Source organism: Sphingomonas sanguinis NBRC 13937 (assembly GCF_001591005.1).
GTDB classification, from domain to species: Bacteria; Pseudomonadota; Alphaproteobacteria; order Sphingomonadales; family Sphingomonadaceae; genus Sphingomonas; species Sphingomonas sanguinis.
The window spans coordinates 1-57,671 of sequence record NZ_BCTY01000010.1 but is presented as its reverse complement, the minus strand read 5'-3'; the positions used below and the strand labels follow the sequence as shown (position 1 = coordinate 57,671).

The following is a 57,671-nucleotide window of genomic DNA, read 5'->3' as shown; positions in this document are numbered from 1 at the left end:
GACCTGTGCGGTCTGGACGATGCGGCGCCCGGCGGCGGCGGCCCTTTGTTGCAATTGGTGGACCGGCTGGGGCGCGGCAAAGCCATCGCCCGGCTGGTTGCTGATTCGGAAACGGGCGATCTCGCGCGCCAGGCCATCGGCCTCCACCGCCAGCGAGCGGGCGGCGGCGGTGGCCTGTTCGACCATCGCGGCGTTCTGTTGGGTCACGCCGTCCATCGCGGAGACGGCGGTGTTGACTTCCTGAAGCCCGATCGCCTGTTTTTCGGCCGAGCTGGCGATGTTTTCCACCAGCGTGCTGATCTCGGTGATCTGGCCGATGATCCGCTCCAGCGCCCGGCCGGTCTCGCTGACCAGGCTGACACCCGATTCGACCTGTTCCGAGCTGGCGAGGATTCGCGACTTCACGTCCTTGGCCGCGTCGGCCGAGCGCTGCGCCAGGGCGCGCACTTCGGAGGCGACGACCGCGAAACCCTTGCCCGCGTCACCCGCGCGTGCCGCCTCGACCCCGGCGTTCAGCGCCAGGAGGTTGGTCTGGAAGGCGATACCGTCGATGACGCTGATGATCTCGGAAATCTCGCTGGAGGCGCGCTCGATGCCTGCCATGGCGTCGACCGCGCGGCGCACCACCTCGCCCGACTGTTCGGCCTCGATCCGCGCATCGGCGACCGCGCGGTTGGCGCGGTTCGCGCCTTCGGCGGTCTGGCGGACGGTCGAGGTGATCTCGTCCATCGCGGCCGAGGTTTCCTCCAGGCTGGCGGCCTGCTGCTCGGTGCGCTGCGACAGGTCGTCGGACGCCTGGCGGATGTCGCTGGCGCCCGAATTGATGCCGTGCGTGGCGACCGTGACCGCGCTCATCGTGCGGGCCAAAGCGTCCGTCGCGCGGTTGAAGTCGAGGCGCAGCTTTTCGTAATCGGCGGGGAAGGGCGTCTGGATGGCGGCGGTCAGATTGCCCTCGGCCAGGTCGCCCAGCCCCTTGCCCAGCGCGCCGACGACGATGTCCTGCGCGTGGGCCGCTTCCTGGACGCGGGCGGCGTTGCGCTGGAAGACCACGATGGATTTCGCGATCCGGCCGATGCAGTCCTGATAGTCGGTGTAGAGGATTTCGCGGTTATAGTCGCCGGACGCCAGGGCTTCCATGGCGACGACGCTGCCGACATAGGGATCGCAGATCAGCTTGCGGCTGACCCGCGAGACGATCAGCGAGGCGACCAGCCCCGTGGCGGCGAGGATGATCGGCAGGCTGAGAGACAAGCCGCCACTCGCCACGATTGTCGCGCCCAGGCCGACAGCGGCAATGCCGCCATAGATCACCGTCAGTGCATCGAATTTCACACGAATCGGTGCCGTCTTGGCAAACCAGGACAACATAACGGGATACCCTCCGAAAAAATCTTCAGGCGAGCGGGAGCACTCGCATCTGGACGGAGGTGTTGGGAAAAGCCCGGTTCCTCCGACATCTGTGACCATATTGGTCAGGAGGGGTAAACATCCCGTTTCAAAACGGACAAGGTCAGAGAATGCCGAGGTTAAATCAGCTGTTGGACGCGATGCTTTCTGCCATTCCCTGTGCCGAAAGAATCTCGATCCAGTAACCGTCCGGGTCGGTGATGAAGGCGATATCCTTCATCTTGCCGTCCTGCGGCCGCTTCTTGAACGGTACGCCCATCGCCTCGAATCGCGCGCAGGCCTCGGTGACGTTCGCGACGCTGATCCCGATATGGCCAAAGCCGCGCGGATCGGCATTGCCGTCATGATAGCCCCGGAAATCTGGGTCGCTCTCCGTGCCCCAATTATGGGTCAGCTCCAGCGTCGTCTCGCGGTTGAAGATGAAGCGGGCGCGTTCGGCGGGGTCTTCCGGGATCGTCTCGCCCTCGGCCAGATAGGCGAGGAAATAGAGCGAGAATTTCATCTCCTCGAAATCCAGCTTCTGGAGCAGCGTCATGCCAAGCACGTCCTGATAAAAGGCGAGTGAGGGCCGGGGATCGCGGATGCGCAGCATCGTCTGGTTGAGGGCGAAGCTCTCGGTGCCGGTCGGGCGGGTCATATCATCGGGTCCTTGGAAACGGCGAAGCCCTTCGCCGTCATCGGGCGAAGGGCTTGCGAATAGGTGAGGGGTAGAGGCTCAGGCGAGGGTCAGGCCGACATCGACATTGCCACGAGTCGCATTGGAGTAGGGGCAGACCTGATGTGCGGCGTGCATCAGGCGCTCACCGTCCGCGCGCTCGACGCCGGGCAGGCTCGCCACCAGATCGACGGTGATGCCGAAGCCGCCCTCTTCACGTGGGCCGAAGCCGACCTCGGCGGTGACGGTAGCGTCCGGCGGCACCTTCACGCCTTCCTTACCCGACACGGCCTTCATCGCGCCCAGGAAACAGGCCGAATAGCCGGCGGCGAACAGCTTTTCGGGGTTCGCCCCCTCACCGCCCGGACCGCCCATTTCCTTCGGCACGACCAGCTTGACGTCGACCGAGCCGTCCTCCGACCGCGCCGCGCCGTCGCGCCCGCCGGTGGCCGTTGCCTTGGTCTTGTAGATCACGTTCACGCCCATATCGGTGCTCCCAATCATGAATCGGTTCGCGGGGCTTAGCGCATCAGGGGCGCTCGCGTTCCATACGTCCTATCGGGCGGTGGCGCGGATCGCATCGGCGGACCAGCCACCGCCCATCGCCTGGTACAGGGTGATATAGGCGGTCAGCTGATTGGCCTGCGCCTCGGCCAGCGCCAGTTCGGCGGTCAGCAATCCGCGCTGCGCATCCAGCTGTTCCAGATAGGAGGAATAGCCTGCCCGGTAGCGGTTGGAGGCGATGCGCAACCCATCCGCCTGCGCGGCACGCTGCCCGGCCAGCGCCACCGCCTGCTCGCCCGAGCGACGGACCGAGGCGAGGCTGTCGTCCACCTCGCGGAAGGCGGTCAGCGCGGTCTTGCGATAGGCATAGGCGGCCTGGTCGCGCCGTGCCGCACTGGCATCGGCCTGCGCGCGCAGGCGCCCGGCGTCGAAGATCGGCGCGAGTACGCTGCCACCGATCGAAAACAGGGTGATCGGATTGTTGAGCGCATTGGAAAAGGCGACGCCCGCCGATCCGGTCAGCCCCAGGCTGGGCAGCATCGCCGCGCGCGAACTGTCGAGCGAGCGGTCGGCGGCGACCAGCGCTTGCTCCGCCTGGAACAGGTCGGGGCGGCGGCGCAGCAGGTCGGCGGGCAGGCCGTCGGGGATGGCGGGGCGGATCAGCCGGTCGATCGCCAGCCCGCGCGAAATCGGGCCGGGCGTGCCGCCGACAAGGACGCTCAGTGCATTTTCCTGGCGCGTGACGGCCAGCCGGGCGGCGGCGACCAGTTGCTCGGTCGCGTGATATTCGCCTTGCGCCTGTCGCAGTTCGAGGTTGGAGGTATAGCCCGTCTCCGCCCGCCGCCGGGCAATGCGCAGCGCGTCGGCGCGCGCGGCCAGCGTCTCCTCGGCGATGTGCAGCCGGTGGTCGAGCGCCCGCAGGGTCACATAGCCGCTTGCCACGCCGGCGGCGATCGCCAACCGGACGGTGTCGCGCGCCGCCTCGGTCGCCAGCAATTGGGCTCGGGCGGCGGCGCGGGCGTTGCGTAGGCGGCCGAAGAGATCGAAATCATAGCTGGCCTGGACCAGCGGCTGCGCGCCCAGCTGGTCGAGTCCAGTGCCGAAGGCGGAGACGCTGCGCCCCTCGCTGACCGGCAGGCCCGCCGTGACATTGGGCGAGAGTTGCGCGCGGGCGAGTCGTTCCTGCGCGCGCGCCTCTTCCACCCGGGCAGCGGCGCTGCCCAGATCGGGGCTATTCTCCAGCGCGCGGGCAACCAGTGCGGTCAGCTGCGGATCGCCAAACGCCTGCCACCAGTCGGCCGCGATCGGACTGCCGGGACCGAGCGCGGTGCGCCAGGCGGGTGGCGGCACGACGGCGGTATCGGCGGGGGGCGCCGGGCGCGGGCCGATACATCCCGCGAGCAGCAGCGCGGTGGCGAGGGGAAGGGCGAGGCGCGTCATCGCACCACCGGTCCGCCGGAGGTGTCGACGCTGGCCTGCACCGACATGCCGGGACGCAGCCGCTGGCTGAGCGGCTGGCCCGGATCGACGCGGATACGCACCGCGATACGCTGCGGCACCTTGGTGAAGTTGCCGGTGGCGTTGTCCGACTTCAGCACCGCGAATTCGGACCCGGCGGCGGGCGAGATCCGCTCGACATGGCCCTTCAGTCGCGCATTGCTCAGGCCGTCGACGGTGAAGCTGGCGGGCTGGCCCACCGCCATGCGCGCGGTCTGCGCCTCCTTGAAATTGGCGATGACCCAGGTCTCGGGCGGCACCAGGAACATCAGCTGTGACCCGGCCGTCACATACTGGCCCAGCCGCACACCGACCTCAGACAGGCGGCCGTTTTCGGGGGCGCGGACGACCGTGTTGGCGAGGTCGATCTGCGCCAGTCGCTGGGCCGCCTCCGCACCCGATACGCCCGCCTTCTGCCCGCCGCGCCCGACCTCGACGGTGCGGATATCCTGCCGGGCGATCTCGCGCGCGGCCTGGGCCTGGCGGAGCGCGGCCTGGGCCTGGCGCAGCGAGGCGAGCGTCTGGTCGCGTTCGCGCAAACTGACCGATCCATCGGTCACCAAGTCGTTGACGCGCGCCATGTCGGCCCGCGCGCGCATCAGCTGTGCCTCGGCATTGGCGACGGCGGCATCCTGCGCGGCGAGGCTGGCGGTGCGCGCCGCCTGGGTCTGGCGGCTGTTGGCCAAAGTCGCCGCTTGGGCATCGACCTGCGCAGTCGCCTGGTCCACGCGCTGGCGATAGATGCGGTCGTCGATCTTCACCAGCGGTTGCCCGGCGCGCACCGTCTCGAAATCCTTGACCAGCACGGCCGTCACATAACCGCTGACCTGCGGCGCGATCACGGTGGTGCGGCCGCGGACATAGGCATTGTCCGTCGACTGCACATCGCTGGAAAAGGGGGGCAGCCGCCAGGCCGCCAGCACCGCCGCGATGCCCCCGATGACCAGCAGAACGATCAGCGCGCGTGACCGCCAGCCGCCCGACGGTGGTCGCCAGCTGGCAGTGGGAGCGGGGGGCGGCACCGGCGCGGGGGCGGGCGGCGGCACGCCCGCTTCGGCGGCGGCTTCCTCGGTCATCGGGGTGGGGGAGACGGGCGAACGGGTATCGGTCATGCTTTAGCCTCCGCCGCACGGGCGCGGCGCGCGCGCCGCCAGGTCAGCAGCGCAAGGAACAGAGTGACGGCGGCCGCCAGCGCGGCGACCAGCCGGAAGACATCGTTATAGGCGCGAATATTGGCCTCGCGCGTGGCCGCCTGCGACAGGAGCGCGGCGCCCTCGGCACGGGCGAGCGTTGGGTCGCCGACCACGCCCGACACGCGCGATCCGCCCGCAGCGATCCGCTGCGTCACCTGCGGGTCGGTAGGATCTATATTCTGGACGATGGCGGCGCTGTGCGCCTTTTCGCGGATCGTCTGATAGGTGCCGAGCAGCGCGGTGCCGCCCAGGCCGCCCACCGAATTGAGCATCCCGAACAGCGCGATGAAGCTGATGACATGCCCCGCCCCCTGTTGCAGCGCGCGGGTCATGCCGAACAGCAGCGACGGGCCGAGGAAGAAGGTCGTCGAAAAGGCGATCAGCGCCTGGGTGGCGTACAGTTCGGGCGCACGGGTCAGGTTGGTCGAGAAGCTGTCGGCATAGGCGGCGACCGCGACCAGCGCGATGGCGAACATGACCGGATGGGTCAGCCGGTTCACGTCCAGCGTCACCGCGCTCATGACGACGCCCGCGATCGAGGCGATGAAGGCGATGGCGAATAGCGTGCCGAACTGGTCGTTATTCTGGCCCAGCGTGGTCAACAGCCCGACCGCGCCGAAATTCTGCTCCGAAAACACGATCCTCGCCATGATCGTGACGATAGCGAATCGGACGATGTCCATCGAGCCCAGCCAGCGCGTGTTGAGCAGCGGATTGGTGCGATGATGCTCGATCCAGAGCGCAGCGGCGAGCAGGGGGATGGCGATGGCGAGCGCCCAGCCGATCCACGCGGCCTGCGTCCACCAGACCAGCCGCCCCTGGCCCAGGACCGCGCAAAACAGCCCGATGGCGGGGGCATAGAGCGCGAACGTCAGGAAATCGAGCGGCTCGAACGCCTTGACCTTCTGCGTCGGCGGCAGGCGCAGCGCAATGATCGAGGCCAGGCTGATCGCCGCCAGCCCGAACTCGAACATATAGAGCGTGCGCCAATGCGACATGGCGAGCAGTTCGGGCGAGAACAGCCGGGCCAGCGGTGTGGCGCATTGCGGCACGCCGATGCCCAGCACGATCGCCTTCAACCGCCAGCGCGCGGGCAGCGCCTGCATCATGTAATAGAGGCCCAGCGACGACAGGGCCGCCGCCGCCATGCCGCTGGCGGCGCGTACCGCGATCGCAGTGGAGAAGTCGCGCACGAACAGATGGGCGAAGGCGAGGATCGTATAGAGGCCGGAGAAGAGCAGTGCGAAGGGCCGCAGACCGAATTGCTGGCGGAACTTGATCAGCAACAGGTTGATCGACGCGTTGGTCATCACATAGGCGATGGGCAGCCAGGCGATCTCGGTCGGGTCCAGCCCCAGCGCGCCCTGCAACTGCACCGTATTGACCTGGACCAGCGCATTGCCGAGGCCACCGGTCAGCCCGATCAGCACGGCGATGACGCCATAAGCCAGCCGTCGCCGATTGGGATGATCGAAATTGCCCGGCGATCCGGGAATGGTCGGCCGTTCATGGGGAGCGAAGGACCATTCCTCCTCGCTCCAGAATTGCCGAAACCGCGATGCCATCCCCGTCCTTTCATGCCCCAGCGCCCAACGCACAACCCACCGACTCGGATGCGTCGGGCAAAAGGATGGCCAAGGAACTGGACAGGCCGTGTTTTTATACTGTCCCATCGGTGCGCTACAGGTCTGATGGGGCCAATCGAGGGATATGGGCGAACGCCTTAAAGGGCTGTTGACCCAGTCTGACTAAACATAGATTAGTGTTGGTGGTGAGCGTTGGGGAATGTGGTGTTGCGACAGAAGGAAACGGAACCTGTCTATCGCGAACTCGTAGACGCTCTGGCCGACAATGTCGTGCCCATGGTCATCCTGTCCGGCATGATGGCTGCGACCGGCCTGTATATCTGGCTGGTCGTGCCCAATGTCCTGGCGATCGTCACCAACGTGCTTTGCGTGGCGGTGAGCCTCGTGAAGATCGGCATGATCCTCCATCATCAACGCCACCGCGCCGCCTACTGCGCTGCGCCGCTGGAGATGCTGCAGCGGTGCGAGTGGCTTCACGCCGTCACGACGATCGCGGTATGCGTGTCGATCAGCCTGTTTTCGATCGCGATCTATATGCTGCCTGAGACGGCGCTTCACCTGCTGCCGGTCGCCATCGCCTTTGGCTATAGCGCGGGACTGATCGCTCGGCTGTCGGTTCGGCCCTGGATTGCCAGTACCGGCATCCTGTGCCTGGTGCTGCCCAATGCGCTCGCCACGGCGCTGCTCGGCCCGCGTCACGTCTTCGTCGCCCTATTCCTAGCCGTCTTCGCGATCGCCGGGCTTCAGAGCGTCGCCTTCGTTCATGCTACGGCCCGTCGAGCAGTCGCGCTTCGCCTGGAGTTGGAAAGTCTGGCACGGCGCGATCCGTTGACTGGCCTGTTCAATCGGCTGGGCCTGCGGGAGGCCTTTGAGGCGCTGGCCGCCGACAGCGGGCAGACGGTTGTCGTCCACGCCTTCGACCTGGACGGTTTCAAGGAGGTGAATGACCGGTTCGGTCACAGCGCAGGCGACCGCGTGCTGGCGGTGCTGGCCTCACGTATCCAGGCGAGCGTACACGACGACATCATCGTCGCGCGGACCGGTGGCGATGAGTTCGTCATGGTGCAACGCGGGGACGAAGCGGCCGGAAGGGCGCTGGCCCATCGCATCCACAAGCAACTGACCCGTCCCTGCGACCTGGGGCCTGACCAGACGATCTCGGTCGGCCTCAGTCTCGGCTATGCGATCGGGCTGTTGCCCGAGGCGAAGTTCGAGACGCTGATCCATCAGGCCGATGAACGCTCCTATGCCGTCAAGCGCGCGGGGGGCGGCGTTCGCGGACCGGACGCAACGCCGCCCCGGCCGGACATCGTAGCCCCGCCCGCCCAACGGTTCAGCCGTCGAGCATAGCCCGGATACGCGCGGCCAGGTCGGCAAAGTCGAAGGGTTTGGTGATCAGCGCGACGCCTGCGTCCAGCCGTCCGCCATGGACGATCACGTCGCGGGCATAGCCGGTGGTGAACAGGACCTTGAGCTCCGGGTGCAGCGAACGCGCGGCGGAGGCGAGGTCGGCGCCGGTCATCCCGCCCGGCAGCACCACGTCGGAAAACAGCAGTGCGATTCGGCTCGCCTCGGGCGCGTCGAGCAAGGCCAGCGCCGAGGCACCGTCCTCCGCCTCCAGCACGTCATAGCCCAGTTCGCGTAAAGCCTCGGTCGAATAGGCGCGGACATCGGCGTCATCCTCGACCACCAGGATCGTCTCCGACCCGTGGGTCGGACGCTGGATGGGCGAGGCGGCCTCCGCCGGGGCGGTGGCGGTGCCCTGGAAACGCGGCAGGAACAGGGTGACGCAGGTGCCCTCGCCCGGCGTGGATTCGATCTGCACCTGGCCGCCCGACTGTTTGGCGAAACCATAGACCATCGACAGGCCCAGCCCCGTTCCCTTGCCGACCTCCTTGGTCGTGAAGAACGGCTCGAACACGCGGCCCAGCGTCGCACGGTCCATGCCGGTGCCGGTATCGCTGACATGGATGGCGACATAATCGCCCGGATCGGTGGGATAGGGCACCGGCCCCGCCGCCATCGTCGCCAGTCCGTCGAGCGTGGCGTTGCGCATCGTGATCGACAGGGTGCCGCCATGCGGCATCGCGTCGCGCGCATTGACCGCCAGGTTCAGGATCGCGCTTTCCAGCTGGTTGGGATCGGCCTCGACCGCCCAGAGGTCGGGGGCGGCGTCGACCGTCAGGCTGACCTGCTCGCCCAGCGTGCGGGTCAGCAGGTCGGACAGCCCCTCGACCAGGCGTGGCGTATCGACCGATTGCGGCGCCAGCGGCTGGCGCCGGGAGAAGGCGAGCAGCCGCTGGGTCAGCGTCGCGGCGCGCTTGGCCCCGGTCATCGCGTTGGTCGCGACCCGCCTGGCGCGCGGATTGTCGCCCTCCGGCAGGAAGCGGTCGAGCATCTCCAGATTGCCGACCACGACCTGCAGCAGGTTGTTGAAGTCGTGCGCGATGCCGCCGGTCAGCTGGCCGACCGCCTCCATCTTCTGGCTCTGGCGCAATTGCGCCTCCATGTCGTGCAGCCGTTCCTGCTGCGCCAGCCGGTCCGAGACGTCGGTCGCGAACTGATAGGCGCCGATCGGTGTCCCCTCGGTCGAGACCAGCGGGCTGAAGCTCAGCTCGTAATGCCGCCGCTCGCCAGCCAGATCGTCCAGCGCCTGGATGACCGCGAACTCCTCGCCCGCCAGCGCGCGCGTCCAATAGTCACGCATCACCGACAGGATTTCGGGCCGCCCGGCCATCGCGTCGCTCTTATGCTGGCCGATCTGCGGGCGAGTGCCGAACAACCGCTCGAAATCCTCGGCTGCCGCGCGGTTGATCGCCAGATAGCGATGGTCGAAGCCCAGCACCTGGACCAGCGTACCGGTCGAATCGATGATGTCGGCGAACAGCTTGCGCTCGGCCAGCGCCTCCATGACGCGGCGTTCCAGCACGGCATTGACGTCGCGCAGCGTCGCTTCGGCGCGGCGGCGCTCGTCGATGTCGATGACCGACCCGACCATACCCAGATAGGTTTCGTCATCGTCGAAGCGCGGCATCGCCGTGACCATCATCCAGCGATAGCCACCCTCGGCCTGGGCCAGGCGAAACTCGATCTGGAACGAGTCGACCTGCGCGATCGCGGTGCGGAAGGCGTTCTCGACCGGCTGGCGATCGTCGGGATGGAGCATCTTCACCCAGCCGAAGGCCAGGCCGTCCTCCACGGCTTGGCCGGTCTGCACCTGCCACGCGCGGTTCATATAGGTGCAATGTCCCTGCGGATCGGTGACCCACATGATCATCGGCGCATAGTCGGCGACGTTGCGGAAGCGGGCTTCGCTCTCGCGCGCGGCGGACAGGGCGCTCTCGCGCTCCTGCCGGTCGCGCATCCGGGCGCTGCTGTCGATCACGGTCGCCATGATGCCCGCGGGATGGCCGTTCTCGTCGGCGATCGGGGTATAGTCCAGGTCCAGCCAGTGCTGCTGCGCCGCCCCCCTCTGGCCCAGCATCATCGCCTGGTCGCGAAAGGCAAGCGTGCGCCCGCTCAACCCTTCGGCCAACACCTGCGTGTTGAAGGCCGCCGCCTCCGGCCAGCAGGGCACCAGCGGGCTGCCCAGCATTGCCGGATGCCGATCGCCCGAAAAGGCGGCATAACCGGCATTGTAGATCAGGATGCCCTCCGGCCCCCAGATCGTCGCCATGGGAATCGAGGACGCCAGCATGATCGCGATCGCGGTCAGGCGACTTTGTGGCCAGCCGGACATGGGGCCGAGCGGCGTCGATGACCAGTCGAATCCCGCGATCAACCGTCCCATCTCGCCACTTCGTGCCAGAACAGCGGCGAAGCCGGGCGGGATGTCGGCAGAGTCGTGGGCAGTCGCGATCATGCTCGGTTCGTTTCCCCCTCCGAAACCTGGCCTCCGCTCGCTGTAGCGTTGCTTGGCCCGGAGGAACAGAGGGTGTTCACCGTATCTTGCTCTGTATGGATGAAAATTTTCGTTCGTCTGTATCTTGTCTTGATCGTGATGGGCAGGGATTGTGAAGATGGGTCGTCAACGCAACGACATTTTGCACCGCTACACTCCTTGCGGCGCGGCCGGTCCGCGAAGCACTTTGTCACGGAGCCGATAGGCAGGTGCCATGTTGGACTGCTAAGGATGTTGGAAAGACAGGAGAGAGACAGACATGAGCGCCCATGTTCACCCCGTTCCCGACTGGGCCGATACAGCGTCCATGGATGCGCAAGGCTATGCCCGCGCCTATGCAGCGGCCAAGAGCGACCCGGACGGCTATTGGCGCGAACAGGCCGGGCGTCTGGACTGGATCACGCCCTTCACCAGCGTGAAGGACACCAGTTTCGACGAGGCGGATTTCCGCATCAACTGGTTCGCCGACGGCCAGCTGAACGTCGCCGCCAACTGCATCGACCGCCATCTGGAAACCCGCGCCGATCAGGTCGCGATCCTTTGGGAAGGCGACACGCCCGGCACCGACCGCCGCATCACCTATCGCGAGCTGCACGAGCAGGTCTGTCGCCTCGCCAATGTGCTCAAGGGCCTGGGCGTCGCCAAGGGTGACCGCGTCACCATCTATCTGCCGATGATCCCCGAGGCGGCGTTTGCGATGCTGGCCTGTGCGCGGATCGGCGCGATCCATTCGATCGTATTCGGAGGCTTTTCCCCCGAAAGCCTCGCCAACCGGATCGTCGATTGCGATTCGCGCATCGTCATCACGGCGGACGGCGGCTGTCGCGGGGGCAAGGCGGTGCCGCTGAAGGCCAATGTCGATGCCGCGCTGGACCATGACGGCGTGGTGGTCGATCATGTCGTCGTCGTCCGCCACAGCGGCGCGGATGTGACCATGAAGGACGGTCGCGACCAATGGTATGGCGATCTGGTCGCCGCCGCCGCCACCGACTGCGCGCCCGTGGCCGTCGGCGCGGAGGACCCGCTGTTCATCCTCTATACCAGCGGCTCGACCGGCAAGCCCAAGGGGGTTTTGCACACCAGCGGCGGTTATCTGCTCTGGGCGGCCTATACCCACCAGCATGTGTTCGATTACCGCGAGGGCGAGATCTTCTGGTGTGCCGCCGATGTGGGCTGGGTCACGGGACACAGCTATGTCGTCTATGGCGCGCTGGCGAACGGCGCGACGACCCTGATGTATGAGGGCGTGCCCAACTACCCCGATTTCAGCCGTTTCTGGCAGATCGTCGACAAGTATCAGGTGTCGACCTTCTACGCCGCGCCGACCGCGCTGCGCGCGCTGATGCGCGAGGGCGACGAGTGGGTGAAGAAGACCGACCGTTCCAGCTTGCGCGTGCTGGGTTCGGTCGGCGAGCCGATAAACCCGGAAGCCTGGGAATGGTATTATCATGTGGTGGGCGAGGGGCGCTGCCCGATCGTCGACACCTGGTGGCAGACCGAGACCGGCGGGCACATGATCGCGCCGATCCCAGGTGCCGTCGCGCTGAAGCCCGGCTCCGCCACGCTGCCGCTGCCCGGCGTACTGCCGCAGATCGTCGATGCCGAGGGCCAGGTGCTGGACGGCGCGGTCGAGGGCAATCTGGTCATTGCCGACAGCTGGCCGGGGCAGATGCGCACCGTCTGGGGCGATCACGACCGCTTCTTCCAGACCTATTTCACCACCTATAAGGGCAAATACTTCACCGGCGATGGCTGTCGCCGCGACGAGGACGGCTATTACTGGATCACCGGCCGCGTCGACGACGTCATCAACGTCTCCGGCCACCGCATGGGCACGGCGGAAGTCGAGTCTGCGCTGGTCGCCCACGCCAAGGTCGCCGAGGCCGCCGTCGTGGGCATGCCGCACGACGTGAAGGGGCAGGGCATCTACGCCTTCGTCACGCTGAATGCCGGTGTCGAGGAAGACGAAGCCTTGCGCGCCGAGCTGGTCCAGTGGGTCCGCCGCGAGATCGGGCCGATCGCGACGCCCGATGCCCTACAATTCGCGCCCGGCCTGCCCAAGACCCGCTCGGGCAAGATCATGCGCCGCATCCTGCGCAAGATCGCCGAGAACCAGGTCGACGCGCTGGGCGACACCTCGACACTGGCCGATCCGGCGGTGGTCGACCATCTGGTCGCCAACCGGATCGAGCCGGGCAAGAAGGCGGCGTGATCGGGAAGGGGGCCGCCGGGATGGCGGCCCTTCTTTTACTTAGGGGTAGACCCGAACCGATCAGGGTGCCTTGCGCACCGGCGGCAGCGCCGCGCAGATATCCACACCCCCCGCCGGTACGGTGAAGAAGTCGTTCTTCCGATTCTCCCGCGCCTTGATCCAGGCGGCGAAGCGCGGCGAGACCGTCTCGCGATACTGGTAATGCGGGCGCTCGGCGGCGGGAATGTCGCTGGCCAGCCGTGCCGACACGATGGGCAGGCGCTGACCCTCGTCCTTATAGAAGCCCAGGTCGCCCGTCCCGCGCGGCAGGGTCGACAGCGCGTCCATGCCGTCGACGATCCGACCGACGACCGCAACATTGCGGTCCAGCGCGCGCGGCGAATGGCCGATCAGCGTATAGAGCTCGGCCCCCGTCCCCGTGCTCGGCGCCAGATCACGCGCGACCCCGACCATGCCATAGCAATGCGGAATCCACTCGCTCGTCGCATTGCCCGCCAGCGGCCAGCCGTCGCGGCTATAGCCGTCCCAGCTCGAATAGGGATCGGGCTTGCTCAGCCGCGCCACCGCACTATTGCCGGGCTGGTCATATTCGGCGGGGGGATTGGCGACGATGGCGGTCGGCAGCGGCTTCTTCTCGGTCGCGTCGCCCCATTGCGCGACGTAATTCTCCTGCACCCGGTACACGCTGGTGCCTGCGTCCCACCAGTGCGTCCGCGCCAGCTTGCGGATATTGGCGACATGGACCGGCGCCTGCGTCGGGGCGAGCCGCATCGTCACCGTCCGTCCATTCGACAGGGTGAAGACCAGGATCTCGTCGTCCGGCACTGCGATCCAGTCGCCGGGCAGCGGATCGCCGGGTTGGGCTGCGGGGGCTGGGGCGGGCGAAGCCTGCGCAAGAAGCGCGGCGAGCAGAAGCGCGATCGTCATGGGGCGAAAGACTGCCCCAGTCCCCCCGCCCCACGCAATCGCTTGCGCGGAACGTGGAAGCGCATTAGGGGCGCGTGTTCCAGGCATGAACTCATGCGGAGCGGTGGCCGAGTGGTCGAAGGCGCTCGCCTGGAAAGTGAGTATACGGCAAAACCGTATCGAGGGTTCGAATCCCTCCCGCTCCGCCAGGTCTCGTTGATTTTACTAGATAAAATCTAAAACAATGATCTTGTGCCCACATTCATGCCCACTTTTGATTTGGTTTTGCCCGGCCGAACGCGAACGCTGGCGAAGCCTTCGCGGGGCAGTTCCGAGGGTGGCTTGGTGACCGTACGACCGTTTCGTTAATGCTCAGACGATCATTGCTCGTCCGGGCAAGACCCGCTCGCATCAAAATCGTCATTTGCGTCGAGAGCGTAAAGCAACCGAATGATGGTTGATCGCCCAACGGATACGATACGAGCGTCCGTTTCGTTTAGTATTTGCGCTAGCTCAATTCGTTTCCGTTCTGCGATAGGGAATGACGAAAATCTCGATTGCTAGCAGCACGCGTCACGTGTCGAAATATCGCATAGGTCAGCACAATCTGCGAAGGGTAGCTCGATCCCACGACTGCTGCGAAATACGAGAATGAGCCAGTCCGCTGCGGACGAACATCGCCAGATAGATATGCCACAAGGCGATCCCGCCGCTCAGAAACAAGGCGATCAGGACCATGATGCACAAGGCCGCTGCTAGGTCGGACACGATCATCAGCATCCGGCTGCTGTAGCGATCGGCGAGCGTTCCCCCGACCGGCCCCAGCAGCGCCTGGGGCAGCAGCGCCACCAGCCCGGCGGTCGCTAGCGCACCCAGGTCGCCGGTCGTGTCGGTGATCCACCAGATCAGCACGAACTGCGTCATCGCCGAGCCGATCAGCGACAGCGACTGTCCGGCAAAGATCGACCAGAAGCGCCACTGCCAGCCGGGACCGGGGTCCACGCCCGCTGAGCCATGCTCCATCGGAACGGCCGGCTCACAGCATCCGGGGCAGGACGTCGGCAGCCTGGCCGCGATCGAGGAAACGATGCTTGAGAACACCCATGACGTGCAGCACGACCAGCCCCAGCAACGTGTAGGCCAGTGTCTTGTGCGCGAGAGCGAACAGCGCGAAGGCGCGGTCGTTCTTGGGCAGCAACTCGGGCAGGTCGGTGACGAAGAACGGGACCCCGTCGCTCTGGGTAAACGAGCTGGACATGGCATAGCCCATCAACGGCACGACGATTGCCAGCACCAGCATCGCATATTGAACAATGCTCGACAGCATGACCTCCCACCGAGCCAGCCCGGCGGGATGATGGGGCAGGGCGGAACGGCTGCGTACGATCAGCGCGAGGGAGCCGATCAGGAAGGCCAGCACACCGAATTCCTTGTGGACGGGATACATCCATTCGAACTTGGCGGCGGTGCTGTCGGGCAGCGACGTCATCGTCCAGCCCAGCGCGATCAGCCCGAGGATCAGCGGGCCTCGCGTCCAGTGGAGCAGCCGCATCGGCAGGGTATAGCGGTCATAGCGGTTCATCGCGGCGTTCCTTCGGCTTCGGTATCGCCGCCGAGCGCGCGGTAGAGCGCGGCGGCGGCGGTCAGTTGGTCGCGTCGGACGATTAAGGCGGTTTGGCGCGCGGCATAGGTTGCGCGCTGGGCGTCAAGCAGTTCCATGCGGCTGGTCTGCCCGGCGCGATAGGCGAGGTCGGTCAGCTTGGCGCGACGTTCGGCCTGGGTGACGACGGCGCGCTGCTCGGTCATCTGCCGTCCATAGGTCGCCTGCGCCGCAAGCCCGTCGGCGACTTCGCGGAAACCCGTCTGGATCGCCTTTTCATAGGTCGCGACGGCCGTCGAGTTGCGCAGCCGGGCGAGGTCGAGATTGCCGCGCAACTCACCGCCGCGAAAGATCGGCAGGCTGATCGCGGGCGAATAGGACCAGGACCGGTTCGCCCCTTGGAACAGGCTGTCGAGCGCCAGACTGGCGAAGCCGAAGGCGGCGGTCAGCGAGACGCGGGGGAAGAAGGCCGCGCGGGCCGCGCCGATATCGGCATTGGCCGCGCGCAGTTCCTGCTCGGCCTGCGCGATGTCGGGGCGGCGGACTAGCAGGTCCGAGGGCGTTCCCGCCGCCAGCGCGGTGCGGATCGGCTGCTCCATCAGCGGGGTGGGGGGCAGCAGATCGCTCGGCAGGGAAGCACCGACCGCCAGCGTCAGCGCGTTGGTCGCCTGTGCCAGCTCTCGCTCGCGCTGCGCCAGATCGGCCTGGGCCTGCCGGACCAGTCCCTCGGCCTGCGCCAGGTCGGGGCCGCTCGCCTGGCCTGCTTGCCTGCGCAGACGGGTGATGTCGAGCGACGCGCGCCAGTCGGCCAGCGTGGAGTGGGTCAATGCCAGTTGCTCGTCCGCCAGCCGTTCGTTCCAATAGGCGTCGGCGACCGCGCCGATCACAGCAAGCCGCACCGCGCGCCGGGCCTCTACCGTGGCGAGCCAGCGGTGGAAGGCCGCTTCGTTCATCGCGCGCAGGCGGCCGAACAGATCAATCTCGAAACTGGTCAGCGCGGCTTGCGCCGAAAATTGGCCGAATTTGAACCCGGTCGGCGCATTGCCCGACCCGCCGCTTCCGGGTGTCAGGCCGACACCCGCCCCTGCAACCCCGGCGGGCTGGCGCTGGCGGGTATAGCTACCGTCCACGTTGATACCCGGCAACGATTGGGCGCGCTGCACCCGTATCTGTGCCCGCGCGGCGTCGGCATTCAGCGCGGCGATGCGTAGGTCGCGATTGGCGTCGAGCGACAGCGCGATCAGGCTTTGCAGTCGAGGGTCGCCGAACATGCCTCGCCATTCGGGCAGCACTTCGGGTCCGCTTGCGATCGGATAGGCCTTAGCGACCGGCGGCGTCGGCAGGGTCAGCCGGGGGATCATCGAACAGGCGGTGGTCGCCAGCAACAAGGTGAGGGGCAGGTATCGCATCGTCATGCCTCCTTGGTACGGCGCGCGCGCCAGCGTTCGGCCAGGCCCACGACTACCACGAAGAAGGTCGGCACGAAGATCAGCGCCAGCATGGTGCCGGTGATCATGCCCCCGAACACGCCGGTCCCGATCGCATGCTGCGTCTCCGCACTTGCGCCGCCCGCCAGCATCAGCGGCACGACGCCCAGGGTGAAGGCCAGGCTGGTCATCACGATCGGGCGCAGGCGCACCCGCGCAGCGGCGATGGCGGCGTCGATCAGGCTGCTTCCCGCCTCGCGATATTGCTTGGCGAATTCGACGATCAGGATCGCGTTCTTGGCGCTGAGGCCGATGATGGTGATGAGCCCGACCTTGAAGAAGATGTCGTTCGACATGCCGCGCAGCATCACCGCCGACACCGCGCCGATCAGGCCCAGCGGCACGACCAGCATCACCGCCATCGGGATCGACCAGCTTTCATAGAGCGCGGCCAGTACCAGGAACACGACCAGCATCGACAGCGCGAGCAGCATCGGGGCCTGAGCGCCTGCCTCGCGCTCCTGCCGCGACTGACCGGTCCATTCGATGCCGAAACCGGGCGGCAGTTCGGCGGCCAGCCGTTCCATCTCGCGCATCGCATCGCCGCTGGAAACACCGGGTGCGGCGTTGCCGGTGATGCTGACCGATGGATAGCCGTTATAGGTCGACAGCTGGAGTGGGCTGTTGCTCCATACAGGTGTGACCAGTTCGGCCAGCGCCACCGTGTCTCCGACTGCGTTCTTCACACGCAGCTTCATCACGTCGTCCAAGTTCATACGGTGGGCTGCATCCGCTTGCACGATCACCTGCTGCAACCGCCCCTTATTGGGGAAGTCGTTGACATAGCTGCTGCCCAGCGCGGTGCCGATCATGTCGCTGATCGCGGTGAACGGCACGCCCAGTGCGCGGGCCTTGGCGCGGTCGATGTCCAGCCGAACGCTGGTCCCGGAGGGCAGCCCCTCGGCATAGACACCGGTCAGCTTGGCGCTGCGCTGCGCATAGGCGACCAGCATGTCGCGCGCGGTGAACAGCGCATGGCGTCCCTTGCCCGCCCGGTCCTCCAGCCGCAACGCGAAGCCCGACGAGTTGCCGAGTTCGTCGATCGCGGGGGGCATGACGTTCATCACCAGTCCCTCATGCACGTCCCTGGCCATCGCGGCGTCGGCGGCGGCCACTTCCCTCGCGACGTTCGTACCGCCGCGGTCCTTCCAGTCCTTCAGCATCGTATAGACCATCGCCGCATTGGGGCCGGAGCCGGAGAAGCCGAAGCCCAGGATCGATTCGGTGGTCTCGACACCGGGTCGGGTCGCCATATGCTTTTCGAGCGCCTTGACGGCGGCCAGCGTGCGCGCGGCGGTGGCGTCGGCGGGCAGTTGGAAGCTGGTCATGAAATAGCCCTGATCCTCCTCCGGCATGAAGGACGACGGCAGGTTGACGAAGGCGATGGCCAGCATCCCGACGATCGCGACAAAGACCAGCATCATCCGCCCGCTCGCCTTGAGGAACGTTGCGACCCAGCCCTGATAGCCGTGTGTCGCCCGGTCGAACTGGCGATCGAACCAGGTGAAAAAGCGGTTTTTGGGTCGCTCTGCATCCAACGGCTTCAGCAGCGTCGCGCACAGGGCCGGGGTGAGGGTAAGGGCGAGGAAGGCGGAGAACAGGATGGACACGGCCATCGCCATCGAAAACTGGCGATAGATGGTACCGACCGACCCGGCCGCCAGCGCCATGGGAATGAACACCGCCGACAGGACCAGCGTGATGCCGATGATGGCGGGCGTGATCTCCCTCATCGCCTTGCGCGTGGCGTCGGCGGGTGAGAGCTTTTCGTCATGCATCAGCCGCTCGACATTCTCGACGACGACAATAGCGTCGTCGACGATGATGCCGATCGCCAGCACCATGCCGAACATGGTCAGCACGTTGATCGAATAGCCCGTCGCCAGCATGACCGCGATCGTGCCGAGCAGCGCGATCGGTGCGACGATGGCAGGGATCAACGTGTAGCGGACCTTCTGCAGGAACAGGTACATGACCAGGAAGACGAGGATCATCGCCTCGGCCAGCGTGTGCAGCACCTTCTCGATCGAGATGCGGACGAAGGGCGCGGTGTCGAACGGCGCCGACCATGTCATGCCCGGTGGCAGCGAATGGGCAAGCTCGGTCATGCGCGCGCGCACGGCCTTTGACGCGGCGACCGCATTGGCCCCTGGCGTTAGCTGGATGCCGACCGAAGCGGCGAACTTCCCATTCTCGCGCGTGTCGTTGCCGAAGCTCTGCCGCCCCAGCTCGATCCGGGCGACCTTATCGAGCGTGACGCTCGACCCGTCGGTATTGGCCTTCAGGATGATCCCGGCGAAGTCCTCCGGCGTCTTGAGCTGGCCTTCAGCGGTCAGCGGGACCAGCACGCGCTGGCCGTTCGCGGTCGGCTCGGCGCCGAGCGATCCGGGTGCGATCTGGACATTCTGCTCGGCGATCGCCGCCGTCACGTCGGTGGCGGTCAGGCCATATCCTGCCAGCTTGGCCGGATCGATCCAGATGCGCATGGCGCGCTCGGCCGAGAAGTTCTGGACGCGCCCGACGCCGGGGATGCGCTTCAATTCGTCGACGATGTTGCGAGACATGTAATCGGACAGCTCGACCTCGTCCTGCCGCCCGTCGGACAACAGGCTGACGATCATCAGAAAGCCCGACGAGGCGGACTCCACCGTCACACCGGTCTGGCGCACCACCTGCGGCAGGCGCGGCTCGATCGTCTTCAGCCGGTTCTGCACGTCGACCTGCGCCATTTCGGGATCGGTGCCGGGGCGGAAGGTGGCGGTGATCGTCGCCGAACCCGAGGTGTCGGCCGAACTCTCGAAATAGAGCAGGTTCTTTACGCTCGACAGCTCGCGCTGCACCAGCGAGACGACGCTGTCGTTCAGGGTCTGCGGCGTGGCACCAGGATAGCTGGCGAAGATGCTGACGGTCGGTGGCGCGACGCTGGGGAAGCGGGCGACCGGCATTTGCGGGATGGCGATGACGCCCAGCAGGACAATCGCGATGGCGATCACCCAGGCGAAGATCGGGCGGTTGATGAAGAATTGCGCCATGGCTCAGCCCGCCGCGCCGCCGCGCCAGGGGCGCTGTTTGACCGGGGTGCCGGGCTGGACTCGGTCCTGCCCCTCGACGATCACGGTTTCGCCCGCGCGCAGCCCCGACGGGATGACATAGCGGCTACCGACCAGCGGGCCGAGCGTGACGCGGCGGAGATGCACTCGGTCCTGCCCGTCGACCACGCTGACCTGCGGCGTGCCGTCGCCCGCGCGGGTCACGGCCTGTTGCGGTACGGTCAGCGCGGCGGGCATGGTGGCGCGGGGCAGGCGGGCGCGGACGAACATGCCGGGCAACAGCCGCTCACCGGGATTGGGCACCTCCACCCGGACCAGCGCATCGCCGGTCCCCGGATCGACGGCGATCCCCGAAAACAGGATGCGCCCCTGTACCGGATGGCTCTGCCCGGAGGCGGTAAGGATCTCGACCGGCCAGGCCGCCGCACCCTGCGCGCGCAATTCGGCATAGCGTTCGGCGGGCTGCCGGACATCGACATAGACCCGGTCGATCTGCTGGATGGTCGCCAGCGGCGTGGCGTCCGCCGCCGTCACCAGCGCCCCCTCGGTGACATTGGCCGATCCGATTCGCCCGGCGATCGGTGCGGTGACGCGCGAAAAGTCCAGGTCGATCCGGCGGCGGCGGAGGGTGGCGCGCGCTTCCGCCAGTTCGGCACCGGCTTGCTCGCGCGCGGCGACCGCGTCGTCATAGCTTTGGCGGCTGATCGCGTCGGCCGCCACGAGGGGCTTGAGCCGGTCGGCCTGGGCACGGGCGCGGGCATAGGCGGCGCTGGCCTTTTGCACGGTCGCCTGCGCGGTGTCGGCCTCGGCGCGATAGGGGGCGGGGCTGATCTGGAACAGTATCTGCCCGGGGCGCACCGCCGCGCCCTGCTCGAACAGGCGGCGCTGGATGATGCCGCCGACCTGCGGGCGGATTTCGGCGGTGCGGAACGCCACGACCCGGCCCGGCAGCTCGTCGGCGGCGGTGACCTGGGTGGGGGCGACACGCATGGTCAGCACCGTGACCGGGTCCGCCGGGGCCACGGGGGCTTCGGCGGAACAGCCGCTGAGCAAGGCCGCCATCGCCAGCATGATCGGCAGGGCGGGGAGCGTGCGGCAAGCGAGAGATCGACTCATCATGTCGCCGCCTATCCGCGCGGGTCGTTGCGCTCGCGTCGAGATTGTGTGGAGGCTTTGTGGAGGCGGGCTGGTGGCGGGCGGTGTGCCGCTGATAGGAACAGGGCCATGCTCATTGGACCCGCCGCATGACCCCGCTCGTCCTGATCGCCGAGGACGATCGCGATATCGCCGAGATCATCCGCGCCTATCTGGAGCGTGAGGGATTTCGGACCGTCCATGCCGGTGACGGGCGCACCGCGCTCGACCTGCATCTCGCGTTGAAGCCCGATATCCTGCTGCTCGACATCTCGATGCCGCTGGTCGATGGCTGGGGCGTGCTGTCCGAGGTGCGGCGGCGGGGCAATATGCCGGTGGTCGTGACCACCGCGCTGGACCAGGATATCGACAAGCTCCAGGCGCTGCGCATCGGGGCGGACGATTATGTCGTCAAGCCGTTCAACCCGGTTGAGGTGGTCGCGCGGGTCAAGGCGGTGTTGCGCCGGTCTGGCGGGGAGGGGGCGAACGGCGTGCTGCGGGTCGGCCCGGTCGAGATCGACACGACCGCGCATATGGTCCGCGCCGAACGCGGCGAAGTGTCGCTGACCCTGACCGAGTTCCGCTTGCTGGCCCATATGGCCCGCACGCCGAGCCGGGTGTTCAGCCGTAGCGAGCTGCTCGACGCCTGCCTGCCCGGATCGGACGCGCTCGACCGCACGGTCGACAGCCATGTCAGCAAGCTGCGCCGCAAGCTCGATCAGGCAGGCGTACCCGATATGCCCGAGGGCGTGCGGGGCGTCGGATACCGGCTGTGGTCGCGGGGATGAAGAACCGGAACAGCCTGACCCGGCAATTGTCGATCGCTATGGCAACGCTGGCCTTCGTCGCCGTCGCGGTCAGCACGGCCGCCTTCTACATCGTCTATGCAGTGCTGGAGCGGCTGCGTATCGTCGCGCCGCTGCCGCCGGGGGTGGCGGACACGACCGGGCTGGATGTCGGTATCACCCTAGCGTCGTGCGTGATCGGGGTGGCTCTGGCACTGGCGGTCGCGGTGCGGCTGGCGCGGCGGATCGTGCAGCCCCTAGGGGCGGTGGGTGAGGCGGCGCGCCGGATCGCTGAGGGAGACCTAACCACCCGGATCGCGCCGGTACGCGTCGCGCATGGCGAGGCCGCGCTGCTGATCGCCGATTTCAACGCCATGGCCGACCGGTTGCAACGCATGTCCGACGATGTAAAGCTGTGGAACGCCCAGATTGCGCATGAATTGCGTACGCCTTTGACCATCCTGCGCGGGCGACTTCAGGGGGCAATGGACGGTGTGTTTCCCCTCGACGACGAACTGGTGGTCGGTCTGACGAAGCAGGTCGAGGGGCTGACCCGATTGGTCGAGGATTTGCGCGGCGTCAGTCTGGCTGAGAGCGGGCGATTGGAGCTGGAGATTGGGGACGTCGATCTGGCTGCCGAGCTGGAGGATATGCGACCGATCCTGTCATCCATGCTGTCGCCAGTGGGTTTCGAACTGGAGATGACGTTGGAGACCGGAGTCGTTCGGGCCGACGCAGCACGAATTCGACAGGCTGTGATCGCGCTCGTCGATAACGCGCGTCGCCATGCGTCGCCTTGTACTTTGCGGCTCGCGGTTGGATTCACGAGGAGTGAGGCGGTCATCACCGTTGCGGACAAGGGGCCAGGGTTGCCACCGGAGTTCGAGAGAAGCGCTTTCCACCAATTTGTACGCGGCACAAAGAGCTCTGGTGGATCGGGACTGGGCCTTTCCGTCGTTCAGGCTATCGCCCGTGCACATGGCGGAGATGCCATCTATCAAAGAACCAACGACCGATCTCTATTTCGTATTCTGTTGCCGGTGCCGAAAGGCTGACAGGGACTGATCGTGATGCAGTCAGCGCTGGGAAGGCGCTTGCACTGCACATCTCGGTCTGGAGCCAAACCCGAATGAACGTCTGAAGTTGGGAAGCGACGAAGATGGCGCGAATGACCGTAATTGGGTCCCCTCAGACCTCAGTGCGTTCCGCCAGCTTCAAAGCGTCCTCAACGTCAACGCCCAAGTAGCGCACTGTGCTGTCGATCTTGGCATGGTCGAGAAGAATCTGAACGGCGCGGAGGTTGCCGGTCGCCTTGTAAATGATCGATGCTTTCGTGCGCCGAAGCGAGTGTGTACCATAATCTTGAGCCGGAAGGCCGATGCTGACCACCCACTCATGCACGAGGCGGGCATACTGCCGGGTGCTCATGTGGGCCATGTAGTCGTTTCGGCTCGGAAAGACGAAGTCTCGTTCAGTGTCCCGCCACGACGCTCCAGCCATGCCAGCATCGTCTTGCGTGCCGTGTCCATCAGTTCGAACTGGACTGGCCGTCTGGTCTTCTGCTGAACCACGACGGCGCGGTCACGGACGCGCCCGCCAGAAACTATATCTCCGATCCGCACCCTGATCACGTCGCAGCCGCGCAGCTTACTGTCGATGGCGAAGTCGAACAGCGCTCGGTCGCGCAGCCGTCTATGCTGGTCGAGCCAGACGCGAATAGCCCAGACCTGTTGCTGTTTCAGGGCGCGCTTCGCACCGATCAGCCGGCCCTCATTCCAAGGCCGAAGCTCGTGAAAGGCAGGGTCCATCGACGAATGACCCATTGATCATCTCCATCGGGCCAAATTGCCAAACGAGCTTACGCAGGCGCGGTAAACCGAGAGTTCGGAAACGCGGTTGATTGGCCGGTGGTAATGCTGAACGAGCGGCCGGTTTCGGGCACCGTCTAGGAATTCTATGAACAACCGGGATGGGGTCGTCTGCCTCGCCACGGCGCGGGGAACAAAGCAACTAGGCAGTTTCCCCGCGCAACGGTTCAGACGGTTCGCACCGTGCCGCCGTCGATGATGAACTCGGCACCGTGTATCGCCGCCGCGCGATCCGATGCGAGATAGGCGATCAGATCGGCAACTTCGTGAGGCTCGGCAGCTCGCCCGATCGGAATGCCGCCCAGGCCGTCGAGCACCTGCTGCCGCGCCCCCTCGATCGTGCCGCCAGTCGCGCTGCGGAGGCGCTCAAGGAACTCGCCTGCCGCCTCGGTCATGATCCAGCCGGGGGAGACGGCATTGACCCGCACGCCCTTGGGGCCAAGCTCCTTTGACAGAGACTTGCTATAGGTCCTGAGCGCTGCCTTGGCGGCGGCATAGGCGGTCGTCGATTCCGGCAACGGCAGGATCGACTGGATCGACGTGACGTGCACGATGGCGCCGCTCCCGCGGTCGATCATTTGCGGGACGAGCAATCGGTCGAGCCGGACGGCGGCCATCAGGTTTAGATTCAGTTCTGCCAGCCAGTGCGCGTCGGTGAGCGCCGCGAACCCACCGCCTGGAGAGGCCGATCCGCCCACGACATGCGCAAGGATGTCGATTCCGCCCATGCGGTCGAGCGCAGCGTCGGCAAGCGCTTCGGCGCCCTCTGGGGTGGTAAGGTCCGCTACGACGAAAATCGTATCGGCTCTCGGCTTCGCTTCCTCGCGGGCAGCGGTAATAACCTGGGCTCCCCCGGTCAGGAAGCGATCAACGGTCGCCCGGCCCAAGCCCTTCGTGCCGCCGCTGACGAGCACCCGCTTGCCGGCGAACTCTGTCGCGACGGTCACAGTGTGATCTCCAGCATCTTGATGGCATCGTCCCGAAGCACGAAGCTGTAGGTGAAGCGAAGGGGGCTCCCGGGAAAGTCGCCGTGCGCGGGGCCCTCGACGACCACCTTGCCGTCTTCGTGGCGAACCGTGTCCGGCTTGAAGATCGCCTTCACTGGAACGACTTCCTGCTCAAATAGGGTGCGCAGATCGGACGTGCCCTCGAATCGCTTCCCGATGCCAACGTCGTGGACAACGGCGTCGGGGGCAAAGGGCCGCATCATGCCGTCCACGTCCAGGCGGGCGTTCGCCGCGACATAATCGGCGATGGGTTTTGGAAGTTCGATCGTCATTGCTCGGCTCCTTGACGGGACGGGATCAATCTAGCGATATGATTGCTGGTGATAATCGAGATAAATCGGTATCTGGCGTTGCGGAAAATGGGATAATGGCTGGCGATGGTCTGAGCGAGTTCGACGCGGTTCTCGCCATTGCGCAGCGAGGCTCATTTCGTGCGGCCGCCCTGGAACTCGGCCTCTCGGCTACCGCGCTGAGCAATCTGATCGGCAAGCTTGAGCGACGCGTGGGCGTCAGGCTGTTCAACCGCACGACCCGCAGCGTCTCGTTGACGGACGCCGGGCAGACCTTCGTCGAACAGATCCGGCCCGCAGTCAGGACGCTGCACGCCGCGATGAGTACCGCGCGTTCCCAGGTGGAGACGCCGTCGGGCACGCTGCGGATCAATGCGTTCGCCACAGGCGCGCGCGAGGTTCTGAGTCCGCTGCTCATCCCATTCTTGAAGCGGTATCCGCAGGTGCACATCGATCTGGTCACCGAAGGACGGATCGTCGACATCGTCGAGGCGGGCTTTGATCTGGGCCTCAGAAGCGCTGACCTCGTGCCAAGCGACATGATCGCCATACCCGTCGGACCGCCACGCAGCTTCGCGGTGGTGGCGTCACCGACCTACCTGGCGGCCAATGGCAAACCCCAGGTGCCTCCCGATCTCCTCCGACACGCCTGTTTCAGAATTCGGCTGCCGAATGGGGCGCTGCATCGGTGGCAGTTCCGAAAGGACGGCGGTACCCTCCAGATCGACGTCGAGGGCCCGTTGACCCTCGACGAGGCGAGCCTCGCCAAAATTGCGGTTCTGGAGGGAGTGGGGATCGGCTATTTCATGGAGTCTGACGTGCGCGCCGACATTGAAGCGGGCCGGCTTGTCCGAGTTCTTCAGGAGTGGACGCCGCCGCTCGCGCGCTTGAGCCTATATTATCCCAGCAGGCGTAATCCCTCCGCCGCATTCAAGGCCCTGATCGACTTGGCGCGCGAAGTCGGCTGAAAAAATCACTGTAACCTGCCGTCTCGTGGGAATATCCGGATTGAGATGCCTCAAACACGCTGCTGAACGGTAAGAATTGGGTCCTATTTGCCAACGCTGAGACCTCGGACGATCACCTGCGTCAGGTTTTCAAGATATTTGCGACTCGCGCGCTGCCCAAGCACCGCAATGCGCCAATACAGCGGGGCTGCCAGCAGGTCGGCGGCAATCGCGCGGTCGACTGTGTCGGGAAGCTCCCCGCGCGCGACCGCGCGGGCGACAACGTCGTACGCTCGCGCCCGGCGTGCCTCTTGAAACGGTCGCACTGCCGCGGAGAGCGCGACGTTGCGCTCAAGCTCGGCATGGATGTCCGACACGATGCGTCGAATGGTCGGGTGGCGCAACACCCGGCGAATGGCCAATAACAGCGCCAGCACGTCCGCCTCGAACGAGCCCTGGTCGTCAATCTCAGTAACCGTCATGCCGACCTGCGGCAAAAGGTCCGCCGCCATCGCTGCCTTGTCCGGCCAGCGCCGATACAGCGCCGCCTTGCCCGACCCGGCCGCTCGGGCGACCCGCTCGAGGCTTAGATCGGCATAGCCGACCCGTGCCCATTCCGCGAAGAACGAGCGCGTTAGTGCGTCGGTGACGTTGGCCCGCTGCACGGCTGCTCCGGAGAGCTGCCGCGGTCCCGAGGCGACGGAACGCTTGCGTTCCATCCGCAATCTCCTACATCAATGAGACGGTGGCGTCTCGACGCATAGGAGATACGGGATGACGGACAGAGTGCAAGACTTTCCGACGATGCTGCGCGAAGCGCTCGGCGACCGCCTCGCCGCTGATCAGACGGGGTTCGTCGACATGCTGGCCGAGGACGTGGTGATGGAGTTTCCGTTTACGCCCCCTGGCCTGCCGCACCGGCTGGAGGGTCGAGACGGGAGCTCCATACGATCAGCGTTACCTATCGGTCATCACGACCGGCGGCGGACGGATCGTGCACTATCGCGACTATTGGAGTCCGTTGGTGGTCGTGCGTGCGCTCCTGGGGAACGATGCGGCGAACGCGGTCGCGATGAATGGGGTGTATGGTGCCTGAGCGAGTCCTGGTCACCGGCTCGACCGGCACCACTGGCAGGTTGCTCGCGAATCTTCTGCGCGGCAGGGACGCCGAGGTAATCGCGGCGACGAGGCGGGCAGAGCTGCCAGGGCAAGTCTGGTTCGACTGGTCCGATCCGGCCAGCTTTGCACCGGCGCTCAACGGGGTCGACGCCGCCTATGTCGTCGCCCCGACCGACCGTGTCGATCAGCTGCCCGTCATGCGTCCGTTCCTTGAACACGCTGCCGAGCGGCTACCGGGTGCAATCGTGCTACTTTCCGCCGCGTCGCTGCCGCCGGGCGGACCAATGATGGGAGGGGCACACGCCTGGCTGCGCGATCATGCGCCACGCTGGGCGGTGCTCCGGCCGAGCTGGTTCATGCAGAACTTCACTGGGCAGTATCTGCCGTCGATCGTTGCCGAGGGGCGCCTCTACTCCGCAACAGACGATGGTCGCGTGTCGTTCATCGACGCCGCCGACATTGCTGCGGTCGCCGCGGCGGCATTGCTGACGCCGGAAGCGGCGTCGGGAGAGCTGGTACTGACCGGCCCCGAGGCGTTGACCTATCACGAGGCAGCGTCGGCGATCACCGAGGTGATCGGCCGGCCGGTGCGGCACTGTAGGCTGAGCGTCGAGGCGCTGGCCGACCGCTACCGCTCATTCGGCTTGCCGGGGGACTATGCCGATCTCCTTGCGGGGATGGACGGGGCGATCGCGCGAGGCTCGGAAGACCGAAGCACAACCACCGTCGAAGATGTCACCGGCCGACCGCCAACCTCACTGGCTACATTCCTTGCCGAAAACCGGAAAAGCTTCACGAGCAAACCAAGCTGAACGGATGTCCGGTCGTCAACAACCGGCCGGGTCGCTATGAGCGTCTAATTTTGGGTCAGATTGTCACTGGATTGTCTGTTCGGCAGTTCAAGAACCCCAAGGCTCTGCCAAATCATTACCCTCATTGGTCACTTCAATGTAGTCGATTGTAAGGAGCGGATCACCGTCTGTTGGGCATGTTCACGCTGCCCAGTCTGGGCAGCGTGGCGACAAAACACGTTTCCTCCGGTGTGGAATGCGCGAGCGTGACCTCGCCGCCGTGGCCGCGCAGGATCTGGCGGGCTAGGGCAAGGCCGACGCCGCTGCCGGTGGGCTTGGTGGTCATGAACGGGTGAAAGATCGCGTCCGCCTGCGCCGGGGGGATGGACGGCCCGGTATTGGCGATCGCGATGGTGACCGTGTCGGGCCGGGTTTCGACGCTAAGCGTGACGCGCAGTGCGGCCGGGTCATCGGCCGCCTCGACCGCATTCTGCAGGATGGCCCAAAGGGCGGCAGACAGCTGATCGGCGTCTGCCAACAGATGAACCGGGCCATGTGAAGCTACGACATGCAGTGGTAGCGTCGGCCAGCGCGCGGCGAACAGGCGGGTGAGATCGTCGAGCAAGTCGGCGGTGGCCAGCCGGCAGCGCTCCGGTGCGGGCAGGCGGGCGAGGCTGCGATATGCATCGCCGAAGCGTTGCAGGCCGGCGGCGCGGCGGGCCACCGTGGTCACCGCCTCGCGCACCGCATCGTGATCCGGCTGCGCATCGCCGAGCATCGCTGCCGCCGTTTCGGCGAGTGACGCGATCGGTGTCAGCGCGTTGACGATCTCGTGGCTCAGAATCCGGACGAGTTCACGCAGCGCCGCCGCTTCCGCTGCCTTGAGTTCGGCGCCGATGTCGATCAGCGCGCCGACATGCGCGACTTCGCCGGCGAGGGTCAGCGTGCCGACGGCCAGCGCAAAGGGTTCGTCGTCGATCGTCACCGTCGCGGTCCGGCCGGGCATGGTACGGGTGATCGCCTCGACCAGCGCGGGCGGCGGCGCGGGGATTCTGTCGTCACTGGCGAACAGGCGACGGGCGGCGCGGTTGACCGCGTACAGCGCCCCCGCGCGATAGGCGACGAGCGGCGCGGGCGACAGATCGAGATAGGCGATGAGCCGCTGGCGCTCCTCCGCATCGGGGACCGGCGGCGGCGGGGGCAGCGGTAGCGGGACGGTCTGCGCGGCGACGACGGCGTTGACGCCGGTCCAGGCGGCGACGAGCAGCGCGACGGTGGCGGTGGCGTAAAGGCCGCTGCCGATGCTGGACGACGCCGACGCGCCCGCCCCGGCGATGACGAGCACCCGGACGGCGGCCGCGACGCGGTCAGAGGCCATAGCGCGCCATCCGCCGATAGAGCGCGGCGCGGGTCAGTCCCAGTTCGGCGGCGGCACGGCTGACATTGAAGCCGTGCCGCTGGAGCGCGGCGGCGACCAGCGTCTCCTCGCTGCGGGCGAGGTTCAGACTGGCGGCGAGCGCACGCGGCTGCGCGGGATCGGGCAGCAGCGCGAAGTCTGCGACATCGAGCCGTTCGCCGGTGCCAAGCAGCACTGCACGCTCCGTCGCCTGGCGCAGGCCGCGGATATTGTCGGGCCAGGCGTCGGCGGCGATGCTACGCTCCGCCTCGACGCTCAGCACCCGCAGCGGCCTGCCATGGCGCGCCGCGAACAGGGCGGCGAAATGGCGGGCGAGCAGCACCGCGTCGCCGTCGCGCGCGGCCAGCGGCGGCAGGTCGCATTCGATCGTGTTGATCCGGTAGAGCAGATCCTCATGCAGCCGCTCGCGCAGGCCCGCCCTGTCGAGCCGCGAGGTGGCAATCAGGCGCAGGTCGCGCGTCTGATCGAGCCCCCGCACAAGCGCTCCCTGGAGCGCCGGTGGCAGCCGGTCGACCTGATCGATCAGCAAGGTGCCGCCGACCGCCTCGGCCAGCAGGGCCGGGATCGCATCGGCATCGATGCCGGTCGCGTCCAGCGTCACCAGTGGCCGCTCGGCACGCGCAGAGCCGCGATGCGCAAGTGTCGCAGCCAGCGTCTTGCCGGTGCCCGCCCCTCCGCGCAGTAGCAGCGGCGCGTCGGTCGGCGCGATACGCGCGATCAGGTCGCGCACCGCAACGATCGCGCCGCTGTCGCCCAGCAGCAGCGGCGCTTCGCCACCGGGCAGCGAAGGCGCGGTGGCAAGCTTGGCCCGGCGCAGCGCAATGCCGCGCTCGACGGTGGCGGTCAGCCGGGCATTGTTCCACGGCTTGATGATGAAGTCGGCGGCGCCGCCGCGCATCGCCTGCACCGCGACCTGGATGCCGCTATGCCCGGTGACGACGATCACCACCGCATGGCGGTCCGCCGCGACCAGCCGGTCGAGCAGCGCGAACCCCTCCTCGCCGCTGGTGTGGCCCCGCGCAAAATTCAGGTCGAGCAGGATGACATCGGCCGGATGCTCGGCCAGCCGCACCCAGGCGGCGGCGGGATCAGGCGCGTGCGCCACCGTCATTCCCTGCCGCTCGAGCAGCAACTGCGCGGCGCGGGCGATGTCGGCGTCATCGTCCACGACCAGGATATGCGGTGATTCGGTTGACATAGCATAGAGACCTGTTCGGAAATGGACAGTCGCTGCAAGGGCTTTCCGGGGGGCGGCCGGCATTTTGTAAAAGTGCATGTCGGACCAGTGACTTAGGATGATCGATGGTGTCCGGGCTACACTGCCCGCATGGTCGACACATCTTCCTCCACGATCAGCGGCGCGGGCATGGACCGGCGGATCGAACGTCCGGGGCGCAAAAGGCGCAAGCTGATCGTGCGCGTCTCGATCGGCGTGGCGGTGCTCGCCGGCGCGCTCCTCCTGTGGTGGCTGATGCCGGGCGGCAACAGCCTGGCGGTCGATGCGCAGGCGATCCGCACCGGCACCGTCACGCGCGAGGCGTTTCGCGACTTCGTACCGCTGCGCGCCGAAGTCGCCCCTTTGCGCACCGTCTTCGTCACCGCGCAACAGGGCGGCGCGGTCGCCGAACCGATCGCCAGCGACGGCACGATGGTCGCGGCGGGCACCCCGCTGGCGCGCCTGTCCAACCCCAGCCTCGAACTCGATGTCGCAAGCCGCTCGGCGGGGATCATCGGCCAGCTGAGCGCCAATAGCGGTGCCGAATTGTCCGTGCAGCGCACCCGGCAGGACTCGGCGCGCGACCTTGCCGATGCGCGCAACGCGCTTTCCAAGGCGCAAGGCGTTCTGCGCCAGAAGCAGACGCTGTTCGAGAAGGGCTTCGTCACCGCAGCGGCGATTGATCCGCTCCGCGAAGAGGTCGTCTATCAGCAGAGCCGCGTCGCCGCGCTAGCGAGCGGCCAGGCCCAGGCGAACGGTACGCTGGCCGACCAGTCGCGCGGGATCGCCGCGACCGCGCGCGAACTGCGCGAAAGCCTGGCCATGGTCCGCGCCAGCCTCGCCGCGCTGACACTGCACGCGCCGGTCGCCGGGCGGCTGACCGCCTTCACCATTCAGCCAGGGCAGATGATCAAGCCGGGCGACACGGTCGGCCAGATCGATTCCGAGGGGCAGTGGAAGCTCGTCGCCGACGTCGATCAATTCTATCTCGGCCGCGTCCGCACCGGACTGGCCGCACGCGCCGACCTCGACGGCAAAAGCTATCCGCTGCACGTCATCCGCATCCTGCCGCAGGTGACCGAGGGGCGGTTTCGCGTCGAACTCGGCTTCGACGGCGCGGTGCCAGCCGGCCTCAACCGGGGGCAGACGCTCGACACGCGCCTCGTCCTCGGCGCCGACCGGCCGGCGATCGTCGCGCCCGCAGGCGGCTGGTTGGATGCGGGCGGCACCACCGCCTTCGTGATGGACGGCGACGGCCGCGCGGTGCGCCGCACGATCCAGACCGGCCGCCGCAATCCCGACCAGGTCGAAGTCACCGGCGGCCTGGCCCCCGGCGAGCGCATCGTGATCACCCCCCTCACCACCTACGCCCCCTACCAGACCCTCATCATCCGATAGGAACCGCCATGATCCAGCTTCAGGACGTCAGCCGCACCTATGCCTCCGACGAGGTGGAGACCACCGCACTGGGCGGCATCGACCTGCACATCGAAAAGGGCGAGTTCGTCGCCATCATGGGCCCGTCGGGCTGCGGCAAGTCGACTCTGCTCAACATCCTGGGCACGATCGACCGGCCGAGCGGCGGCCGATACCTGTTCGAGGGCAAGGACATCGCCAAGGCGCCGGAGGCCGATCTGGCCAGGCTGCGCCGCGACCGGCTGGGCTTCGTGTTCCAGAGCTTCAACCTGATCGACGAGCTGACCATCGCCGAGAATGTCGCGCTCGGCCTCGCCTATCGGTCGATGCCGGCGCGCGAGAAGAAGGAGCGGATCGCCGCCGCGATGGACCGCGTCGGCATCGCCCACCGCCAGCGCCACCACCCGCACCAGCTGTCGGGCGGCCAGCAGCAGCGCGCCGCCATCGCCCGCGCGATCGTCGGCGAGCCCCGGCTGATCCTGGCCGACGAGCCGACCGGCAACCTGGACACCGCCAATGGCGCGCAGGTGATGGAGATCTTGCAGCAGCTGAATGCCGAGGGCGCGACGATCGTCATGGTCACGCACAGCCCCGCCCACGCCGACATCGCCCGGCGCACCGTCCATATGCTCGACGGCCGCATCCTCGCCTCCGCAAGGCTTGCGGCGTGATGCTCCGCCGCGCCGCGCCTGCACGCAACGACGGTCTTATCGTCGTGCTGCTGCTCCTCGTCCTGCTGCTGGTGCTGCGCGTCGTCGCGCAGACCAAGCCCGCCGCCTGAAGGTGATCGCCATGTCCTTTCCGGCCTCCGCGCTGCTCAGCTTCTACCGCTCGCTCACCCGCCACCGCCTGTTCGCCCTGCTCAACATCGGCGGGCTGGCGCTGGGTATCGCGGTGTTCCTGGTGCTGTTCCTCTATGTCCGGTTCGAGACGGGCTATGATCGGTTCATGCCCGGGGCGGACAAGCTCTACATCATCCAGGAACGCTATTTCATGCCGGGCCTGTCGGACACGCCTTCGCCGTACACGATGGGGGGGGAATGGACGCATTTAAAGGCGGATTATCCGAACTTAGTGGGAACGCGCCTGTTCCAGCGCAACGCGATTGTCCATCAGGGCAACAACGTGACCAGCGAGGCGCTGGCGGCCGTCGACGCGAACTTCTTCGCGCTGCTCCGCTTTCCGGCCATATCGGGCGATCCGGTCAAGGCGCTGGCGGACCCGGACGCCGCCGTCATCACGCAGGAGGTTGCGGCAAAATATTTCGGCAGCGAGCCAGCGATCGGGCGCACCATCACCTTCGCCGTCGAGGACAAGATGCTGACCTATCGCGTCGGCGCCGTAATCGAGAACATGCGCGACGACAGCAGCGTGCAGGACGACATCTATGTACAGCTGGTCCCCGCGCGGTTCGCCAACGAATGGTTCGAGCATTGGGGCAGCACGTCCCTGACCACCATCCTGCGCTTCCCCGACGCGGCTGCGGCCCATGCCTTTGAGGGCGAGCTTGGCGAGTTCGCCAAGCGCCACGTCTTTGCCGCGGGCGATATCAAGCCGGGCCAATGGCAGCAGTCGCTGCGCCCGCTGGTCGACAATCACCTGTACGATCCTGCCGATCGGGCGGCGGTGACGACCCTCGGCGTCGTCGGGCTGCTCACCTTGGTGATCGCGATCGTCAATTACGTGAACCTCGCCACCGCCCGCTCAGGCCTGCGCGCCCGGGAGGTGGCCATCCGCAAGGTGCTCGGCGGAACGCGCGCGGCACTCATGCGCCAGTTTATGACTGAAGCGGTGGCCACGGTCGCGCTCGCCGCCGTGCTCGGCCTCGCCCTTGCGGAACTGTCGCTGCCGCTGGTCAATGCCGCGGGCGGAACGACGCTGGCGGTCCATTATCTTGGCGCGGGATCGATTCTGCCGCCGCTCCTCCTCATGGTGCTGACCGTCGGGCTTGTCGCCGGAATCTATCCCGCCCTGGTGCTCGCCCGGTTCCAACCCTCGGCGGTACTCGCCTCCGCCCGCGCGCCGGGTGGCGGGCGCGCTGGGGCGCGACTGCGCGCGGCTCTCGTCGTCGGCCAGTTCGCGATCGCGATCGCCTTTGGCATCAGCACCGCGACGATGCTGGCGCAGGCCGCCCATGTCCGCGACGCCGATCTGGGATTTCAGCGGGACAGCCTGTTCATCGTCCACTCGTTCGAGTTCGTCGACGATGCGCAGCGCGCCGACGTTCTGCGCGCTTTGGCGGCTCTGCCTGGTGTGTCCTCGGTGACGTCGGCCCAGAATGCGCCTGGCAGTCAGGACATGACCAACAACACGGTCATGTATCTGGCGGGGAAGCCCGAAAGCAGTGGTCGGTCGATGATGCACGTCGCGACCGGCGATCGCTATTTTGAAACATTCGGCGCTCGGTTGATCGCAGGGCGGCTGTTCGACCGTGCCCGTCCCGCTGACGACTTTTCCGTCCATCAGCGGGGTAGCAAGACGCCCTACGGCGTCGTCATCAACCGCACGGCGGCCGCGGATCTGGGCTTCAGCGATCCGGCTACCGCCATCGGCAAGACGATGCTGGGCAACGGGACTCAGACGATCATCGGGGTTGTCGACGACTTGCGCTTCCGTGGTCCCCGCGAAGTGGTTGGCGGCATCGTCTATCGTTACGAAAGCAAGCCGTTCCCCAGTGCCTTCGCGATCGTCCGCTATAGCGGAGCTCCCCATGCCTTTCGCGATGCGGTGGAAGCGATGTGGAAGCGCGTCGCACCGGCGGTTCCCTTCGGGGGACGCTCCGTCGAGGAAAATCTCTACCGCGCCTATTACCAGCAAGACGCACAGCGCGCGAACCTGTTCACCATCGGCGCAGTGCTGGCTGTACTGATCGGCTGTATCGGCCTTTACGGCCTTGCCGCTTTCGACACGGCGCGGCGGATCAAGGAGATCGGCATCAGGAAGACGCTGGGCGCCTCGACCGCCGACGTGCTGCGCCTGCTGATCGGGCAGTTCATGCGGCCGGTCGTGCTCGCCAACCTCATCGCCTGGCCGATCGCCTTCGTCGCGATGCGGCGCTGGCTGGGCGGGTTCGACGATCGCATCGCGCTGTCACCGCTGGTCTTCCTCGGCGTCGCGCTGGTCGCGGTCGTCATCGCCACGGCGACGATCTTCGCACAGTCCTGGCGGGTCGCCCGCGCCGAGCCCGCTCACGCGCTGCGCTACGAATAAGGGGAACGCGCCATGTCCTCCATCCTCACCTCGCTCTACCGCTCGCTGGCCCGGCACCGGCTCTATGCGACCCTCAATATCGGCGGGCTCGCGCTCGGCATCGCGGTGTTCCTAGTGCTGTTCCTGTTCGTCCGGTTCGAGACGCAATACGGCCGCTGGGTACCGGGCAGTGACCGGCTGTGGATGGTGCACAGCCACATCGTCCTGCCCGACTATCCCGACGGTTTCGACAACCCGTCGACGGCGGACCAGTTCGTCCCGTTCCTGCAAAGCGAAAGGCCGGAGATCAGGGCGACGCGGTTCAAGACCGAAACGGTTAGCGTCCGCAACGGCCAGGGCGCGGTCGCGAAGGAACTGATGCGCGTCGATCCGTCCTTCTTCCGGCTGATGCCCTATCCGGCGGTTGCGGGCGATCCGGTGCGGGCGATGACCATGGCGAATAAGGCCGCGATCACCGAGGCGATGGCGCGCACCTATTTCGGCGGCACCGCCAATGCGGTCGGCCGGACGCTGAGCTTCACCTCGGCCGGCAAGCGCGTCGATGTCCTCGTTGCTGCGGTGCTGCGCGACCTGCCGCCGGATACCGACTTCACGGCGGACCTGTTCGTGCCGATCGCGGCGCCCGATCCGGCGAAGGACGGCTGGGGCTTTGGCGGGTCGTCTGTGCTAGTGCAACTGCCGGACGCGGCGGCGGCCAAGCGGCTGGAGGCGGACATGCCAGCGCTCATACGCCGCCACCCGATCCCCGAGGCGATGACGGGGACGAAAGCGACGCTCCAGTTCGTGCCGCTGTCGTCGCTGCATCTCCAGCAATCCTCGTCGCGGACGGTGGTGACGACGCTGGGGGCGATCGGGATCGTCACGCTGCTGATCGCGCTGGTCAATTACGTCAATCTCGCCACGGCCCGCGCCGGATTGCGGGCGCGCGAGGTCGCGATGCGCAAGGTGCTGGGCGCGACCCGGCGCGCGCTGGTGGTGCAGTTCCTGGGCGAATCGATCGCCGCCGCCGCGCTGGCCGGGCTGGTCGGGCTGGCGCTGGCGGAACTGGCGCTGCCCGCGATCAACGCGGCGGGTGGCACGGCACTCGCGATCCATTACGGCGGCGCGCAGTCGATCCTACTGCCGCTGGTGCTGCTGGTGATCGGTACGGGGGTGATGGCGGGCCTCTATCCCGCGCTGCTGCTGTCGCGTTTCCGCCCGGCCGCGGTGCTCGCCTCGACGCGGGCGCCGGGGGGCGGCCGGGCGGGGGCGCGGCTGCGCCAGACGCTCGTCGTACTGCAATTCGCCATCGCCGCGGCGCTGGGCGCGGGCACCGCGATCCTGGTCGCGCAAACCTGGCATGTCCGCTCGGCCGATCTGGGGTTCGACCAACGCGGGCTGCTGCTGATCCCGTCGCTGGGCGACCAGGCGCTCGACCCCGGACGGCGGCTGCGGCTGCTCGAGGCGATCCGCGCCGTACCGGGCGTGACCGCGGTATCGTATAGCAGCTTCACGCCAGCGGGAGGCACCTATGCCATTCGCACGCTCAAGAGCCCGAATGGCGCGAAGGCGCCGCTATCGATCAGTTTCACGCAGGTCGGCGACCATTTCCTGAAGCTGATCGGCGCGCGGTTGATCGCCGGGCGCGATTTCGACCCGCGCTTCGGCGGCGACGACAGCGGCGCGAAGTCGCGCCCCGGAGTGATCATGTTCAGCAACGTGATCCTCAATGCCGCAGCGGTGCGCAAGCTGGGCCTCGGTGCGCCGGAAAAGGTCGTGGGCAAGTCGCTGGATGACACCGAAAAAGAGTCCCAGGTCGTCGGCGTGATCGACAATCTGCGCTTCAACGGGCCGAGGAACGGCGAGGATGCGATGATGTATATCTGGCGACACGAGCCGCCGGACCATGCGGTCGGCTTCGTCCGCTACACCGGTGCGACCGGCGCGACGCTGGCGGCGATCGAACGGGTCTGGCACCGGCAGGCGGCGACCGTGCCCTTCGAGGCGAAAACGGTCGAGCAGGCGCGGTATGAGGAATATATCCGCGAGGACGCCCAGCGTATGCGGCTCTTCGCGATGGGCGCGGTGCTGGCCGTCGTCATCGCGTGCGTCGGCCTGTACGGGCTCGCTGCGTTCGACACGGCGCGGCGGGTCAAGGAAATCGGGATCAGAAAGACGCTGGGCGCCTCGACCGCCGAGGTGTTGCGGCTCCTGATCGGGCAGTTCCTGCGGCCGGTGCTGGTGGGGACGGTGCTGGCGGCGCCGATCGCTTATTATGCCATGCGACAGTGGCTGGCCGCGTTCGCCGACCGGATCGCACTATCCCCGCTATTCTTCGTCGCGGCCGGCGCCGCGGCGGTGGCGATTGCTGCGGCAACGGTAGCGGGGCAGGCATTGCGCGTCGCCCGCGCCGAGCCGACGCGGGCGCTGCGCTATGAATAGATTGGGTTATCGTCGAACCGACGTACCGGCTTGCTCCAGAGCAGCGCTGTGTGGCCATTTCGGTCGCCTGAGCTATGCACGCATCGCTGTCAGTGCCGCAAACTTGCCTGGTGTTTCTGGGATCATCCTCCGGTTGACTGCTAAACAGTAGGTAAACGGGGAAGAAACACGTCTTCAATCAGCCATGTGCAGTTGCTTCGACAGCACCCGGGCGCAAGATCACCTTAGGCGAACGGAACCGCGCGACGGTTGCTGCATGGCGGATCAAATCAATCAAGGCGGAAGAGGTGTACGAGATTCGATGGGGGCATCGGCCGCAATTAACGAACGGCTGGAATTGGTGAGCCGTCCAGATGGAGCGCATGTCTGCTTCTGGGGCCTCGCGGCGAAGGGGAGGGCGGCTGACGTGATGGGTTGGACGGCCCCTGCACCAGCGTAGCTGTGCAATGATGTGGTCGTTGAGCCATGTGTGGACGACCCCTGCGGTGCAAGAGCTTTCGTGCGGCGATGAGCACCGGTCGGGTGCATCCATGGGTTCGGCCTGTTCGTGCAGCACCTCATGGCTGCTGGCCCTGATGAAGTCCGCGGATCGGATCCCTAATCACGTCATCGCGCTCGAAGCGCTCTGCTCCCCTGGGTTTGTTCGATCCCCGGTCTGACCGGTTTGTCATCACCATTCAGCTGCCCTTACACCATCCTGTCGGCTGCTCTGCGGTCGGCGAGGACAGCGGTCACGCGGCAGCCGCCGCGTAGACCTCCTTGCGCGCCATCACCGCCCAAGCGATGCGCGCTGTCTTGTTGGCGAGCCCGACGGTCGCGATTTTCACCGGCTTGCGCTCGAGCAGTCGCGCTAGCCACGGCTGTCGGCTGGCATCCTTGCGCGCCATACGCATCACCGCGGTCGCGCCGACGACCAGCAGCTTGCGGAGGTACCCGTCGCCCTGCTTGCTGATGCCGCCAAGCCGCTCCTTTCCGCCGGAGCGGAATAGCGATGCATCGGGTACAGCCGCGGCGATCGCCGACGCGGTGATCGGACCGATGCCGGGAATGGTCGCAAGCCGGCGGCTGGTGTCATCGGCACGGTGCCAGGCGAGGATCAGTGTCTCAAGCCGGTTGACCTCGCTTGCCAGCGATCGCAGTTGAGCACCGGTAGTATGCAGCGCTGACCGGGCATATGCTGGCAGCTTCTCTTGCCCCTCGTGAAGGAGCTTCATGAGCGCGGTGACACCGCCGGGCCCCTTGCTGGTGACGATCCCGTACTCCGACAGGTGTGCCCGCAGCGCATTGATCAGTGCGGTTCGCTGTCGCACCAGCAGATCACGGGTCTTGTGGAGCATCAGCACCGCCTGCTGATCGACGCTCTTTACCGCCACGAACCTCATCGTCGGCCGGGTTACAGCCTCGCACATCGCCTCGGCATCCGCGGCGTCGGTCTTCCCGCGTTTCACGCATGGCTTAACATAGGCCGGCGGCATCAGTCGGACATCATGGCCCAGCGCTAAAAGCTCTCAGCCCCAATGGTGCGCCGACGCGCATGCCTCCATCCCTACCAGGCACGGCGGCAACGACGAGAAGAACTTCAGTACCTTGCCGCGCCGGAGCTGCCGCCGCACCAACACCTTTCCATCAGCACCAATCGCGTGGATCTGAAACACGTTCTTCGCCAGATCGACACCGACGGTCACGACATCCTGCTGCATGGATCGACTCCTAGACGTGGCTCAACGACCACATCATTGCACAGCTACGCTGGTGCAGGGGCCGTCCAACCCATCACGTCACGGCCAATGCCGAGAGCCTTGCGGGCATCTTTGATCGATAGGGTGTAGCGGTCAGTCATAGTGTGCTGCTCGTCCGCCCGATCCCTATGATCCGCGGACGAGCAACAACTAGTTCGAAATCTTATGCAGCCGTTCGCGGCTATTCCCGGTAACTCAGGAGCCTTCCCAAACCTCACGATCCTGGCGGGAGCACTCCACCAGCTTGTCCCAAGCCAAGTCCACCGCATAAGCGGCGCTGCTGTCGGCAAACGCGTCCTCGTTGCATTGGTCTATTATGTATTCTTTAAGGACATTGCGGCTTGGAAATTTCGTCCAATCAATCTTATCGACGCCAGATTGATAGATTATGTTTAGCCAAAATTCTGCCCAGCGCGCTTCGTGCAACTTCCGTCCACCGACGCCGGCCCGGCTTGATTTTCCCATGAGGTGTTCGAGCTGGGATTCTTCAAAGTGGACATTCTCGAGGGCATAGTCCCAAAAAGGATCCGCAGGATTTTACCTTCTATCCAAAATAAAATTCCCATCATTCCATTGCCGGCGTCTTGTTTCAGTGGGCCAGTGATAGCTTCCATGTCAATAATCTGCCGGAAGTTCGACATTTGTGCTGATAACATTTTTCAGTCTTATTATCCTTTACCATTCATCGGAAGGATTCGCCTTTCTAGAGCGTTTTCCGGTCCTTCTGAATCGTAGAGGATTCACACCGGCGCGGTTTTTTGATTCAGGCTTTGAGCCGGGTCAGGAGGCCGGCACAGATGCCGCGAGTACTGTCACAGGATCTTCGGGAGCGGGTGGTCGCCGCAATTGGTGGCGGGATGTCATGCCGTGCTGCGGCAGCGCGGTTCGGGGTGAGCGCCGCCAGCGCGATCCGCTGGCGGCAGCTGGTCGTTCGGCACGGCACACCGGCAGCCAAGCCGCAGGGCGGCGATCGCCGTGCGGCCCGGATCGACGCACACGCAGCCTTCATCCTCGCCGCGATCGAGGCAAAGGACGACATCACGCTGGTGGAGTTACAGGCGTTGCTCGCCGAACGCGGCACGCCCGTCGGGATCGGGACACTGTGGCGGTTCTTCGACCGGCATCGGATCACGCGCAAAAAAAGACAGCGCACGCCACCGAGCAGGACCGCCCCGACATCCTGAAGCGCCGGGAAGAGTGGTTCGATGGCCAGTTCGATCTCGATCCCGAACGCTTGGTCTTTATCGACGAGACCTGGGCGTTCACCAACATGGCGCGTCGCCACGGTCGCTGCCGGCGCGGCGAGCGGCTGCGCTCGGGCGTGCCCCACGGACACTGGAAGACCACCACCCTCGTCGCCGGCCTACGCCGCACCGGTATGGTCGCGCCGATGGTGCTCGATGGTCCGATCAACCGCGATGCCTTCGTTGCCTATGTTCGCCAGGTGCTGGTGCCCGGCCTCTCACCTGGCGACATCGTCATCATGGACAACCTGTCGAGCCACAAAACGCCCGCAGCGCGCGACGCCATCGAAGCGGCGGGTGCCAGGCTGCTCTTCCTTCCGCCCTACAGCCCCGACTTCAACCCGATCGAGCAGGCCTTCTCCAAGCTCAAAGCGCACCTGCGCAAGGCTGCCGAGCGCACTATCCACGGCCTGTGGAACGCCATCGGCCACATCCTCGACCTGTACTCACCACAGGAGTGTACCAACTACTTCGCCAACGCCGGATATGACGCAGACTGATCGGAAAACGCTCTAATTTCCCATAATGTGTCGCACCTCGTGACGAGATCCCCGCTGTGCATGGCGTCGATGATCAAGGTTCGCGCCTGATATGTGCCGCCGACGTGCTGTGCGAGATAATCTACTGCATCGCCAGCGCTAACGTAGCAAACGCCTTCGTTCTGACTTTCTTTCATGAGATCCTCTGATATCGGAAGTCGGAGGTTGCTAGGTCCACTGTTGACGGCGTCAATCCGGTGCGGACCAAACAAGAAAGCTGCCCAATTTTGCATCAAATGCCGTCTGCGATCCACCGCAGTTCCTCGGCGGTGCACACGTTCTGCTTTGTTTTGAATGGTATGCGCTAGAGCCTGTTCGATAATTTCGCGCGGAAAGTCGGTGCGATCTCCTGCCCAATCGCGAAAGGTCGAGCGAAATCCATGCGTGGTGATGTCGCCGTGGCCCATACGGCGCAGCAGCATTGCCATGGCCATGTTGCTGCGCGCTGCACCCGCTACGCCAAGCACAGGGTCGGTGCGCTTGCGATTGCCGGCTGGAATCCGGTCCAATACCGCCATGGCAGCATCGCTTAGCGGCACGATGTGCTCGGTACCTGCCTTCATACGTTCGCCCGGCACCACCCACAGCTTGTTCTCGATGTCGATCGCGCCCAGGGCTTCACCACTGCGTGCCGCCGTCAGGATGGTGAACTCCAGGCACCGCGCCGCTAGGGCAGTGCGGTTACGTAGTTGCGCCATAAAGGCGGGGGCATCGTGATAGGCGAGCGCCGCATGGTGATGACGAGTGACCTTGGCCTGTGACGGCAGCAACACCTGCAGATGTCCACGCCACGCGGCTGGGTTGATGGCATCTCGAGGGCGCAGCTTGCGCGCCATGGCCGCTGCCAGGACCTTCTCGATCCGGCCTCGCACCCGTTTGGCGGTTTCCGCTTTGGTCAGCCAGATGGGCTCGAGCACTGCCAGCACGTCATCGGTCGAGATGTCGGCTAGGGGCTTGGCCAATAGAGAGCCCGCGTGATCGCGAAGGCTGCTGCGCCACTGCTGCCGGTGAATAGGGCTTTTCCAGCCATCTTCAACACTGGCGATATATTGGTCGGCAAACTCGCCGAACGTGAGGGGCGTGAGGGCGGGTTCAGCGGGCTGAGGGTGTAAGGCATCTGCCAGCACGGAGCGGGGGTCTTTGCCCTCGGCCATGGCATCACGCATCTGCTGCGCCATTTGGCGGGCGGCGGCCAGCGGGCGGTTAATGACCCGGCCCAGGCCAATCTCGATACGCTTGCCCCCTTGTGTCACCATAAACACCCATGACTTCGATCCGGCATTGGTGATCCGGAAATAAAGGCCGCCGCCGTCGGCATATCGACCCGGCTCCTTGATGGATGCGACCTGTCTTGCGATCAGCTTATTCAGCGCGTGAGCCATGTCGTCCGTCGAACCTTTATGATGCCCAAAGTCGTGCCCAGTTGGTGCCCATATTGGTGCCCATTTTCAACTTGGCTTGCCGCTAAACTCGACGAACGGTGACGAACAAGGCAGACGTCTGAGCGGTGCTACCATGCTGTATAAAAAAGAAAAAATGGAACTTCTTTGGGCGTTGGTGATCATGGGCGAATTGAATGGTTCTGAGGGCTCCGTCTCCGCCATAAATTCGTAAATTCGACAGGGAAGAGCCTGGAACGCGTATTCCGAGTTCGTTGAATCGTGCCGGTTCTGTCGGAGACTTGCGGTCCTGAGAGCAAGGTGCCGTAGGAATCGGCGGGGATTGCTGCGCATCGATTGCCGATGATCAATGCTCTCCGACGTGGGTGGCCGGGACCTGCTGTTCCAGCTGTCCTGCGCATCCTCTGCTATGGTCGCGCCAAGCCACATAACTTGGTAAAGCGGCCATGAGATTGCCTCATGCCTAGCCGGAAATATGATGCGTTGTGGCGGGCGGCGACCGGTGGGAAGCTTCGGGCCAGCATCATCTGGCGGAGCGTTTCATGAGACGTGTTCATCTGTCGATCCTGTCGATGGCGGCATGGCTGACCATGGGCTGTGGCGCGTCGGGCCTGGATGCTGCCACGAACGCGCAGGCCAAGGCGCGGGCGAGCGCCGGTCCGCCGCCGGTGGTGCAGGGCGTGTGGCAGGCACCCGCCGGGCTGAGGCAGGTGTCGATCTGGCCGGGCCCCGCGCCGGACGGCACTTTCCGCCCCCAACCGCCCGAAGGCGTCCAGACCTATGACGATCCCCAGGGCATAAGCGGTCGGTCGCAGGCGGTCGTCAACATCGCGGTGCCGACCATGACGATCATGCCCGCGCTGGGGCATGCCAACGGCACCGCCATCATCGTGTTTCCCGGCGGTGGTTTCCAGAAGGTCTTCATCGACCTGGAAGGCACCGAGATCTGCCATTGGCTGACCGCCAAGGGAGTCACCTGCATCGTCTCCAAATATCGCGCGCCGGGCGGCAACGACTTTTGGGACGACAAGACCCGACGCCAGATCACGCCCGCCATCCCGCGCGCGCTGCAGGACGCACAGCGGACGATCCGGCTGGTCCGCGCCAAGGCGAAAGAACTGGGCATCGATCCGCGCCGGATCGGCGTGCTGGGCATGTCGGCGGGCGGCTATCTGGTCGCACAGACCAGCAATATCCTGGCGCGGACCTATCGCCCGGTCGATGCGGTCGACCGGATCAGCAGCCGCCCCGACTTCGCGGTCGCGCTGTATCCAGGGCATATCTGTCGCGACGACTCGAACTTTGACAAGACGCTGCCGGTCACCGCCGCCGCGCCGCCGACCTTCATCGTCCAGGCTTGGGACGATCCCGTCGATCCGGTGTGCAATAGCCTGATGTATGCCCGCGCGCTCGACAAGGCGGGGGTGTCGACCGAACTCCATCTGTTCGCCAGGGGCGGCCACGCCTTTGCGATGCGCCATGCCGCCGAGCCCGTGGGCCTGTGGCCGCAGCTGGTCGAACGCTGGATGGAGCAGATCAAAATGCTCTGAGCCTTGCGGATGGAACAAAATGGCGCGACGATACGTTTTAGTTAGTTGACTGAAATCTTAATCTATCCCGTATAGCGCTCCCTTCGTCTTTGGATCGCAGGGGGGCCGCGTCAGTGGCATCGACTATCAGGGCATGGGGGCTGGCGTTGCTGCTCCTCGTGGCGGGGCTCATGCCGCGCACGGCCCTGGCCGCACCTGTCGACCTGTACCCTTCGATGTGCAGCGCCGTCCTGCCCGATAGAGCGATGGATGCGGCGATCGACCGCGCGCCGTATCGGTGCGGCGTGGACGCCCCCAGCCGGGGCGGCCCATGGCTGTGGCTGCGGCTCGATCCGTCGCGGCTGGCCGAACTGCCCGGTGGATGGAGCCTGTTGGTTGATCAGACGCGTTTCGATCGGATCGCGGTCCTGGCGCGGACCGAACGGGGGACGGTGCGCCTGGTCCGGGCGGCATCGGAGCTGAGCGATCACGGGGCCCCTGGGGGCCTGCTGAAATTCACTATTCCGCCGCCGGGTCGCGAGGTGCGCGGCCTGTATATCGGTTTCCGGCACATCGACGACCTGTCGCTGATGCGCAAGATCATCGCCCGACCGGGATCGACGCCGACCGGCGTGGACGTCGCCTGGTTGGTGCTGATCGGCCTGTTCGCGGGCACGTTGTTGTCGGCGCTGCTCTACAATCTGGTCATCCACACCGGAAAGCGGCATCCGTTTCAGCGTTGGTATATCTTCTGGGTAACAGTGTCGCTGGCCTATGGCCTGACCTGGTCCAACACGGCGATGCTGGTGTTCCCGCAACTGGTGGGGCCGCTCGCGGTGCGGTTGGATTTCGTGCTGGTCGGGCTGATGGTCGCGGGCGGGAACATGTTCCTGTTCGCGGTGATCGAGGAGGGCGTGCTGCCGCGCTGGCTGATCCGCTGGGGGCGGTGGCTGGCGGCGGTCGGCGCGGTGCTGGGCTTCGTGGCGGCGGCCGACCAGTGGCTTCTTCCCGTGCTGACCGACCGGCTGCTCAACTATGCGATCGCCGGGACCGCGCTTTCGATCGCCTTGTCGTGCGTCATCGCGGTGCGACGGGGCAGCCGGGTCATCTGGTTCTATATGATCGGTTGGGGACCGGTGATCTCGGTCTTCGTCGCGAGGCTGATCCGCAATCTGGGGTTTGCGCCGCAGAACGATCTGGTCGACATGGCGACCTTCGCCGCGCTCGCCTTCGAGGCGCTGGTCCTGTCGCTGGCGATCGCCGACCGGTTCCGCCTGATCCGGCAGGAACTGGACCAAGCCCGCCAACGTCGCGAGGTCGACCTGGCCGAGGCCAAGGCGCTGCGCTCCGCTGCTCAGACCGATTTCCTGACCGGATTGGGCAACCGTGCCGCCTTTCAACAACAGGCGCAGGCGCTGATCGCGGAGGCCAAGCCGTTCACCCTGTTCCTGATCGATGTCGATTATCTGAAGGACGTGAACGACCGGCTGGGCCATGCCAGTGGCGACGTGCTGCTGCGCTATGTCGCGGTGGCGCTCGCGGGAGCGGTGCGCCCCCTGGCCGATATGCGGGTCGCGCGGATCGGGGGGGACGAGTTCGTGATCCTGTGCCCCGGCGAACCCTTGATCGAGGCGGTGCTGGTCGAGGCGGTGTCCGCCATTCAGGGCGAGTGCTGGAGCGCGGGCGATCCGGGCTGTACCCTGTCGTTCAGCATCGGTGCGGCGCGCTTCCCCGACGATGCCCAGGCGCTCGATCTGCTTTACCAGAATGCCGATCTGGCCCTGTACACCGCCAAGCGGCAGGGGCGTGGCCGCTATATCCGCTACGACCCGGTGCAGCGTCGCCTGCGCGACCGGCAGTTGGCGGTCGTGGGCGAGGCGGAGGGGGCCTTGGCACGAGGTGAATTCTCACTCCATTTGCAGCCCATCGTCACGCTATCGACCGAGACGGTGTGCGGTTACGAGGCACTGTTGCGCTGGGACCACCCGCTGCACGGGCTGATGACTCCGGATCATTTCGCCGATGTGCTGGTCGCCGAGCGGATCGGGATGCGGATTCAGGATCATGTGCTGGATATGGCGATGACCCTGCTGCGCGATTCCGGCGAATGGCTCGGGGTGCTGAGCGTCAATTTCACTTCCGCCCAGCTGTCGGGGCCGCGTGCGGCGCGCCATGTCTTGGACCGGATGGCGCATCACGGCATCGCGCCCCAGCGGCTGTGCGTCGAGGTGACCGAGGGCGTGATGCTGGACCGCGCGGCGGACAGCATCCTGGCCAATCTGCGCGAACTGCACGATGCGGGCGTCAGCATCGCGCTCGACGATTTCGGCACCGGCTATGCCTCGCTGGTCCATCTGCGCCAGTTGCCGGTCGACCGGATCAAGATCGATCGCTCCTTCGTCGCCGAACTCGACCAGCCCGAGGACGGGACCTTCCCGATCGTCAGCGCGATCGTCGGGCTGGGCACCGGGCTGGGCAAGGTGGTGGTGGCCGAAGGGATCGAGTCCGAGGTACAGGCCCTGCGGCTGCGCCAGTTGGGATGCCAGCTGGGACAGGGTTTTCTGTATGGCCACCCGACCCCTCATGTGGCCATGGCGGGCGGCATGATCCTCCCCTTGGTCGCTACAGGCTAGGGCCGCGCCCGAACCGCGCCCGCTCGAACCACCAGACCAGACCCGCCAGTGCGAGGAAGCCGAGCAGCCACGGCCAGGACTCACCGGGACGCGGTGACGAAGCATAAGCGGGGCGCATGTCCCCCCCCTCGCGGACCAGCGCCAGCGTCGCGTCGCGCCGTTCGGCCGCCGCCAGACCAATCGGCAGGGTGGCGCGGACATAGAAGGGCCATGCGTCCTTACCCCGGCGCAGCACATGCCATCCGTCGACCCGGGGCCAGTAACCCGCGCAACCGAGCGTCGCGGGATCGGGCAGCAATCGCACAGCCTGCCCATTCGGCCTCACCAGCGTGTCGCCCGGCTCCAGCCCGCAAAGCGCGGTCCGTTCTCCCCGATGTGCCAGCGGGTCGAAACGCGGTGATGGCGCATTCCCGGCCCGCGCCAGGGTGGCGATCATCCGGATCCATAGCTCGCCATAGCTTTCGCCATGCCCGGCGGTCACCAGACCGGCGGCGTCGGTGACCAGCCAGACGCCGACCCGCCCGCGCCCCAGCGCCCGCCATGCGGCTAGTTCCGCCCCGGTCGCATCGTTCAGCAGCGTCTGGGTATCGCCCGCGCCGATCCGTGCGATACGGCGCGTCAGGGTCGGCAGGGCTTTGCCGTCACGTCCCAGCAACCGGACGGGCGCGGTCGCGACTCCGCCCGACAGGGGCAGGCCCAGGGCCGCGCCATAGCCCGACGGCACCGGCCCGGTGACGCGCAGCAGCACGCCCATACCGCCGCGTACCGCCGCCGCGACCGCCGCCCACTCGCCCGCGCCGAGCCCCGCCCAACTGCGTTCGTCCAGGATCAGCAGGTCGACCTTTGCCAGTCCGCTGACAGTCAGGGGCGGCATCGGATCACCCAGATCCAGCCCCGCGCCCAGCGACACGCGGACGACCGGATTCAACCCCGCATCACTCGCCCAGCGTCGCCAGAACTTCACCTCCGGCCCCGGTGCGCCGCCGAGCAGCGTCACGCGCAGGCCGGGTTCGGCGGCGGTCCAGACGGGGATGTCCGTGTCGGACACGGCGTCGCCGCGCGGACCCCGGCTACGCAGGCGGAACAAGGCCACGCCCGGCACGCGCGCGAGACCCTCCAGCGTGAACCGGCCTTCGCCATCGAGTGGTGCGGCGGCGATCTTCGCACCCGCCGGATCGAGCAGCTCGACGCTGCCCCCACCCTCGACCTGGCCTGACACACGGAACACACTGCCCGGTGCGGTCCGATCCGGTGGGGTGAACGCGACCATTCCCTGCGGCAGCGGCAAGGGGGTGAACGCGATTGCCAGCCCGTGCGCCACAGGCCGGTCGCGCGCCTCCAGCCCTTCGCCCCGGATGCGCAGACGGCGGATGCCGGGATGGCGGCGCAGCGCGGTGGCGAGGTCGGGCGCCTGTTCGATCCCGCGCGGCCCTCCGGCCTCGGGCAGGGCGACCGTCTGCCCGCCAGCAGCCGTTCCGCCCCGGGTCAGGACGGTCAGCACGTCCGGCTCCGCGAGGCGTGTCGATGGCGGTGCCAGCGTCAGGTACAGCAGGACGGCCAGCGCGGGCTGGGCAAGCAGCAGCAGCGCGACGCGCCAGCCGCGCGAGCGCTCGCCCGCGCGCGACTGTCGCCAGCCGAGGCGGACCCACGCCACCAGCACGGCCAGCGCCAGCAGGGCGGGCAGGATCATTGCGCTCATCGGCCGGTCCCCCGCGCCAGTGCATCCAGATAGCGCGCGCCGCTCTGCCCCGCGCCATCGCGCCGGGCCGCGCCGACCGGCGGGCGGGGAAGCGCGCCCCAGACCAGGCCGCGCAGCCGGACGCGGCACGGCTCGCACCCCGGATCGCGCCGCAACCGGTCGAGCGCATCGTCCCAGGCCAACGGATCACCGACCCGCGCCCGGTTGGCCCGGAACCAGCGGGTCAGCGGCGTCAGGTTCGTCGCCACGCCCGGTGTCCCATCGATCGCGGCCCAGGCCGCCCCTGCCTCACTATCGATCGGCAGGGCGGACAGCCCGGGATCACCCGGCGCGATATCGTCGCGCTTGCCGGTCAGGCGACGGGCTTCGTCGATCGGGGGCAGTTCGCTGCCGCCGACCTTGGCCAAGAAGACGCGGGTCGCCTGCTGCACCTGCTTGATCAGCACCAGCGCGCGGTTGGCGAAGGGCAGGGCGCGGGCGGGCTCGCCACCGCGCAGCGCGCCTTCCGACTGCCACATCTGGTCGACCGCCTGGGTCAGGCGGGCGCGGGTTTCGGGATCGAACAGGGTCGCGGCCTCGCCCTCGTCATGCTTGTGGCCGAAATCGCCCAGCACATCGTCGTCCTTGCCCAGCGTGGTCGGCGCGGGGTCGCTGGTGGGCAGCTCGGTCCCGTGCATCTCATGCTCGCCGCCCAGGAACTGGCCATAGCGCAGGCGGAGCGCGGCCTGATCCTCGCCGATCGCCAGGCTGCGCTGGCGGAACCGCTCGGGCGACAGGCGGCCGCGCTCGCGCAGCAGCGCTTCGGTGTCGATGATGACCTGGCGCTGGCTGCGGAGATAGGCGGGCAGGGTGGCGCGCAGCGCGCCGTCAATGCCGGTGCCCTCCGACACGGACGGGGGCAGGCGGCGCAGGATCAGGCTGGGGCTGCGCACGATATGCGGGCCGGGGTTGCGCCCGTCGCGGACGGTCAGCTGCGCGATCAGATCACCCGGACCGTTGAAGCCGAGCACGGCGAGGTCGAGGGTCGTGGAAAAGCGTCGTTGCCGGGGATCGCCGCCGCCCCGTAGGCGCAGATGATGCTCGCGAAAGCTGACATTCTCGCCCTCGCCCGCTGCGACGGTGATGGTCAGGTCGGCCTGGGCGACGACGCCGTAATCGTCGGTCGCCTCGAAGACCAGCGGCCAGCCGCGCTGTCCCGCCGTGGCGATGGACAGGGTTTTGGCTGGCGCGCGCACGGTCACGACGGGCGGCTGGTCGACGATCGCCTCGATCCGGTGGCGGCGGCTGGATACGGGCGCGATGCGATAGAGCATCGAGGCGGTGAGGATCGTGCTAGCCCCCCAGCGTTCGCCCGTCCTGGAAAGAGGGATCGCACCGCCGCCGAGGATGGCGAGCGAAGCGCCGCTGGGTTCAGGCGCAAAGGCCAGCGTCCAGATCAGCCGCGACCCCTGTGGCACTTTAGCATCCAGCTCGCCCAGATCGCGCGCGGGCAGGCCGGTATAGGCGGGCGGCACGATGCGCAGGCGCTGGCCGACCAGCCGGGCCATGCCGGGGGCGGTGGGTGTTTCCTCACCGCTCGGTGCCAGAGTGTCCGCCATCCGCTGCATGGGCCAGAGGAGCAGGGCAATGGCGATGGCAAGGCCAAAGGCCCAGGCCAGCGCCAGCGTCCGCATTGGCAGGGGCGGGCGCAGATCGGGTGGCGGGACGGCATCGATCCGCGTTTGCAATCGGTCGCGTTGCAGGACCTGCAGCGGGCCGAGCGTGGCGGGGGCGCTGAACAGCAGCTCGGCGCTATCCTCGAGATCGGGGCGCAGACCATTCCATGCGCGGATCAGCCAGATGTGTGTCAGGCGCTGCGCATGGTGGCGGGCGACCAAACCAGCCACGCCGATGGTCAGCAGGCCAAGGATTGTCGCCACAACCGGCCCGAACCAGCGCAGCGCCGCCGCCGTCACGACCGCCAGCACCGGCGCGGCGGCGAGCATGACGATCAGAGCCGCACGCCGCCGGGCGGGACGGAGCCAGTCTTCCGCGATCATGGTCCGGGCCATCGCCGCCGCGCGGTGGCGAGCCAGCGTTCGAGGAGGAACAGCGCCCCGACGATCAGCGCGATGACGTCACGCCATTCGCGCAGTGGTGTAGGGCGAAAGCCTGGCGGCGCACCGGTGTCGGGGGCGATATCGTGGGCATAGGCGCGCGTCGGTGTCGGTGCCGGGCGGATCGCGCTGCGCAGACGGTCGGGGAAATCGGGTTCGAGCAGCGCGGGCAACCGTGCGGGCGACAGGGGCACGGTGAACCGGAACAGCCTGCCCTGTCCCAGCGGCGTCAGCTGAAGAAAGGCGCGACCCTGGCCATCGCGCGCGGCGGTGACGACAGGGCCGGGCGGTGCTGTCATCTCGGCCGGAACGATCGCCGTGCCCCCCGCGCGGACCCAGGCGACCAGCTCGGCGGGCATCGCACCGCGGCCCAGCCAGGCGAGGGGCTTACCGCGATCGGGTAGCGGCGCGGTGAGCGCGGCGATGTCGACGGCCCTGCCCGGCGCTTGCCAGGCGGCGGCGACGGCGGCGAGATAGCGGGTGTCGCCGCGCCCCTGTGCCGCCCGAATGGTTAGGGCGAGCGGTGTCGGCGTGGCGGGTCTGGGTGCTGGCATACGGCCCGGCACCATCCGCCAGTCGACCGCGCGCGACAGGCGCGGCACCTGCGCATCGGCGCCCTCGATCACCTCTGGCACGAGCACACGGACCGGCACGCCGGGCGGCAATTCGCTGTCCAGCTGCCGCACGAGGCTGGCGACCGGAACGATGGCGGGCGGCGCGGGGCCGTCCAGCGACGGAAAGCCGGGGGCGAGCCAATGCGCGTCGCTATCCTCGGTTCGCCACCGAGCGGCCGGCGTCGCCGCGATACCCGGCACGACATAGAGGCGCGGGCGCAGATCGGGGGCCGCCGGGGTCACCGGCCGCGCCAGCCAGAGCGCCAGCATTGCCAGCAGCAGCAGCCGGACGATCAGCAGCGGCCATTCCTCGAAACGCGGACGCTGGCGGGGGCGGGGCTTGGCGCGCAGCCAGCGGAGCGCGGCGAAGTCGGTCCGCCGCTGCTCGGTCCGCCGCGCCAGATGAATCAGCAGCGGCAGCGCCAGCGCGGCCAGGGCGACCAGCGCCATGGGGGCGAGCAGCGTCGGCATCACCCTCCACCCCGCCCGAACAGGCGGCGCAAGGGCGCGTCGAGCGCTTCGTCGATGACATGGGTGGTGTGGCGGACGCCGCTCGCCTGCAATTCCGCCGCCAGGGCCGCGCGGGCGGCGGCGAAGCGTTCGAGATATTCGGCCCGCAACGCGGGCGCATCGCCGAGCAGTTCCTCGCCCGTCTCGGGATCGCGGAACAGATGGCCGCCTTCGAACGCAAAGTCCCGCTCGGCCACGGTCAGCAGCTGGATCGTGAGCACCTCGCGCCCCGCCGAGGCCAGTCGGACGGCGAGCGCCGCGGCGGCTTCGTCGAAAAAGTCGCTGAGCATCACCACCATGTCGCGCGCGGTGATCCGGTCCCAGAGCGGGGTCAGCGTGGCGGGGCCGGGAAAGCCGCCGCCGATGGGGATCGTGCCCAGCTCCAATCGCAACCGGTCGCGCTGGCGGGTGCCGTTGGCGGGGGTGGCGACATGCAGTCCGCCTTCGCTCAGCCAGACCCAGCCGAACCGATCGCCGCCCGCCAGCGCCAGCTCGGCCAGTGCCGCCGCCAGCCCCCGCGCCGCCCCGATCCGCGTCGCGCCATCGGCATCGGCCTGCGCCATCGACGCGCTGGCATCGACCATGATCCACAGGCGCAACGGGCTTTCCCGCTCCGCCTCGCGCACGAAGAAGCGATCGGCGCGGGCATAGAGTTTCCAGTCGATCTGGCGCGGCTCGTCACCGGGTTCGTAGGGGCGATATTGCGCGAACTCCAACCCTGCGCCCCTACTGCGGCTGGCATGCAGGCCCAGTCCGTCGCCGCCCGCCAGACGACGCGAGACGAGGCGCAAGGATGACAGCCGGTGCCGGACGGCCGGCGGGATGGGGTCGGCGCTCACCCGGCTCAGGCGTCGAGCGGTAACGCGGCCAGCACGCCCGCGACGACATCGTCGGCGCTCTTGCCCTCGGCCTCGGCGGCGAAGGACAGCAGCAGCCGGTGGCGCATGACGGGGGCGGCCAAAGCCTGGACATCTTCGCGCGTCGCGGCGAGCCGCCCGTGCAGCAGCGCGCGCGCCTTGGCCGCCAGCACCAGCGACTGCCCGGCGCGCGGTCCCGCGCCCCAGCGGACATAGTGCCCGACGATCGCGGGCGCGCCCTCGCCCGGCCGGGTCGCGCGGACCAGCCGGTTGATCCAGCCGAGCAGGTCGGCGGACAGATGCACCTCGCGCACCAGATGCTGGATAGCGACGATCTCCGCGCCGTCCATCACGCGCGGCACGGTGGCGGTCGCCGACCCGGTGGTCTGCGCCAGGATCGCGGCTTCCTCCGCCTCGGACGGATAGCCGACCCGGACGTGCAGCAGGAACCGGTCGAGCTGCGCCTCGGGCAGGGGATAGGTGCCCGCCTGCTCCAGCGGGTTCTGCGTCGCCAGCACGAAGAACGGCTCGGGCAGGCGGTGGGTGACGCCCGCATAGCTGACCGTCTTTTCCTGCATCGCCTCGAGGAGCGCGGCCTGGGTCTTGGGCGGTGTGCGGTTGAGTTCGTCCGCCAGCAATAGGCTGGTGAAGATCGGCCCCGGCTGGAAGCGGAAATGACGCTTGCCGGTGCCGTGATCCTCCTCCAGCAGCTCGGTGCCCAATATGTCGCTGGGCATCAGGTCGGGGGTGAACTGGATACGGCGGAAGGGCAGGTCGAGCGCCTGGCCGAGACTGCGCACCAGCAGCGTCTTGCCGAGCCCCGGCACGCCCTCCAACAGGCAGTGGCCGCCCGCGATCAGGCCGATCAGCAGCTGCTCGACCACTTCGGCTTGGCCGATGATCGCCTGGCCGATCGCGTCGCGAAGGCCGGTCAGCCGCGCCAGCTTGTCCTGGATATCCGCCTCGGTCATCGGATCAGGCGCTCAGCGCATAGAGCGCGATGTTGACGGCAAAGCGGGTATTGTCGACCGCCAGGAAACGCTTGTTGCGCCAGTCGTAGTCCCATTCGCAGCCATAATCCTTGTTGGAGTAGAGGACGCCCAGCCGCCCGCCGATCGCGATGCCGCGCAGGTAATCATGCACCAGATCGTCGCCCCAGCCATTAAGCTCGAGGCCCGTCGGCGGCGGCCCGGTAAACTTGAAGAAACGGCGGTAGATGGGGTGGGTGTTGGGCAGCTTGGCCAGCGCACGGGGGCCGAAGATCGCCGCCATCTGTCGCTCGAACGACTTGGCGAACAGCCCGTCGATATCGTGGTTGCAGTCGTCGACCAGCACGAAGCCGCCATTGCGCACATAGGTGGCGAAGTTGCGCTTCTCGGCCGGGTTGAACTCGACCAGCTTGTGCCCGGCAAGGTAACAGAAGGGCGCGGTCAGCATCTTCGGATCGGCGAGCGCGACGACATGCTCCTTCGGATCGACGCGCAAATTGGTATAGTCGATCAGCGCGGTGATCATGTTCGACGGCATCCGCCGGTCGACGTCCCAGTCCCCGCTTTCATAACGCAGCCGGGTGAACCAGAAGTCGTAGGCAGGCGCGGCCGACAGGCGCGTCGGCAGCAGGGTTGCCGCCAGCGCGCCCATCAGGAACTCGGCGCGGGTCACGCCGCGATCGGTCATGCCGCGCCCGCCGCCATCACACCGCGTCGGACAGCGAGGTGAAGGTGAAGTCGCGCAGCCGCATCGGTGGCAGCACCATCACCAGCGAGGATTCGTCGCCCGCCACGCGCACCGGCTTGCCCAGCTCGTCGATATTGTTGAGCATGATCACCGGGCTTTCGTTGAAGCGCAGGTTCTTGATCGGATATTTGATCTCGCCATTTTCGATATAGAAGGTGCCGTCACGGGTCAGGCCGGTCAGCAGCACGGTCTGCGGATCGACCATGCGGATATACCAGGTGCGGCTGACCAGGATGCCGCGCTCGGTGGTGCGGACCAGCTCGGCGGTCGACTTGGTGCCGCCCGCCATCAACAGGTTGCCGGGACCTGCCACCGGCTGCTTCCCCTGCTTCTGCGCCCAGTAGCGCGAATATTCCAGGTTCTGGACCTTGCCGCCGGTGATGATCGGCATCTTCTGGCGCGGCAGATAGCTGCCATTGTCCCAGGGCAGCACGGCGGCACCTGGGGCCCAGGGATCGGTCGCTATATCGACCTGCGGCCCGAACACCTGCTCGCCGATCTTGTTGCCGCCGCCCTTCTTCGACAGGAAGCTGCGGCCTTCATCGGCCGAGCGTGCGTCGAAGAAATTCATCATGAACGAGATCAGGCCCGCCGCCGCCGCCGGTTCCAGGATGACGGTGTATTTGCCCGGCTCGATCGCCTTGGCGTCGACCGACGCGGAAGCCTTGCGCATCGCGGTGCGGATATCGGTCCCGGCGTCGAAACTGCTGGCGTCCTGGACGTTATGCCCGACCCAGCCCGACCCGCGCCCATCTTCGGTGCGGACGGTGCAGGTGTAATCGAGCCCGGTCGAGCGCTGATAACCTGAATTGCCCTTGTTGTTGGCAAAGGCGACGAAGCTCTGCCCATCCTCCAGATACCCCGCCGCGACCAGCTTGCCCGCCTTGCACGGGGTGATCGAGGCGGCGGCGACCTGCGCCCGGTAATCGGGGGTGATCGCGGCGGTCGCGGGGCTGAACGTGTCGCTGGCGCGATAGGCCTGCTTGCCGATCGGGGGCATATATTCGGGGTTCTCGGGCGCGAGCCGGGCGAGCTCCTCGGCGCGACGCACCACGCGCTCCAGCGACGCATCGTCGAACTGGTTGATCGTCGCGACCCCCGACCGCTTGCCGAACGCGACCTCGACCGCCAGGTCGGCGGTATCGACGATGCCGCTGGTCGACACGCCATTGCGCGCGAAGCGGATATTGCCGGTGACCGATCCGCTCAACTGCGCAGTGCAGTCATCGGCCTTGGACATCGATACGGCCTTGGCGCAGATCGCGCGGGCCTGTTCCTCGGTGAACATGGTCATGGGTGGATTCCTCAGCCGAGCGCGCGCGCGGTGTTGATGACATTGACGCCGTTGAAGCGCGCCGTGGACGAGCCATGGCTGACCGCCGACACCTGCGATGGCTGGCCCTTGCCGTCGAAGAAGGACCCGCCCAGCCGGTAATCGCTGCGGTCGCACACGCCGACGCAGCTATTCCAGAATTCGGGCGTGCGGATCTGATAGGCGACATCCTCGATCTGCCCGGTGATCTTGCCGTTCTTGATCTCATAGAACAGCTCGCCGCCGAACTGCGCGTTATAGCGCTGCTGGTCGATCGAGAAGGAGCCGTCGCCGATGATGTAGATGCCGTTCTCGACCCCTGCGATCATCTGTTCGGGCGTCATCGCCGCCTTGCCGGGTTGCAGCGAGACGTTGGCCATGCGCTGGAACTGCACCGAGGACCAGCTGTCGGCATAGCAGCAACCGTCCGATGCCGTCTTGCCCATCATGTGCGCCTGGTCGCGGATGGCCTGGTAATCGACCAGCTTGCCGTCGCGGATCAGGTCCCACTGCTTGGTCTTCACGCCCTCGTCGTCATAGGCGACGGCGCCGAGGCTCCCGGGCTGGGTCTTGTCGGCGACGATGGTCACCTGCGGGCTGCCATATTGGAAATGCGCGGCGAGCTTGTCGGGGGTGGCGAAACTCGTCCCCGCATAATTGGCCTCATAGCCCAGCACGCGGTCGAGCTCGAGCGGGTGGCCGACCGACTCATGGATGGTCAGCCACAGGTTGGACGGGTCGAGCACCAGGTCGTACTTGCCCGGCTTCACCGAGGGCGCGGTCAGTTTCGCGCGCGCCTGCTTGGCGGCGAAGACCGCATCCTCGCGCATGTCATAGCTGTTGCCATAGACGACCGCGCCGCCCGGCAGGGTGCGCTTGTCGGCGGCGTTGCCGTCCAGATACTCGAAGCCCATGCCCCGCGGCGAGGACAGCCCCTCGCGCGTGCGGAACTTGCCGGTGGTCTTGTCGACCGCCGTCACCGTCATCGGTGCCCAGATGCGGTGCACGTCCTGATCGATGTACGACCCGTCGGTCGAGGCGAAGTATTTCTGCTCGTTCACGACGAACAGGATCGAATTCACGAAGTCCGCGCCCGCACCCGTCGCGGCGGCGTTGACGCCCAGCAGCAGGTCGGCCTTGTCCTTGATCGGCACCGCCATCGCGTTCTTTACGATGGGCGTGCGCCACGACACCTCGCCGACGCCCGTCACGGGGGCAAGCTGCACGGGCTCCGACTGGATGCGGGCATTGGCCTTGGCGATGGCGGCGGCCTGGCGCGTCGCGGCGGCGACGCCGTCGGGCGTCAGGTCGTTGGTCGCGGCAAAGCCCCAGGCCCCGCCCGCGATGACACGGATACCCGCGCCGGTCGATTCGGTGTTGACGACATTCTCGACATTCTTCTCGCGCGTCACCACGAACTGGCGCAGGTAACGCCCGACACGCACGTCGCAATAGCTGCATCCGGCGCTCTTGGCGGTGTTCAGCGCCACGTCGGACAGCCGCTTCTTCAAGCCGACGTCCATGGTGGACAGCAATTCCTCGGCGGCGATCGCCCGGCCCGGAAAGGCCCCCAGCAGCAGGGCGCCCAGCCCCGCGCCGCTGGCGGCCATGAAGTCGCGTCGATGCACTATCTCATCTCCCCCGCCCGGCCCTTCGCCAGGTCCCTGGGCGTGATGGTTGACCAACACAGCCTGTCGGTCAAGCGCTTAATGGGGCCGCATCGGGCGTGGCCGCGCGCCAGGGAAAGTGTCTAAATTATCGGGAGTTACCGGGACCGGTCTAACGCCGGTCGGGTATCGGCCTCAGCATCGTCGCCAGCGTCAGTCCGGCGGCCAGCTGCACGAGTCCATAGGCGCGTCGTCGCCCCGGACGCCCGGCAAAGGGGCGGACCAGTCCATCGACCGCCGCCACCTCCGACCGCCACAGATCGACATGCCGAACGGGCTGGAGCAGGCCCAGCAACCCGTCGCCGATCATGAAGACCGCTGCCATCTCGGCGGAGCGGCGAAGGCCGACTTTGGTCGTCTCGTTCATGGAAATGCCTTCCGAAATCGCTTCAACGCATGACGAAGGATGTGGGGGACATGTCGACAAAGAACCCTTCTCACATACGCAAACCATGCAGAGCCAACGCCACCCCGGC

The 57,671-nt window shown here is 66.8% G+C and carries 42 protein-coding genes, 1 tRNA gene and 2 pseudogenes (1 of these 45 running past the window's edge); 14 read left to right on the top strand and 31 right to left on the bottom strand.

The genetic code is table 11. The features are described 5' to 3' along the window. From SSA01S_RS06970 to SSA01S_RS06945, 6 genes are all read right to left on the bottom strand, one after another. Window positions 1-1,368: the 5' portion of a methyl-accepting chemotaxis protein gene (locus tag SSA01S_RS06970; protein ID WP_061779793.1), read on the bottom strand. Its footprint begins 72 nt before the window's first position; the window shows 1,368 of its 1,440 coding nt (coding positions 1-1,368); the start codon lies at window positions 1,366-1,368; the stop codon falls past the left edge of the window. Window positions 1,369-1,531: 163 nt separating this feature from the next. Further along, window positions 1,532-2,044, bottom strand: coding sequence for a lactoylglutathione lyase (gene gloA / locus SSA01S_RS06965; protein ID WP_061779792.1), 513 nt, complete (start codon window positions 2,042-2,044; stop codon window positions 1,532-1,534). Window positions 2,045-2,122: 78 nt separating this feature from the next. Further along, on the bottom strand, window positions 2,123-2,548 hold the full coding sequence (locus tag SSA01S_RS06960; protein ID WP_058733551.1) for an organic hydroperoxide resistance protein: 426 nt from the start codon (window positions 2,546-2,548) through the stop codon (window positions 2,123-2,125). A gap of 69 nt (window positions 2,549-2,617) precedes the next feature. Then, window positions 2,618-4,006, bottom strand: a complete 1,389-nt coding sequence (locus SSA01S_RS06955) for an efflux transporter outer membrane subunit (protein WP_061779791.1) — start codon at window positions 4,004-4,006, stop codon at window positions 2,618-2,620. Then, window positions 4,003-5,175 (bottom strand): HlyD family secretion protein, encoded by a 1,173-nt coding sequence (locus tag SSA01S_RS06950; protein ID WP_061779790.1) that lies wholly within the window; start codon window positions 5,173-5,175, stop codon window positions 4,003-4,005. Before SSA01S_RS06950 ends, SSA01S_RS06955 begins: the two co-directional genes overlap by 4 nt. Further along, window positions 5,172-6,821 (bottom strand): MFS transporter, encoded by a 1,650-nt coding sequence (locus SSA01S_RS06945; protein WP_061779789.1) that lies wholly within the window; start codon window positions 6,819-6,821, stop codon window positions 5,172-5,174. Before SSA01S_RS06945 ends, SSA01S_RS06950 begins: the two co-directional genes overlap by 4 nt. A 228-nt stretch (window positions 6,822-7,049) precedes the next feature. Between SSA01S_RS06945 and SSA01S_RS06940 the strand changes: the two genes are divergently transcribed. Next, on the top strand, window positions 7,050-8,192 hold the full coding sequence (locus SSA01S_RS06940) for a GGDEF domain-containing protein (RefSeq protein ID WP_156477697.1): 1,143 nt from the start codon (window positions 7,050-7,052) through the stop codon (window positions 8,190-8,192). Here the strand turns inward: SSA01S_RS06940 and SSA01S_RS06935 are convergent. Next, a complete protein-coding gene (locus SSA01S_RS06935; protein ID WP_061779787.1) occupies window positions 8,176-10,704 on the bottom strand; it encodes a PAS domain-containing hybrid sensor histidine kinase/response regulator family protein in 2,529 nt (842 codons plus the stop codon). The genes SSA01S_RS06940 and SSA01S_RS06935 overlap by 17 nt on opposite strands. A gap of 298 nt (window positions 10,705-11,002) precedes the next feature. On the opposite strand from SSA01S_RS06935, the gene acs reads away from it, so the two are divergent. Continuing rightward, window positions 11,003-12,955: an acetate--CoA ligase gene (acs, locus tag SSA01S_RS06930; protein ID WP_061779786.1), complete on the top strand. Its 1,953-nt coding sequence runs from the start codon at window positions 11,003-11,005 to the stop codon at window positions 12,953-12,955. Window positions 12,956-13,015: 60 nt separating this feature from the next. Here acs and SSA01S_RS06925 read toward each other — a convergent pair whose 3' ends face one another. Beyond that, window positions 13,016-13,882, bottom strand: coding sequence for a peptidylprolyl isomerase (locus SSA01S_RS06925; protein ID WP_061779785.1), 867 nt, complete (start codon window positions 13,880-13,882; stop codon window positions 13,016-13,018). A 97-nt stretch (window positions 13,883-13,979) separates the two neighbouring features. Between SSA01S_RS06925 and SSA01S_RS06920 the strand changes: the two genes are divergently transcribed. Then, a tRNA-Ser gene (locus tag SSA01S_RS06920) sits at window positions 13,980-14,070 on the top strand. 388 nt (window positions 14,071-14,458) lie between these two features. Here SSA01S_RS06920 and SSA01S_RS06915 read toward each other — a convergent pair. Genes SSA01S_RS06915 through SSA01S_RS06895 form a run of 5 tightly spaced genes read right to left on the bottom strand, consistent with a single transcriptional unit; the run spans window position 14,459 to window position 21,117 of the window. Further along, window positions 14,459-14,863: an MFS transporter gene (locus tag SSA01S_RS06915; protein WP_206378957.1), complete on the bottom strand. Its 405-nt coding sequence runs from the start codon at window positions 14,861-14,863 to the stop codon at window positions 14,459-14,461. Between the two features lie 34 nt (window positions 14,864-14,897). Beyond that, entirely contained in the window at window positions 14,898-15,443 is a 546-nt protein-coding gene (locus SSA01S_RS06910) for a cytochrome b (RefSeq protein ID WP_061779783.1), read from the bottom strand. After that, on the bottom strand, window positions 15,440-16,870 hold the full coding sequence (locus SSA01S_RS06905; protein ID WP_061779782.1) for an efflux transporter outer membrane subunit: 1,431 nt from the start codon (window positions 16,868-16,870) through the stop codon (window positions 15,440-15,442). The genes SSA01S_RS06910 and SSA01S_RS06905 overlap by 4 nt, the downstream gene beginning before the upstream one ends. A gap of 2 nt (window positions 16,871-16,872) precedes the next feature. Then, window positions 16,873-19,980, bottom strand: coding sequence for a multidrug efflux RND transporter permease subunit (locus tag SSA01S_RS06900; protein WP_061779781.1), 3,108 nt, complete (start codon window positions 19,978-19,980; stop codon window positions 16,873-16,875). Between the two features lie 3 nt (window positions 19,981-19,983). Then, window positions 19,984-21,117 carry an efflux RND transporter periplasmic adaptor subunit gene (locus SSA01S_RS06895; RefSeq protein WP_082794971.1) on the bottom strand — a complete coding sequence of 378 codons (1,134 nt, stop codon included), beginning with the start codon at window positions 21,115-21,117 and terminating at the stop codon, window positions 19,984-19,986. 125 nt (window positions 21,118-21,242) lie between these two features. Here SSA01S_RS06895 and SSA01S_RS06890 point away from each other — a divergent pair, with 125 nt between their 5' ends. Continuing rightward, window positions 21,243-21,920, top strand: a complete 678-nt coding sequence (locus SSA01S_RS06890) for a response regulator (protein WP_061779779.1) — start codon at window positions 21,243-21,245, stop codon at window positions 21,918-21,920. Then, the gene (locus SSA01S_RS06885) at window positions 21,917-22,972 is read left to right on the top strand and encodes an ATP-binding protein (protein WP_061779817.1); all 1,056 of its coding nucleotides are present in this window, start codon (window positions 21,917-21,919) and stop codon (window positions 22,970-22,972) included. The genes SSA01S_RS06890 and SSA01S_RS06885 overlap by 4 nt, the downstream gene beginning before the upstream one ends. Before the next feature lie 133 nt (window positions 22,973-23,105). Here the strand turns inward: SSA01S_RS06885 and SSA01S_RS06880 are convergent. The 3 genes and pseudogenes from SSA01S_RS06880 to SSA01S_RS06870 all read right to left on the bottom strand — a co-directional run bounded on the left by SSA01S_RS06880 (window position 23,106) and on the right by SSA01S_RS06870 (window position 25,064). Continuing rightward, a pseudogene (locus tag SSA01S_RS06880) lies at window positions 23,106-23,740 on the bottom strand (tyrosine-type recombinase/integrase). A 212-nt stretch (window positions 23,741-23,952) separates the two neighbouring features. Further along, window positions 23,953-24,732: an SDR family oxidoreductase gene (locus SSA01S_RS06875; protein ID WP_061779778.1), complete on the bottom strand. Its 780-nt coding sequence runs from the start codon at window positions 24,730-24,732 to the stop codon at window positions 23,953-23,955. Continuing rightward, a complete protein-coding gene (locus SSA01S_RS06870) occupies window positions 24,729-25,064 on the bottom strand; it encodes a nuclear transport factor 2 family protein (RefSeq protein WP_061779777.1) in 336 nt (111 codons plus the stop codon). The genes SSA01S_RS06875 and SSA01S_RS06870 overlap by 4 nt, the downstream gene beginning before the upstream one ends. Window positions 25,065-25,159: 95 nt before the next feature. Here SSA01S_RS06870 and SSA01S_RS06865 point away from each other — a divergent pair, with 95 nt between their 5' ends. Next, entirely contained in the window at window positions 25,160-26,050 is an 891-nt protein-coding gene (locus tag SSA01S_RS06865; RefSeq protein WP_061779776.1) for a LysR family transcriptional regulator, read from the top strand. 83 nt (window positions 26,051-26,133) lie between these two features. Here the strand turns inward: SSA01S_RS06865 and SSA01S_RS06860 are convergent, their stop codons facing one another. Then, complete coding sequence (locus tag SSA01S_RS06860; RefSeq protein WP_061779775.1) at window positions 26,134-26,748, bottom strand: TetR/AcrR family transcriptional regulator; 615 nt, start codon at window positions 26,746-26,748, stop codon at window positions 26,134-26,136. Between the two features lie 366 nt (window positions 26,749-27,114). Between SSA01S_RS06860 and SSA01S_RS06855 the strand changes: the two genes are divergently transcribed. Then, window positions 27,115-27,960, top strand: a complete 846-nt coding sequence (locus SSA01S_RS06855; protein ID WP_244885604.1) for an NmrA family NAD(P)-binding protein — start codon at window positions 27,115-27,117, stop codon at window positions 27,958-27,960. 160 nt (window positions 27,961-28,120) lie between these two features. Here the strand turns inward: SSA01S_RS06855 and SSA01S_RS06850 are convergent, their stop codons facing one another. Both SSA01S_RS06850 and SSA01S_RS06845 read right to left on the bottom strand, forming a co-directional pair. Then, on the bottom strand, window positions 28,121-29,317 hold the full coding sequence (locus SSA01S_RS06850; protein WP_061779774.1) for a sensor histidine kinase: 1,197 nt from the start codon (window positions 29,315-29,317) through the stop codon (window positions 28,121-28,123). Then, a complete protein-coding gene (locus SSA01S_RS06845) occupies window positions 29,307-30,554 on the bottom strand; it encodes a sigma-54-dependent transcriptional regulator (protein ID WP_061779773.1) in 1,248 nt (415 codons plus the stop codon). The genes SSA01S_RS06850 and SSA01S_RS06845 overlap by 11 nt, the downstream gene beginning before the upstream one ends. A gap of 129 nt (window positions 30,555-30,683) precedes the next feature. Between SSA01S_RS06845 and SSA01S_RS06840 the strand changes: the two genes are divergently transcribed. The 4 genes from SSA01S_RS06840 (at window position 30,684) to SSA01S_RS06825 (ending at window position 37,619) form a co-directional block, all read left to right on the top strand. After that, entirely contained in the window at window positions 30,684-31,970 is a 1,287-nt protein-coding gene (locus SSA01S_RS06840; protein ID WP_240954709.1) for an efflux RND transporter periplasmic adaptor subunit, read from the top strand. Between the two features lie 8 nt (window positions 31,971-31,978). Continuing rightward, entirely contained in the window at window positions 31,979-32,659 is a 681-nt protein-coding gene (locus SSA01S_RS06835; protein WP_061779772.1) for an ABC transporter ATP-binding protein, read from the top strand. Window positions 32,660-32,780: 121 nt separating this feature from the next. Next, window positions 32,781-35,198, top strand: a complete 2,418-nt coding sequence (locus tag SSA01S_RS06830; protein ID WP_061779771.1) for an ABC transporter permease — start codon at window positions 32,781-32,783, stop codon at window positions 35,196-35,198. Window positions 35,199-35,210: 12 nt separating this feature from the next. Beyond that, window positions 35,211-37,619, top strand: coding sequence for an FtsX-like permease family protein (locus tag SSA01S_RS06825; RefSeq protein ID WP_206378955.1), 2,409 nt, complete (start codon window positions 35,211-35,213; stop codon window positions 37,617-37,619). A gap of 731 nt (window positions 37,620-38,350) precedes the next feature. On the opposite strand, the pseudogene SSA01S_RS06820 reads toward SSA01S_RS06825, so the two are convergent. After that, window positions 38,351-39,319 (bottom strand): annotated as a pseudogene (locus SSA01S_RS06820) (IS110 family RNA-guided transposase). A 234-nt stretch (window positions 39,320-39,553) separates the two neighbouring features. Then, window positions 39,554-39,784 (bottom strand): hypothetical protein, encoded by a 231-nt coding sequence (locus SSA01S_RS06815; RefSeq protein WP_156477696.1) that lies wholly within the window; start codon window positions 39,782-39,784, stop codon window positions 39,554-39,556. Window positions 39,785-40,155: 371 nt separating this feature from the next. Between SSA01S_RS06815 and SSA01S_RS19040 the strand changes: the two genes are divergently transcribed. Further along, window positions 40,156-41,102, top strand: a protein-coding gene (locus tag SSA01S_RS19040) for an IS630 family transposase (RefSeq protein ID WP_156477695.1) whose coding sequence is annotated in 2 segments (ribosomal slippage) — window positions 40,156-40,492 and window positions 40,492-41,102 — 948 coding nt in all. Because the reading frame shifts where the segments join, the coding sequence is not laid out codon by codon here. On the opposite strand, the gene SSA01S_RS06800 is transcribed toward SSA01S_RS19040, so the two are convergent. Continuing rightward, a complete protein-coding gene (locus SSA01S_RS06800; RefSeq protein ID WP_061779768.1) occupies window positions 41,069-42,523 on the bottom strand; it encodes a tyrosine-type recombinase/integrase in 1,455 nt (484 codons plus the stop codon). The genes SSA01S_RS19040 and SSA01S_RS06800 overlap by 34 nt on opposite strands. 560 nt (window positions 42,524-43,083) lie before the next feature. On the opposite strand from SSA01S_RS06800, the gene SSA01S_RS06795 reads away from it, so the two are divergent. Both SSA01S_RS06795 and SSA01S_RS06790 read left to right on the top strand, forming a co-directional pair. Next, the gene (locus tag SSA01S_RS06795; protein ID WP_206378939.1) at window positions 43,084-44,091 is read left to right on the top strand and encodes an alpha/beta hydrolase; all 1,008 of its coding nucleotides are present in this window, start codon (window positions 43,084-43,086) and stop codon (window positions 44,089-44,091) included. Window positions 44,092-44,204: 113 nt separating this feature from the next. Next, complete coding sequence (locus SSA01S_RS06790; RefSeq protein WP_061779767.1) at window positions 44,205-46,703, top strand: putative bifunctional diguanylate cyclase/phosphodiesterase; 2,499 nt, start codon at window positions 44,205-44,207, stop codon at window positions 46,701-46,703. Here SSA01S_RS06790 and SSA01S_RS06785 read toward each other — a convergent pair. The 9 genes from SSA01S_RS06785 to SSA01S_RS06745 form a co-directional block, all read right to left on the bottom strand. Further along, window positions 46,693-48,402, bottom strand: coding sequence for a carboxypeptidase regulatory-like domain-containing protein (locus SSA01S_RS06785; protein WP_156477694.1), 1,710 nt, complete (start codon window positions 48,400-48,402; stop codon window positions 46,693-46,695). The two genes, SSA01S_RS06790 and SSA01S_RS06785, sit on opposite strands and share 11 nt — an antisense overlap. Then, the gene (locus SSA01S_RS06780; RefSeq protein WP_167348895.1) at window positions 48,399-50,441 is read right to left on the bottom strand and encodes a DUF4175 family protein; all 2,043 of its coding nucleotides are present in this window, start codon (window positions 50,439-50,441) and stop codon (window positions 48,399-48,401) included. The genes SSA01S_RS06785 and SSA01S_RS06780 overlap by 4 nt, the downstream gene beginning before the upstream one ends. Next, on the bottom strand, window positions 50,438-51,583 hold the full coding sequence (locus SSA01S_RS06775) for a BatA domain-containing protein (protein WP_206378940.1): 1,146 nt from the start codon (window positions 51,581-51,583) through the stop codon (window positions 50,438-50,440). Before SSA01S_RS06775 ends, SSA01S_RS06780 begins: the two co-directional genes overlap by 4 nt. Continuing rightward, the gene (locus SSA01S_RS06770) at window positions 51,583-52,461 is read right to left on the bottom strand and encodes a DUF58 domain-containing protein (protein WP_061779763.1); all 879 of its coding nucleotides are present in this window, start codon (window positions 52,459-52,461) and stop codon (window positions 51,583-51,585) included. Before SSA01S_RS06770 ends, SSA01S_RS06775 begins: the two co-directional genes overlap by 1 nt. Window positions 52,462-52,466: 5 nt before the next feature. Continuing rightward, window positions 52,467-53,450 carry an AAA family ATPase gene (locus SSA01S_RS06765; RefSeq protein WP_061779762.1) on the bottom strand — a complete coding sequence of 328 codons (984 nt, stop codon included), beginning with the start codon at window positions 53,448-53,450 and terminating at the stop codon, window positions 52,467-52,469. A 4-nt stretch (window positions 53,451-53,454) separates the two neighbouring features. After that, entirely contained in the window at window positions 53,455-54,156 is a 702-nt protein-coding gene (locus tag SSA01S_RS06760) for a DUF4159 domain-containing protein (protein WP_061779761.1), read from the bottom strand. Window positions 54,157-54,172: 16 nt separating this feature from the next. Then, entirely contained in the window at window positions 54,173-55,510 is a 1,338-nt protein-coding gene (locus tag SSA01S_RS06755) for a TldD/PmbA family protein (RefSeq protein ID WP_061779760.1), read from the bottom strand. Between the two features lie 11 nt (window positions 55,511-55,521). Then, window positions 55,522-57,156 carry a TldD/PmbA family protein gene (locus tag SSA01S_RS06750; RefSeq protein WP_061779759.1) on the bottom strand — a complete coding sequence of 545 codons (1,635 nt, stop codon included), beginning with the start codon at window positions 57,154-57,156 and terminating at the stop codon, window positions 55,522-55,524. Window positions 57,157-57,307: 151 nt separating this feature from the next. Then, window positions 57,308-57,562 carry a hypothetical protein gene (locus tag SSA01S_RS06745; RefSeq protein WP_061779758.1) on the bottom strand — a complete coding sequence of 85 codons (255 nt, stop codon included), beginning with the start codon at window positions 57,560-57,562 and terminating at the stop codon, window positions 57,308-57,310. Between the last annotated feature and the right edge of the window lie 109 nt (window positions 57,563-57,671).

Coding starts and splice junctions, on each gene's coding strand:
- SSA01S_RS06830 (WP_061779771.1), top strand. CDS start 32,781: ATGTCCTTTCCGGCCTCCGCGCTGCTCAGCTTCTACCGCTCGCTCACC.
- SSA01S_RS06865 (WP_061779776.1), top strand. CDS start 25,160: ATGGCTGGCGATGGTCTGAGCGAGTTCGACGCGGTTCTCGCCATTGCG.
- SSA01S_RS06900 (WP_061779781.1), bottom strand. CDS start 19,980: ATGGCGCAATTCTTCATCAACCGCCCGATCTTCGCCTGGGTGATCGCC.
- SSA01S_RS06860 (WP_061779775.1), bottom strand. CDS start 26,748: ATGGAACGCAAGCGTTCCGTCGCCTCGGGACCGCGGCAGCTCTCCGGA.
- SSA01S_RS06850 (WP_061779774.1), bottom strand. CDS start 29,317: ATGGCCTCTGACCGCGTCGCGGCCGCCGTCCGGGTGCTCGTCATCGCC.
- SSA01S_RS06925 (WP_061779785.1), bottom strand. CDS start 13,882: ATGACGATCGCGCTTCTGCTCGCCGCGCTTCTTGCGCAGGCTTCGCCC.
- SSA01S_RS06745 (WP_061779758.1), bottom strand. CDS start 57,562: ATGAACGAGACGACCAAAGTCGGCCTTCGCCGCTCCGCCGAGATGGCA.
- acs (WP_061779786.1), top strand. CDS start 11,003: ATGAGCGCCCATGTTCACCCCGTTCCCGACTGGGCCGATACAGCGTCC.
- SSA01S_RS06825 (WP_206378955.1), top strand. CDS start 35,211: ATGTCCTCCATCCTCACCTCGCTCTACCGCTCGCTGGCCCGGCACCGG.
- SSA01S_RS06785 (WP_156477694.1), bottom strand. CDS start 48,402: ATGAGCGCAATGATCCTGCCCGCCCTGCTGGCGCTGGCCGTGCTGGTG.
- SSA01S_RS06835 (WP_061779772.1), top strand. CDS start 31,979: ATGATCCAGCTTCAGGACGTCAGCCGCACCTATGCCTCCGACGAGGTG.
- SSA01S_RS06955 (WP_061779791.1), bottom strand. CDS start 4,006: ATGACGCGCCTCGCCCTTCCCCTCGCCACCGCGCTGCTGCTCGCGGGA.
- SSA01S_RS06895 (WP_082794971.1), bottom strand. CDS start 21,117: ATGATGAGTCGATCTCTCGCTTGCCGCACGCTCCCCGCCCTGCCGATC.
- SSA01S_RS06870 (WP_061779777.1), bottom strand. CDS start 25,064: ATGACGATCGAACTTCCAAAACCCATCGCCGATTATGTCGCGGCGAAC.
- SSA01S_RS06950 (WP_061779790.1), bottom strand. CDS start 5,175: ATGACCGATACCCGTTCGCCCGTCTCCCCCACCCCGATGACCGAGGAA.
- SSA01S_RS06780 (WP_167348895.1), bottom strand. CDS start 50,441: ATGATCGCGGAAGACTGGCTCCGTCCCGCCCGGCGGCGTGCGGCTCTG.
- SSA01S_RS06775 (WP_206378940.1), bottom strand. CDS start 51,583: ATGCCGACGCTGCTCGCCCCCATGGCGCTGGTCGCCCTGGCCGCGCTG.
- SSA01S_RS06765 (WP_061779762.1), bottom strand. CDS start 53,450: ATGACCGAGGCGGATATCCAGGACAAGCTGGCGCGGCTGACCGGCCTT.
- SSA01S_RS06755 (WP_061779760.1), bottom strand. CDS start 55,510: ATGACCATGTTCACCGAGGAACAGGCCCGCGCGATCTGCGCCAAGGCC.
- SSA01S_RS06800 (WP_061779768.1), bottom strand. CDS start 42,523: ATGGCTCACGCGCTGAATAAGCTGATCGCAAGACAGGTCGCATCCATC.
- SSA01S_RS06840 (WP_240954709.1), top strand. CDS start 30,684: ATGGTCGACACATCTTCCTCCACGATCAGCGGCGCGGGCATGGACCGG.
- gloA (WP_061779792.1), bottom strand. CDS start 2,044: ATGACCCGCCCGACCGGCACCGAGAGCTTCGCCCTCAACCAGACGATG.
- SSA01S_RS06855 (WP_244885604.1), top strand. CDS start 27,115: ATGGTGCCTGAGCGAGTCCTGGTCACCGGCTCGACCGGCACCACTGGC.
- SSA01S_RS06910 (WP_061779783.1), bottom strand. CDS start 15,443: ATGAACCGCTATGACCGCTATACCCTGCCGATGCGGCTGCTCCACTGG.
- SSA01S_RS06760 (WP_061779761.1), bottom strand. CDS start 54,156: ATGACCGATCGCGGCGTGACCCGCGCCGAGTTCCTGATGGGCGCGCTG.
- SSA01S_RS06890 (WP_061779779.1), top strand. CDS start 21,243: ATGACCCCGCTCGTCCTGATCGCCGAGGACGATCGCGATATCGCCGAG.
- SSA01S_RS06845 (WP_061779773.1), bottom strand. CDS start 30,554: ATGTCAACCGAATCACCGCATATCCTGGTCGTGGACGATGACGCCGAC.
- SSA01S_RS06885 (WP_061779817.1), top strand. CDS start 21,917: ATGAAGAACCGGAACAGCCTGACCCGGCAATTGTCGATCGCTATGGCA.
- SSA01S_RS06960 (WP_058733551.1), bottom strand. CDS start 2,548: ATGGGCGTGAACGTGATCTACAAGACCAAGGCAACGGCCACCGGCGGG.
- SSA01S_RS06795 (WP_206378939.1), top strand. CDS start 43,084: ATGAGACGTGTTCATCTGTCGATCCTGTCGATGGCGGCATGGCTGACC.
- SSA01S_RS06945 (WP_061779789.1), bottom strand. CDS start 6,821: ATGGCATCGCGGTTTCGGCAATTCTGGAGCGAGGAGGAATGGTCCTTC.
- SSA01S_RS06935 (WP_061779787.1), bottom strand. CDS start 10,704: ATGATCGCGACTGCCCACGACTCTGCCGACATCCCGCCCGGCTTCGCC.
- SSA01S_RS06905 (WP_061779782.1), bottom strand. CDS start 16,870: ATGCGATACCTGCCCCTCACCTTGTTGCTGGCGACCACCGCCTGTTCG.